Here is a 40596-nt window from a genome sequence, read left to right on the forward strand (position 1 = left end):
GCGGGTGTGGTCTGCTTCTGGTCGGCCACGTGGCTCAAGCACAAGCTCGGCTACGACGATTCGCTCGACGCGTTCGGCGTGCACTGCGTGGGCGGGATCATCGGTGCGCTGCTGACCGGCGTGTTTGCGGTCAAGGACATCGGCGGCGCGGACGGCAGCGTGATCCTGCAGGCGAAGGGCGTGCTGACGACGCTGATCTACAGCGGCGTGGTGAGCTTCGTGCTGCTGAAGATCATCGACATGGTGATGGGCATCCGCGTGAGCGAAGAGCAGGAGCGCGAAGGCCTCGACGTGAGCCTGCATGGCGAGAAAGTCGAATAACGGAAAAGCCGCCGGGTTCGCCGGCCCTCGCTTGCGGGCCAGCCGGACCGGGAAAAAGTTAAGCAAGCGCAGCAACTTCGCCCGCCTTCATGGCGGGCTTTTTTCTTGCTGACCCGATTGCGAACGGTAATTTCCCGCGCCTATCATCGTGATAGGGAGAATGCATTCGAGTCTGCTTGCGAATGGAGAAACCGTCCCCAAATGGACAAGGCATAGCTCTACAATCTTTTTTCTCCAGTCTGCGAGTGATCAATGGTTCCGCACCTAGTTACGGCGTTAAACGGCCCGCTGCTCGACCTCGAGCGGAAGATCCTCGACGCCACGCCCGCAATCGAACGCTGGTTCCGGCTCGAATGGCAGGAGCACACGCCGCCGTTCTATTGTTCCGTCGATCTGCGTAACGCAGGCTTCAAGCTCGCGCCGGTCGACACCAATCTGTTTCCCGGCGCATTCAACAATCTGCCGCAGGAAGTGCTGCCGCTCGCGGTGCAGGCCGCGATGGCCTCGATCGAAAAGATCTGCCCGGACGCGAAGAATCTGCTGGTGATTCCGGAGCGCCACACGCGCAACGCGTTCTACCTCGAAAACGTCGCCCGGCTCGCGTCGATCATGCGCCCGGCGGGTCTGAACGTACGCTTCGGCACGCTCGACGAAACCATCAACGGCCCGGTCACGATCGCGCTGTCCGACGGCCAGAAGCTCGTGCTCGAACCGCTCGAGCGCTCGCAGCGGCGGCTTGGTCTGAAGAACTTCGACCCGTGCTCGATCCTGCTGAACAACGACCTGTCCGGCGGCATTCCGCCCGTGCTCGAAAATCTGCACGAGCAATATCTGCTGCCGCCGCTGCATGCGGGCTGGGCGGTGCGTCGCAAGTCGACGCATTTCTCGTGCTACGACGACGTCGCGAAGAAGTTCTCGAAGATGGTCGAGATCGATCCGTGGATGATCAACCCGTACTTCGCGCACGTCGAGGGCGTCGACTTCCAGGAACGCACCGGCGAGGAAGCGCTGGCGGACGCGATCGACGGCGTGCTGAAGAAGATCGCGCGCAAGTATCGTGAGTACGGCATCTCCGAAAAGCCGTATGTCGTGATCAAGTCCGATGCGGGCACCTATGGCATGGGCGTGATGACCGTGCACGACGCGTCGGAAGTCGCCGCGCTGACGAAGCGCGAACGCACGCGCATGGCGGCGACCAAAGACGGCCTCGAAGTGCGCGACGTGATCGTGCAGGAAGGCGTGTACACGTTCGAGCGCATCGGCGAGGAAGTCGCCGAGCCGGTCGTCTACATGATCGACCGCTATGTGGTGGGCGGCTTCTATCGCGTGCACGGCAGCCGTGAGCGTGACCAGAACCTGAACGCGCCGGGCATGCATTTCGTGCCGCTCGGTTTCGAACATACGGCGCTGCCCGATGCGCACGCGAAGCCCGGCGCGGCGCCGCCGAACCGCTTCTATATGTACGGCGTCGTGGCGCGGCTCGGATTGCTGGCCGCCTCGGTTGAGCTCGAAAAGACCGATCCCGAAGCGATCCAGGTCTGAACCACCTCGCGCGGCAGGCTGGCGGCATGCGTGCCGCCAGCGCCGTCTTCAAAGACTATATTGACGAACAATGTCACGCCCTTCGGGGCGCACCGGGACTTTCATGGACATTCTTTTCATCGCCGATCCGCTCAGCCACTTCAAGATCTACAAAGACACGACCTACGCGATGATGGCCGAAGCGGCGCGCCGCGGCCACACGGTGTACACCTGCGAGCCGAAGCATCTGGCCTGGACGGGCGGCGATGTCGAAGCGAACGTGCAGCGCATTGCGATCACTGGCGACACCACCGATCTGCATCGTGACGTCTGGTTCGCCGCCGATGCCGCCGCGCCGCGCTCGCTGAAGAGCTTCGGCGCGATACTGATGCGCAAGGACCCGCCGTTCGACATGGAGTACGTGACGTCGACCTGGCTGCTCGAACTGGCCGAGCGCGGCGGCGCGCGCGTCTTCAACAAGCCGCAGGCGATCCGCGATCATTCGGAAAAGCTCGCGATCGGCGAGTTCGCGCAGTTCGTCGCGCCGACGCTGGTCACGCGCGACCCGGCCCGACTTCGCGCGTTCCATGAACAGCACGGCGACGTGATCCTGAAGCCGCTCGACGGCATGGGCGGCATGGGCGTGTTCCGCGTGAAGGCGGACGGCATGAACCTCGGCTCGATCGTGGAAATGCTGAGCCACGACGGCGCGCGCTCGGTGATGGCGCAGAAATTCATCCCCGAGATCAAGGAGGGTGACAAACGCATCCTGCTGATCGGCGGCGAAGCGGTGCCGTACTCGCTCGCACGCATTCCTCAGGGTAATGAGGTGCGCGGCAATCTGGCGGCGGGCGGATTGGGTGTCGCGCGGCCGCTCAGCGAGCAGGATCGCAAGATCGCCGATACGCTCGCGCCGGTGCTGGCGGCGCGCGGTTTGCTGCTGGTGGGGCTCGATGCGATCGGCGACTGGCTCACCGAAGTGAACGTCACGAGCCCGACGTGTTTCCGCGAGATCATGGACCAGACCGGCTTCGACGTCGCCGCGATGTTCATCGACGCGCTGGAGCGCGCGGTCGGCTGACGCGAGGCCGTCACTCTGCACTCGTGTGGCACGCCGGCGCAGCGGCCTTGATTGCCCGGCTGCGCCCCCAATCTGTGTAGTAAATCCGCATCGGACGCGCCGCAGGAATTGGCGCGAAAATGGGCCTGCTACAATGCCCGCTCTTCCGCGCGAGACGAGATCGGCTGCATGGCTGCCGCCGGCCCGGTTCGCGAATCATGAAGAACGGGCACTGCGCCCGACGATGCATTCCCGCCCTCGCGACCCACGGCCGGCCCGGGGCGATGGCGAACCGGGCTCGAGTCCCGGTCCACGGTTTGAGGCCGGTCTCTTGCAGTAAGGCTGACATGGCAGGCATTCTGATCATTGCGCACGCTCCATTCGCCACCGCGTTGCGCGATTGCATTTCTCACATTTATGGCGGTTTGCCGGCGCGTATCGGCGTGATCGACGTGTCGCCGGATTGCGATCCCGCGCAGGTCGTCGCGTTTGCGCAATCGGAAATCGCGCGGTTGAAGGAAGAGAACGGCGCGCTCGTGCTGACCGACATGTTCGGCGCGACGCCGGCCAACATCGCGGGCCGGCTCGCCAACGTGCCGGACGTGCGCGTGCTGTGCGGCGTCAATCTGCCGATGCTGGTGCGCGCGGTCTGCTATCGCGCGACGCCGCTCGACACGCTCGTCGACAAGGCGCTCGCCGGCGCAACCAAGGGCGTGCATGTGATCGGACCGGCGGTACCGGCAACCGTCACGCCGCCAGCGAGCGCGGACGAGTGCCTGCCGGCGCTGCCGCCCGACGCGGCTCCCGCCGACTGTGTTCCCGCGTTGCCGGCCGATGCCGATCTGACGCAAAAGACGGACGCGCCCGGCCTGTAAATCGGGGCTGGTTCGCAGGCAAGCTTCGAAGATTCAAGTGGTTTCGCAACGGCTTCAATCGGATTGCAGCCGCTTTGCAGTTTCACCATTCACCATTTCATTCACCCGCGCTTCGGACCATCACATGCTGCAACAGGAAACGACAATTGTGAACAAGCTGGGGCTGCACGCGCGCGCGTCGGCCAAGTTGACGCAACTCGCGGGCAACTACCAGGCGGAAATCTGGATGAGCCGCAATGGCCGCCGTATCAACGCGAAGAGCATCATGGGCGTGATGATGCTGGCCGCGGGCATCGGCAGTACCGTGCTGATCGAAACGGAAGGCAGTGACGAACAGGAAGCGATGGACGCGCTGTTGAAACTGATTTCCGATAAATTCGGCGAAGGTCAATAAAGCCGCGCGCTTTGCGTTCGCCAAACCCGAAAATGCCGCGGCTCAGTCCGCGGCTTTTTTTCGCCGCCGACATTTGAATATCATAAGAGCCGGCCTGCTAATCGACATTAAAGGCGTGTTGAAGCGGCGCGAAAGCCATGGGAAGAGTGCGTAAGGCGACATGCGCGTAGGCGACATGCGCGTAGGCGACATGCGTTTTCAATGTTTAAACCATGTATTTTGCGCGACGCGTATAAAGCGTAGCTTCCCCGGCTACCACGACACCTGATTTCGATAATTCGTGCTGCGCTGCACACAGCCCTGACATACTTCAAAAAGGCACGGAATTTATAATGCCCAGTACAGTCTGAGAGCATTGCAGCGGTTTGCCGCGGCATTACACAACTAGAGGAGGTGCGCGTGTCCTTCACGCTGCATGGAATTCCCGTGTCACGCGGTATCGCCATCGGGCGGGCCTATCTGATCGCCCCGGCAGCACTCGACGTAGACCACTATCTGATCGAACCTGCCCAGATCGAAGGGGAGGTCGAGCGCTTTCGCGCGGCACAGCAACGCGTGCATGAAGAACTCAACGCACTGCGTGCCGATCTCGCCGCAGACGTCCCTAGTGAAGTGGGCGCGTTCATCGACGTTCACGCGATGATTCTGAACGACGCGATGCTGGTTCAGGAAACCATCGACCTGATCCGCACGCGCCGCTACAACGTCGAGTGGGCGCTGACCGAACAACTCGAAAGACTCTCCCGCCATTTCGACACGATCGAAGACGAATACCTGCGCGAGCGCAAGGCCGACATCGAGCAGGTCGTCGAGCGTGTGCTGAAGGCGCTCGCGGGGGCGCCGGGCATCGTGGGCAACGTGCATGGCGCGTGCGACGAGATGATCGTGGTCGCGCACGACATCGCGCCGGCCGACATGATGCAGTTCAAGACGCAGACGTTCCAGGGCTTCGTCACCGATCTCGGCGGGCGCACCTCGCATACCGCGATCGTCGCGCGCAGCCTCGGCATTCCGGCCGCGGTCGGCGTGCAGCATGCGAGCGCGCTGATCCGCCAGGACGATCTGATCATCGTCGATGGCGACCACGGCATCGTGATCGTCGATCCCGCGCCGATCGTGCTCGAGGAGTACTCGTACCGGCAAAGCGAGAAGGAGCTCGAGCAGCGCAAGCTGCAACGGCTCAAGTTCTCGCCGACGCAAACGCTGTGCGGCACGCGCATCGAACTGTGCGCGAACATCGAGTTGCCGGACGACGCGCGCGCGGCGATCGAATCGGGCGCGACCGGCGTGGGTCTGTTTCGCACCGAGTTCCTGTTCATGAATCACAAGGACCGGATGCCCGAAGAGGAGGAGCAGTTCAGCGCGTATCGTCGCGCGGTCGAGCTGATGAACGGCTTGCCGGTCACGATCCGCACGATCGACGTCGGCGCCGACAAGCCGCTCGATTCGATGAGCGGCGGCGACGGCTACGAGACCGCCGCGAATCCGGCGCTTGGGCTTCGCGCGATTCGCTGGAGCCTGTCCGAGCCGCAGATGTTTCTCACGCAGTTGCGCGCAATCCTGCGCGCGTCGGCGTTCGGCAAGGTGAAGATCCTGATCCCGATGCTCGCGCACGCGCAGGAAATCGACCAGACGCTCGATCTGATCCGCGAAGCCAAGCGCCAGCTCGACGACGCGGGTATCGCTTACGATCCGAACGTGCAGGTCGGCGCGATGATCGAGATTCCGGCCGCCGCGATCGCGTTGCCGCTGTTTTTGAAGCGGCTCGATTTCCTGTCGATCGGCACCAACGATCTGATTCAGTACACGCTCGCGATCGATCGCGCGGACAACGCGGTCGCGCATCTGTACGACCCGCTGCATCCGGCCGTGCTGCATCTGATCGCGTTCACGCTGCGCGAGGCGAAGCGTGCGGGCGTGCCCGTGTCGGTGTGCGGTGAGATGGCGGGCGATCCGGCGTTGACGCGTCTGTTGCTCGGCATGGGCCTGACCGAGTTTTCGATGCATCCGAGCCAACTGCTCGAGGTCAAGCAGGAGGTGCTGCGCTCGCATCTGAAGACGCTCGAAAAACCCGTGGCCGACGTGCTGGCTTCGTTCGAGCCGGAAGAGGTGCAGGCGGCGCTCAAGCGGGTCGCGCTGGTTTGAATCTGCCGCGCTTCGGCGCGTCTCGTTGGATGAAAAACACCCCAAAGGTTGGATCGGTGTCCAACTTTTGGGGTGCAGTTCACATGTGCGGCGTTTTTTATTTCAGCGTCACTCGGACGGGCAGCGTAGAACCATCCGCCTCAGGACCCGTGCGCGTGGCCGCACACCGGACAATCCGGCTGACGTCCGATGCGCATCGTGTTCCATTCCATCCGCAGCGAATCGAGCATCGTCAGACGGCCCACGAGCGGCGTGCCGATTGCGCCGATCACCTTTAGCGCTTCGGCAGCCTGCATCGAACCGATGATGCCGACCGTCGGCGCGAACACGCCCATCGTCGAGCAAGCGACTTCCTCGAACGGCTGGTCTTCAGGAAACACGCACGCGTAGCAGGGTGATGTTTCGTTGCGGAAATCGAAGGTGCTGATCTGGCCGTCGAAGCGCAGCGCCGCGCCCGACACGAGCGGCACGCGATGCTTGACGCACGCGCGGTTGATCGCGTGACGCGTCGCGAAGTTGTCGGTGCAATCGAGCACGACACTCGCGTGCGGCACCTCGCGATCGAGCCACGCATCGTCGACGCGCTCGGCCACCGCGTTGACGACGACCTCGGGATTGATCTGCGCGAGCATGTCACGCCCGGACTCGACCTTCCTGCGTCCAACCGACGCGCTCACGTGCAGGATCTGCCGCTGCAGATTGGTCAGGTCGACGGTATCGGCATCGACGAGCGTCAGACGGCCGACGCCCGCCGCTGCGAGATACATCGCCGCCGGCGAACCGAGGCCGCCCGCGCCGATGACGATCGCGTGGGCGTCGATAAAACGCTGCTGCGCCTCGATGCCGATTTCGTCCACGAGGATATGGCGGGAGTAGCGAAGGAGTTGATCGTCATTCATGGCGGGCGCGTGGGATGTGTCGCTATGTCGCTGTGTCGCGCAAGGAGAGGCAAGCCGAAGGGCCGCGGCGCGCATTCGTGGCTGTTATTTTAATCGCGCAGGGAGGGTGGCTGTTACCGCTTGCCGTGAGGCGCCACCGGTTGGGCGGCGGCTTCTGCCGAAACTGCTGCGGCGTGTCTTCGCAGACTTATCGTGCTGCGAAGACACGCGCGGGTTCGCTGCTTATTCGCCAGCTTATTTGCCAGCGGGAGCCGATGCCGACACCGGTGCCGATGCACCCGGCACCGGTTGCGTCGGCTTCACCGCGACCGGCGCGGAGGCCGACGTGCCCGGCTTGTTCTGCGCGAGACGGCGTTCCATCAGCGACTTCGATTCCTGAACGGGCTTGCCTTCGAGTTTGTCGACCGCCTGTTGCAGCATGAAGTCGTCGGTCGAACCGAACTCGACCGGCTTGCGTTCGCGCTCCTTCTGGCGCTGTTCCGGCGTCTTCTTGTCGTTCTGCTCTTCGAGCTGACGCAACTGCTCCATGCGCTCCGACTCGCGTTGCTCCGCTTCCTTCTTCTCGTTCGGATCCTGCGTGTTCGCCAGGTGGTTCGAGTAGTCGACTTCGCGGGTCACGAGCGCGTCGTCCGGATCGCCGTCCGCGTATTGATCGACCGGGAGGTCGGGGCGGATGCCCTTGTTCTGGATCGAACGGCCACTCGGCGTGTAGTAATACGCGGTGGTCAGGCGCAGTGCGGTGTCGGCCGTCATTGGGCGCACGGTTTGCACCGAACCCTTGCCGAACGTGGTTTTGCCGAGGATCAGCGCGCGGTGCTGATCCTGCAGCGCGCCCGCGACGATTTCCGACGCCGACGCCGAGTAGGCGTTGGTCAGCACGATCATCGGCACGGTCTTGAAGATGGCCGGGACGTCCTTCAGCGGATCGGTGTCGAACGATTGCAGACGGTAGTTATCGTAGGTGTCGCGATAGATCTGCTTCGAATCCGGAATCTGGCCGTTGGTCGACACCACCACCGAATTCGGCGGCAGGAACGCGCCCGCGACGCCGACCGCGCTTTGCAGCAGACCGCCGCCGTTGTTGCGCAGGTCGAGGATGAGGCCCTTCAGGTTCGGCTCCTGGCGCGCGAGATCCTGCAGCTTGGCTGCGAGGTCGGGCGTGGTGCGTTCCTGGAAGCTGGTGATGCGCACGTACGCGAAGCCCGGTGCAACGATCTTGCCCTTCACCGACTGCACCTTGATGATCGCGCGCGTGACGGTGAGCGGGAACGTGCGGTCGTCGGTTTTGCGGAAGATGGTCAGCGTGACCTTGGTGCCCGGCTCGCCGCGCATCTGCTTGACCGCCTGGTCGAGCGTCATGCCGCGCACGGGCTTGTCGTTGATGCGCGTGATCAGGTCGCCCGGACGGATGCCGGCGCGGAACGCGGGCGTGTCTTCGATTGGCGAAATCACCTTGATCAGGCCGTCTTCCGACGAAATTTCGATGCCGAGGCCCGCGAAGCGGCCCTTGGTCTGTTCCTGCAGTTCTTCGTAATCGGTCTTGTCGAGGTACGACGAGTGCGGGTCGAGGCTCGACACCATCCCCTTGATCGCGGCGGTGAGGAGCTTCTTGTCGTCGACCGGTTCGACGTATTCGTGCTTGATCTGCCCGAACACTTCGGCAAAGAGCCTGAGCTGGTCTAGCGGCAGCGGGGCGACCGCGGCGCTAGCGGGTTGCTGGGCCGAGGCGGAGAATTGCAGGGTGGCAAGGACACCGGTAGCAAGGCCCGCGGCAATCAGGCCGATATTTTTCAGGTTCTTTCGCATAGAGTCTGTTGCGGTCGGAAGCGCGTGGCAGCGTCGATAAAGATTGGACGGACAAGTATAACTGCACACCCGCCTGCTCAGGGCGCGGTGCAGGCAATCGTGCTTCGACCGTACGGGAAGGTCCTGGTTCTTGCGGCCCGGCCCCCGGATGGCGAGCCGTGCGAAATAACACTCGGCGGGTCGGAACCCGGACCAGCCGCGCAAGGCCGCCGGATGCGGTCGCCGCTAGGGCGACCTTTGCGGCGGCACTGACTCCGGCTACCGGGCGCAATACAGTATTTCTTGCCGGCCTGGTTGTCTCTGTGCGGCCCCGCGCGTTTTCGTGGCGTGGGGCCGTTGACGGAAACGCCCGATCAGGCCGCCTTGCCCTGGCTCGCGACCGCGGCTTGCGCCTTCGCGATCGCGTCCTGGTCGCCGAGATAGTAGTGCTTGATCGGCTTCAGGTCTTCGTCGAGTTCGTAGACGAGCGGCACGCCGTTCGGAATGTTGAGGCCGACGATGTCGTCGTCCGAGATGTTGTCTAGGTACTTGACCAGCGCGCGGATCGAGTTGCCGTGTGCGGCAATCAGGATGCTGCGGCCCGACTTGATGGCCGGCGCGATCGACTCGTTCCACAGCGGCAGCACGCGCGCGACCGTGTCTTTCAGGCACTCGGTCAGCGGCAATTGCTCACGCGGCACCTTGGCATAACGCGGATCGGCGTACGGCGCGCGCTCGTCGGTCGGCTCGAGCGCGGGCGGCGGCGTGTCGTAGCTGCGGCGCCAGACCAGCACCTGCTCGTCGCCGAACCTGGCCGCCGTTTCGGCCTTGTTCAGACCCGACAGTGCGCCGTAGTGGCGTTCGTTGAGGCGCCACGAATGCACAACGGGCAGGTACATCAGATCCATCTTGTCCTGCACGTGCCACAACGTGCGGATCGCGCGCTTGAGCACCGACGTGTAGGCGATGTCGAACGTGTAGCCCGATTCCTTGAGCAGCACGCCCGCCTGCTGCGCCTCGAGGTTGCCCTGCTCGGTGAGGTCGACGTCGACCCAGCCGGTGAAGCGGTTTTCCTTGTTCCACGTCGATTCGCCGTGGCGGATGAGAACGAGTTTGTACATAAGATTTGCCGGTCGGTAGTGAGGAAGCGGTCTCGCTCTGTGCGGTGCCTCTGGCGGCGCATCGCCATCGCGTCAAACGGTTATTTTATAATGGTCGGGTTGACCTCTTCGATTTCTCTCTCTTTCCGGCGGATCTTCCGTGAAGTTTTTCACCGAATACACAAACCTTGTCCTGATCGCAATCGTCCTTATCTCTGGTGGGTTGCTGCTGTGGCCGACCATCAGTCGGCGTGGACGTGGCGGCCTGTCGGCCGCTGAAGCCACCCAACTGATCAACCGGCGCAACGCGGCGGTCATCGATCTGCGGCCGTCCGCCGATTACGCCAAGGGGCACCTGCCCTCGGCACGGCATTTCGAATTCGCGGAGTTGCAGGCGAAAGTCGCGCAACTCGCGAAGAACAAGAGCAACCCGGTGCTGCTGGTATGCCAGACCGGCCAGCAGTCGAACAAGGCCGCGCGTATCGTGCAGGAAGCGGGATACGCGGAAGTCCATGTTCTCGAAGGCGGCGTCGACGCCTGGCAGAAAGCCGGTATGCCGGTTGTGAAACAAGGAGCAGCCAAGTGAACAAAGTGATCATGTACAGCACCCAGGTGTGCCCGTATTGCCAGATGGCCGAACGTCTTTTAAAGTCGCGCGGCGTCGAGCAGGTTGAAAAAGTACTGATCGACAAAGACCCGGCCCGTCGTGAGGAGATGATGACCCGGACGGGTCGTCGCACGGTGCCGCAGGTGTTCATCGGCGAGACGCATGTCGGCGGCTATGACGATCTTTCCGCGCTCGATCGCGCGGGCGGTCTGACGCCGCTGCTTGAAGCTGCCTGAGTTAGCAGCCTGAGTTCGCGCGTTTCGCGCCGCGCGAGCGGGCGGACCACTCGATAAGCCGGCGCGTGCGCGCTCCTCGTGGAGCCGGCGAGCCGGCGCAATAATCTGGCGGCCCATGCGTGCATCGGCCGCCGCCACGCATACCTATCAGGAATTACCATCATGTCCGACGAGAATAACCAGCCGTTCTTCAACATCCAGCGCATCTATCTGAAGGACATGTCGCTCGAGCAGCCGAATTCGCCGGCGATCTTCCTCGAGCAGGAAATGCCGTCGGTCGAAGTCGAAGTCGACGTAAAGGCCGAGCGCCTCGCGGAATCCGTGTTCGAAATTCTCGTGACGGGCACGGTCACCGCCAAGGTGTCGGACAAGGTCGCGTTCCTGATCGAAGCGAAACAGGCCGGCATTTTTGATATTCGCAACATTCCTGCCGAGCAGATCGATCCGCTCGTCGGCATCGCCTGCCCGACCATCCTGTTCCCGTACCTGCGCTCGAACATCGCCGACGCAATCACCCGCGCCGGCTTCCCGCCGATCCACCTCGCCGAGATCAACTTCCAGGCGCTGTACGAGCAGCGTCTCGCGCAAATGAGCGCGGCCCAGCAGGGCGACGGCGCGGCGCAAAACGGCGTCACGCATTAAGGCGCCGCGGGTAGTGCCGGCTATGAAGGTCGCCGTTCTCGGCGCTGGCGCCTGGGGCACCGCCCTCGCCGGCCATCTGGCCTTAAGGCACGACACGGTGTTGTGGGCGCGCGAGTCCGCGCTCATTGCCGAGCTTTCCACTTCGCATGAAAACGCCCGCTATCTGGCAGGCGTTGCGTTGCCGAGCGCGCTTCGCTACGAAGCGGATCTCGGCGCGGCGCTCGATCACGCGCTCGCGGACGATGCGCTGTGCGTGATCGCGACGCCGGTGGCTGGCCTGCGCGGTCTGTTGCGCGCGATGCGCGATGCGGGCAAGGTGCCCGCGCATATCGTGTGGCTGTGCAAGGGGTTCGAAGCGGATTCGCAGTTGTTGCCGCACCAGGCGGTCGCGGCTGAATTGCCCGAGCATGCGAGCAACGGCGTGTTGTCCGGACCGAGCTTCGCGCGCGAAGTCGGGCAGGGGCTGCCGGTTGCGTTGACGATTGCGAGCTCGTCGGCGGCGTGCCGCGAACGCACCGTCGCGGCGTTCCATCACGGTGCGATGCGCATTTATACCGGCGACGACGTCGTCGGCGTCGAGGTGGGCGGCGCGGTGAAGAACGTGCTCGCGATCGCGACGGGCATTGCCGATGGCCTCGGCCTCGGTCTCAATGCACGCGCGGCGCTGATCACGCGCGGCCTCGCCGAAATGTCTCGTCTCGGCGTGACGCTCGGTGGGCGCGCAGAAACCTTTACCGGGCTGACCGGTCTCGGCGATCTGATTCTGACCGCCACCGGCGATCTGTCGCGCAACCGCACGGTGGGCCTGCAACTCGCCACGGGGCGCACGCTCGACGACATCCTCGGTGGCCTCGGTCACGTGGCCGAAGGGGTGCGCTGCGCGCAGGCGGTACTCTCGATCGCACGCGCTCACGCGATCGAGATGCCGATTACGCAGGCAGTCTGCGCAGTGCTGTTCGACGGCGTGGCGCCGCGCGATGCAGTCAGCGCGCTGTTGCGACGCGATTCGAAGGCCGAATAACCAGGCTGATAAGCAAGCCCGCTCAAGCCAATCCGAATAAAGTCTTATCCGTCAGCCGTTTAGCGCAAACTCGCGTTGAACGGCTGCCTCCCCTGGCTGTCCACTTCCTTATCGAAGGCTCGGATCTGCGAGGTCCCCATGCCCACCTTCCATCTCGGTCACGGCACCTGCACGCTCGAAGCGCGGGTGGTCGACATTACGACGCTCACCGTCGATGCGATCGTCAATGCCGCAAATACTTCGCTGCTTGGCGGCGGCGGTGTGGATGGCGCGATTCATCGCGCGGCCGGCAAGGAGCTGCTTCGCGAATGCGAGACGCTCGGCGGCTGCGCGACCGGCGACGCCAAAATGACCGCCGGCTATCGGTTGCCCGCGAGGCACGTGATTCATGCGGTCGGTCCAGTGTGGCGCGGCGGCGCGCATGGCGAAGCCGACCTGCTTGCATCGTGCTATCAGCGCTCGCTCGAAGTTGCCCGCGAGACTCAGTGCACGAGCATCGCGTTTCCCGCGATCAGCTGCGGCATCTACCGTTTCCCCGCCGACGACGCGGTGATCATCGCAGTCGCGACCGTGCTCGACACGTTGCCGCGCACACCCCAGATGAAGCACGTGACGTTCGCCTGCTTCGACGACGCGATGTTCGCGCGCTACGAGGCCGAGCTCGAACGCCGTCAGGCGCCGCCCTCGAAACCGGCCTGACGCCAGGCTTCGAACACCACGATCGCCACCGTGTTCGACAGATTCAGACTGCGATTGCCGGGACGCATCGGCAGACGCACGCGCTGCTCGTTCCCGAAGCGTTCGAGCACCGTGTCGGGCAGGCCGCGCGTTTCGGCGCCGAAGACGAACCAGTCGCCCGGTTGAAACGCGTGGTCGTGAAAGCGCCCCGAGCCGCGCGTCGTGAAGGCGAACATGCGCGCCGGGTCAGGCGTTTCTTTCGCGATGAACGCGTCCCAGTCGGCATGCACGTTCATTTCCGCGTACTCGTGATAATCGAGGCCGGCGCGCCGCATCTTGGTGTCGTCGAGTGGGAAGCCGAGCGGCTCGATCAGATGCAGCCGAGCGCCGGTATTCGCGCACAGGCGAATCACGTTGCCGGTGTTCGGCGGAATTTCGGGTTCTACGAGAACGACGTTGAACATAAGGAGACCACGTAAAAGCTAGTTTTTCGGAGTGCGCAGCGCGACGAAGTTCGTGACCCGCCGCGCGCCTGCGGCCTTCAGCGTATGCGCGAGGGCTTCGAGTGTCGCGCCGCTGGTCATCACGTCGTCGACGACGCCGACGTGCAGGCCATGCACCGACCGCGCGACGCGAAACGCGCGGCCGACGTTGTGCCGGCGCGCATCGAGATCGAGGCGCGATTGCGGCGCGGTGTCGAGGGTTCGTTCGAGCAGCGTCGCGTCGCCGCGTACGCCGAGCGCACGGGCGAGCGGCCGCGCGATCTGCCATGCCTGGTTGTAGCCGCGCTCGACCAGACGACGCCCGGCGAGCGGCACCGGCGCAATCACGTCGGGCCGCTCTGCCGCGTCTTGCCAGTTGTCCTCAGCGAGCCGGGCGAGGCGTTGCGCGAAGTCGCGCGCGAGCACCAAGCGGGCGCGGAACTTCAGACCGACCGCCAGCGTATCGAGCGGCGCGCGATAGTCGGCGAGCGCGAAGCTCGCGTCGAACGGCGGCGGCTCGGCCACGCAATCCGCGCAGCGATAGCGCGCCTGGGCGACCCGGCGTGACGCCGGCAACGGCACCGCGCAAACGGTGCAGCGCAGGCGGCTGTCGTTCCAGTAGGCCGCGTCGCAACCGTCGCACAACGTCTTATGCGACAAATTGCCGCATAACGCGCACAGGTTCGGCAGCGCGGCGTGCAGCGCGCGCGGCCATGCCGAATGCAGACCGCGCGCAAAACGCGCCAGCTGATTTCGACACGACGAAGAAAATGACTGGAATCGCACGAGTGAGTGCCGGTGAAAGCCGTTCACGCTGAATGGAGGGGAACGAACGAGTATACTTCGAGCTCACGCCAGCACGACACACATGTCCCCAACATCCGCTCAATCTGGCCGTCCGGCCTACGATTCACGGCGCCTCAGACGAATTTTCGACCGTCGCGCCGCCACTTTCGACGAGGTTGCGTTCCTGCCGCGCGAGATTGCGCAGCGCATGCGCGAGCGTCTCGATTACATCAAGGTGGCGCCCTCCAGCGTGCTCGACGCCGGTTGCGGCGCGGGCGAAGACATCCCCGCATTGCGCGAACGCTTTCCCGAGGCGCCGGTGTTCGGAGCCGATCTGTCGCACGGCATGCTGCGCCGCGCGCTGCGCCACGATGCCGGTGATACGAGCTGGCGGCGCTTTCTTCCCGCCTCGCTCGGCAAGGCGCTCGGCGCGCGTGGCCCGCGCTTCGCACAAGCCGATTTCTCCGCGCTGCCGTTCACGGCCGGCGCATTCGAATTCATCTGGTCGAATCTCGCGCTGCACTGGCACTCGCGGCCCGATCTGGTCTTTCCCGAATGGCAGCGCGTGCTGAAGGTCAACGGCCTGCTGATGTTCAGCACGCTCGGCCCCGATACGCTGAAGGAATTGCGCGGCGCCTACGCCGAGGTCGAGGCCGCGCACGGCGTCGCGTCGCGCAAGCATGTGATCGACTTCGTCGATATGCATGATCTCGGCGACATGCTCGTCGAGGCCGGCTTCGAGATTCCGGTGATGGATCAGGAGACGCTGACGATCACCTACAAGTCGCCCGAGTCGCTGCTCGCGGACGTGCGCCGCTGGGGCGCGTACCCGTTCGAGCGCGGCGCGCATGACGGCGCGCTCGCGCGTCGGTTGCATAAAGCGCTGCTCGCCGCGATCGAAGCGCGCCGGCGCGCCGACGGCACGATCGCGCTGACCTTCGAGGTGATCTACGGACACGCATGGAAAGCCGTGCCGCGTACCACGGCCGAAGGACATGGCATCGTGCGGCTCGAGGACATCGGGCGAGGTCCTGGCAAGCGTGGATAGCAGATTGCCGCGCCGTCATCAACTGCTTGCCGATAGTGCGGTTGACGTGTTGCAAAAGCGGTAAAGAGGACATCTGTTATGCCTGGGATTTGCCCTCCGAAAGAGCCGCAAAATGCCGGGAAAAACGGCGCGAAGGCTTGTCGCGCCTGGCTTGTGGGCCGATCGGGGCTTGCTTGTCGATGCTATGGATCGCGCCTATAATGCGTCAGTTTGTCACCCGAGGTTCCCACATTTGGGGTGGCAAGCCCGAGGCGCAGGGCTGCAAAATGAAATGATGCGGTAGGAATTGGCGGGCTCGCGAGTGGTGCTGTAAGCAGCGGCACGAGCGGTGGCCGCGAGATGCATCCGGAAGTAAAAGATGGCAGGCCGGACGCGACGATTCGCAGGAGGCAGCGATGGGCGCATCAGATCATCTGCTGGCGGATTCAGAGCCGGTCCTCAGGGACTGGACCATGAAGCGCAACTGTTCGATATCGCCGCGGCAGTTCGTCTGTCTGTACGTGTCGCTTGCGTTGTTATCGTTGGCAATTGCATTCATGCTGGTTCTGGTCGGTGCCTGGCTGGTGTTGCCGTTCACCGGAATCGAATTGCTGGCGGTAGGTATCGCGTTTGCAATATATGCGCGTCATGCTGTGGATTACGAGCGCATCCGGTTGTTTCCGAACCGGCTCGTGATCGAGCAGGTCAGCGCCGAGCAGATTACGCAGTTCGAATTCAATCCGCGCTGGGTGCGGATAGAGCCGGGCGCAACGCCGCGCGATCAGATCAAGCTGGTCTCGCGCGGGCAGACGATCATGATCGGGCAACATCTCGCGCAGAATCGGCGCGCGCAGTTCGCAGGCGAACTGCGTATGTGGCTGGCACGTTGTTAGATGGTGCCGGACGCGCGGCGTTCAAGGGGGCGCGACACGCTGCCAGCGGGGTCGAGGGGTTTGAATGGAAAATTTGGGTAAGGAAGCTATGAAAACAATCAAGCGAGCGCTCACGAGCGTGCTGGCGACGAGCGGACTGCTTTTCGCCGGTGCCGCCCTGGCAGTGGGCGATGCTCCGGGCGGCCCTGCCGTCAACGCGATCAATCTCCAGCCGCCTGCATCGAGAATCGCTGAGGAGCTGTTCAGCCTCCACATGTTCATGCTGTACCTTTGCACCGTGATCTTCATCGGTGTGTTCGGCGTGATGTTCTATTCGATCTTCGCGCACCGCAAATCGAAAGGCCACAAGTCAGCCAATTTCCACGAAAGCACCACCGTCGAAATCATCTGGACGATCGTGCCGTTCATCATCGTCGTGCTGATGGCGCTGCCCGCCACCAAGGCCGTCGTCGCGATGAAGGACACCTCGAACGCCGACCTCACGATCAAGGTCACCGGCTACCAGTGGAAGTGGGGCTATGACTACGTGAAGGGTCCGGGCGAGGGCATCGGCTTCCTGTCCACGCTCGCCACGCCGCGCGCGCAAACCGATGGCCGCGAGCCGATCTCCACGCTGTATCTGCAGGAAGTCGACAACCCGCTCGTGGTGCCGGTCGACAAGAAAATCCGCATCATCACCACCGCGAACGACGTGGTCCATTCCTGGTACGTGCCGGCCTTCGGCGTGAAGCAGGACGCGATCCCGGGCTTCGTGCGCGACACGTGGTTCAAGGCCAACCGCGTCGGCACGTTCCGCGGCTTCTGTACCGAACTGTGCGGCAAGGAGCACGCGTTCATGCCGGTCGTCGTCGAGGTGCTGTCGGCCGACGACTACGCGAAGTGGGTCGACGAGCAGAAGAAGAAAATGGCCGCCGGCCAGGACGACCCGAACAAGACCTACACGATGGCCGAGTTGATGGAGCGCGGCGGCAAGGTCTACACGGCGAACTGCGCGGTCTGCCACCAGCCGACCGGCAAGGGCGCGGGTGCATTCCCGGCGCTCGACGGCAGCAAGGTCGCTAACGGTCCGATCGGCCAGCACGTCAGCCTCGTGCTGAAGGGTAAGAACGCGATGCCTTCGTGGGCGCCGACGCTGAACGACGTCGAAATCGCCTCGGTGATCACGTACGAGCGCAACTCGTGGGGCAACCATACCGGCGACATCCTGCAACCGAAGCAGGTCACCGAAGCGCGCAACGGCAAGCTGCCGGAAGGCGGCGACCATCTGGCCGAAGCGGGTGCCGCGGCAAGCGGCGCGGCTGCGGCATCGGGCGCGGAAGCGGCTTCCGCACCGGCGGCTGCATCGGCCAACGACACTGGCGCGGCTGCCGCGAATAGCGCCGAGACCACGCTGCCGGCGAGCATCTACTTCGAGACCGGCAAGAGCACACTGCCGGCCGACGCGAAAGCGGCGGTCGACGCGGCCGCAGCCTACGCGAAGGCGCATCCGGACGCGAAATTCACGCTGTCGGGCTACACCGACGCAACCGGCTCCGCCGACGTCAACGCGAAGCTCGCGAAGAGTCGTGCCGAGGCCGTTCGCGACGCGCTGAAAGCAGCCGGCATCGCCGAAGACCACATTATTTTGAAGAAGCCGGAAACGATCACCGGCGGCACCGACGCGAAGGAAGCCCGGCGCGTTCAGATCAGCCCGGCAGCCTGACGTGTTCATGGTCAGCACCGCAGAATTCGCTTTAGGAGATTGTCATGTCTAGCATCGGACACGATGTAGTCGCGGGCCACGAGCACGTGCACGGCGACCATGCCCACGAAACGCCGCATGGCTGGCGCCGTTGGCTGTTCGCAACCAACCACAAGGACATCGGTACGCTGTACCTGATCTTCTCGTTCACCATGTTCCTGTCCGGGGGCGTGATGGCGCTGATGATCCGTGCCGAACTGTTCGAGCCGGGTCTGCAGATCATGCGTCCCGAGTTCTTCAACCAGTTGACCACCATGCACGGGCTGATCATGGTGTTCGGCGCGATCATGCCGGCGTTCGTCGGCTTCGCGAACTGGATGGTGCCGCTGCAGATCGGTGCATCGGACATGGCTTTCGCGCGGATGAACAACTTCAGCTTCTGGCTGCTGCCGGTTGCGGCTGTTCTGCTGGTCGGCTCGTTCTTCGCACCGGGCGGCGCGACCGCCGCGGGCTGGACGCTGTACGCGCCGCTCTCCACGCAGATGGGCCCGGGCATGGACTTCGCGATTTTCGCGGTCCACCTGATGGGTGCGTCGTCGATCATGGGCGGTATCAACATCGTCGTGACGATCCTGAACATGCGCGCACCCGGCCTCACGCTGATGAAGATGCCGATGTTCGTATGGACCTGGCTGATCACCGCGTATCTGCTGATCGCCGTGATGCCGGTTCTGGCGGGCGCGATCACGATGGTGCTGTTCGACCGTCACTTCGGCACGTCGTTCTTCAGCGCGGCAGGCGGCGGCGACCCGGTCATGTACCAGCACATCTTCTGGTTCTTCGGGCACCCCGAGGTGTACATCATGATCTTGCCGGCGTTCGGGATCGTCTCGCAGGTGATCCCGGCGTTCTCGCGCAAGCCGCTGTTCGGCTATAGCTCGATGGTGTACGCAACGTCGTCGATCGCGATCCTGTCGTTCATGGTCTGGGCGCACCACATGTTCGCGACCGGCATGCCGGTGACGGGCCAACTGTTCTTCATGTACGCGACGATGCTGATCGCGGTGCCGACCGGCGTGAAGGTGTTCAACTGGGTCGCAACGATGTGGCGCGGTTCGCTGTCGTTCGAAACGCCGATGCTGTTCGCGGTGGGCTTCCTGATCGTGTTCACGTTCGGTGGCCTGTCGGGTCTGATGCTCGCCATGGCGCCGCTCGACATCCAGTATCACGGCACTTATTTCGTGGTGGCGCACTTCCACTACGTGCTAGTGGCGGGTTCACTGTTCGCGCTGTTCTCCGGGTGGTACTACTGGGCACCGAAGTGGACCGGCTGGATGTACAACGAAACGCGCGGCAAGATCCACTTCTGGGCGTCGATGTTCTTCTTCAACCTCGCGTTCCTGCCGATGCACTTCGTCGGCCTCGCGGGCATGCCGCGTCGTTATGCGGACTACCCGGCACAGTTCACCGACTGGAACCAGGTGATCTCGATCGGCGCATTCGGCTTCGGTCTGTCGCAGGTCTACTTCCTGTTCGCGGTGGCACTGCCGGCCTACCGTGGCGGCGGTGAACTCGTCGAAGCGGGCGACAAGCCGTGGGACGGCGCAACGGGCCTCGAGTGGACCGTGCCGAGCCCGGCTCCGTTCCACACGTTCGAGCATCCGCCGACCGTCGAGTAAGCGTCTCCCGGCGAGGTGCCGGGTTCCGGCGGCGCGACGTGCCGCTATCGGAACCGGGCGCTTCGCCAGGCCGCTGTAGTCAGGCGGCCTCACCAGTCAAGAACCGTACTCAGAAGTCGAGCATGACGCGCAATCCACAGGAAAGACGTACGCCGGAACAGATTCGCGCGGGCAACAGGCGGATAGGGTTGGTGATGTTCGCGATCGCCGCGGTGTTTTTCGCGAGCGCGATTCTGAAGCAGTGCTGGTTCAGCTAACGCCGCGTTCGCAGTCCGTATGCAGGTTTGTTGAGGATTCAGATGTCGACGCAACCGCCGGCCGAGGCCGACCGCTCTTTCAATCGTTCGATGCTGATCAAGCTGTTCGTCGTCGCCTTGATGATGTTCGGTTTCGGTTTCGCGCTGGTGCCGATGTATCGCGCGATCTGCCAGATCACCGGTGTGAACAACCTCGTGCAGCGCGACGTTTCGGCGCGCGAGGCGAAGAATACGCAGGTCGACATGAGCCGCACGATTTCGATCGAATTCGATGCGAACGCGCGCGGCCTGTTGGGTTTCAAGCCGGAGCAGCGCAGTCTCGACGTGCATCCGGGCGAAGTGACGACGGTCATGTACGACGTCAGCAACGAGCAGTCGCGCACGATCCGTGCGCAGGCCATTCCGAGCTACGCGCCGAAGCAGGCAACCGAGTACTTCAGGAAGATCGAGTGCTTCTGCTTCACGCAGCAGACGTTGAACGCGAACGAGACGAAACGGATGCCGGTGGTGTTCGTGGTCGATCCGAAGTTGCCGAAAGACGTGAAGACGATCACGCTGTCGTACACGTTTTTCGAGTTGAACACGCCGGCGGCGGCGAGCGCGGATGACGCGGTGCCGAAGGCGAATGCAGTGAACAATGCAGTGACCGGCGCGGCAGCCGCGCCCGCAAAGCCGGCCTGAAGCAGATTGACGGCGCGAGCCGCGGACGAACGAAGCAAGACGAGGCGAGATGAGCGATAACGGCGGCAGTCCGCGCAAGAGCAGCTTCGGTCAGTCGATGCGCGCGGTGTTCTGGTCGTTTTTCGGCGTGCGCAAGCGCCGCGATCTCGAAGCGGACGCAGCGCAGTTGAACCCGCTGCATGTGATCGTGGCGGCGCTGATCGGCGCGGCGGTTCTGATCGGGGTGCTGATTCTGGTCGTGCGCCTCGTGGTCGGTTGACGCAGTGGCAGGGCACAGCAGCACAGAAGCGCCCACGAATTAGAGAGAAGCGGTGCGGTATCGACGCGCCGCCGAAGATACAGCCGGAAATTCCGGAACAACTGGACTGAAGTGGAGAATCAATAATGAGCGGTCAAAACGAGAGCCCGTACTATTTCGTACCGCATCCGTCGCAGCATCCGATCAGCGCCGCTACCGGGTTGCTGGTCATGCTCGGATCGCTTGCGGCCTGGATCAACGACCACACATGGGCGCCGCTCGGCGTGCTGATCGGTCTGCTGTGGCTGCTCTTTACGCTGTGGCATTGGTTCGGCGATGCTATTGCCGAATCGGAAAGCGGCATGTACGGCAAGAACGTCGACCGCTCGTACCGCTGGAGCATGAGCTGGTTCATCTTCTCCGAAGTGATGTTCTTCGGCGCGTTCTTCGGCGCGCTGTTCTATGCCCGCGAAATCGCGCTGCATCAGTTGGGCAGCCTCGACTACAAGCTGATCTGGCCGGACTTCACGGCGGTGTGGCCGAACAACGGCCCGGCCAACCTCGTGGGCACCTACAAGTCGATGCAACCGTGGCCGGTGCCGACCATCAACACGGCGCTGCTGCTGTCGTCGGGCGCGACGCTGACCGTGTCGCACCACGCGCTGCGCGACAATCACCGCAGGAAGGCAATCGGGTGGCTCGCGGCGACTCTCGTGCTGGGCATCTGCTTCCTGTTCCTGCAGGGCTTCGAGTATTTCCACGCCTACAACGAGCTGAACCTGACGCTGGCTTCGGGCATCTACGGTTCGACGTTCTTCCTGCTGACCGGCTTCCACGGTTTTCACGTGTTCCTCGGCGGCACGATGCTCGCCGTCGTGCTGGTGCGCCTGATTCGCGGCCACTTCACGCCGGAGCATCACTTCGCGTTCGAAGGCGCGGCCTGGTATTGGCACTTCGTCGACGTCGTGTGGCTCGGTCTGTACGTCGTCGTGTACTGGCTGTAATGCAGTCAATCCCGCGCGCGCCGCTCGTCGGCGCGGCCGCGGGGCGTGCGCGCCACACCTGTCAGGCGGTGCGCACGAGCACCATGCAAGGATGAACGCAGCGCCGCCCTCGACCTGTCAGGGCGGCGTTTTGTTTGGCGGCGAGGAAATTCTTCCGCAGGCCGTTTGACCGACGAGCTATCCGCGGGCGTCAGCGCCCGTACGGAATCCCGGTGGATTGAATCCAGCCCATCCAGTGTGCGAACAGGATGAACAGGAACAGCGAGATCGACAGGCCCACCCGCGTGGCGAGCGACCAGACCATCCGCTTGGTCTTGCCTTTGTCGTGCATCATGAAATACAGCGCCGACACCATGCTGGCGATGATCAGAGCAAAGGCGATGGGAACGATAATGTGCATGGAACCAACTGAAACCGGAAAGCGCAGTGGCAAGACATTCATTATCGCACCGCGCGCGGGCGTCTGCCGCAGGTTCCCGGCGACCCTGAACGCGATGCCGGAGCACCTGCAATGAAGTTTCGCCTGATTCCCGCGCTGCTGATCCTGCTGGTCGTCGTCGTGACGGTGCGGCTCGGTTTCTGGCAGCGCGATCGCGCGCATCAGAAGGAAGCGCTCGAGGCGCGTATCACGCAGTTCGAAAACGCGCCCGCGCTGCCGGTCAGCGCGGCGTCGCTCGCGCTGAGGGACGTCGAGTTTCATCGCGTGAAGGCGCGCGGCAGTTTCGTCGCGGACAAGGTCGTGTACCTCGATAATCGTCCGTATAACGATCAGCCGGGCTTTTACGTCGTGATGCCCTTTAAACTCGCCGACGGCGGCTACGTGCTCGTCAATCGTGGCTGGCTGCCGCGCAACCTCAGCAGTCGCGAGACCATTGCGCCGTACACGACGCCGTCGGGCGAGGTCGAGATCGAAGGGATTGCGCGCGCCGATGCGTCGCGTGCGTTCGAACTCGGCGAGGGTGGATCGGCCGCGCATCACATGATCCGGCAGAATCTCGATGTCGGCGCGTACGCCGCGGAGACCGGGCTGCCGTTGCAATCGTTCGTGATCCAGCAGACCGGCGATGCCCGCGACGGTCTGGTGCGCGACTGGCCCGCGCCGACCACTGGCGTCGAGCGCAACTACGGCTACATGATGCAGTGGTGGGGCATGGCCGCCGCCGCGCTCGTCTTCGGTCTGTATGCGGCGCGCCGCGCGGGCAAAAAAGAACACGCGCCGGGCGCGTGAGGAATGGAAGGCACGGAAGGCCAGGAAGGCATGGGCCGCCGCCGTCCGAACATTGAAAGAGGTTCTGTAGTGTCGACTCAAACTCCCCATTCGTCCGAAGCTGGCAAACCCGCTGGCAAACCCGCTGGCAAACCCGCTGGCAAACCCACCGGCAAACCCACCGGCAAACCCGCCCCAGCCAAACCGATGCCCGGCCAACCGAACGGCCCGGGCTCGTGGCGGCGCGGCCGCTGGGTGCTGCTGCTGCTCGCGGTGATCTGCGCGGCGCCGATCGCGGTCTCGTACTTCATTTACTACGTCGTCAAGCCGACCGGCGGCAGCACGAACTATGGCGCACTGGTCGAGCCGCAACGGCCGATCCCCGACTCGCTCGTGGTCACCGGCGCGGACGGCAAGCCGCTGAAGCTCGCGTCGCTGCACGGCCGCTGGCTGATGATCTCGGTCGACAACAGCGCGTGCGACAAAGCTTGCGTGACGAAGCTCTACTTCATGCGACAAATCCGCGCAGCACAAGGTCCGGAACGCGAGCGCGTCGTGGAAGTGTGGCTGCGCACCGATGCGGACAAGGTCGCCGATGTGATACAAACCGCCTACCCGAACACCGACATGCTGATCGCCGACCCGGCGCAGCTCGCCGCTTGGCTGCCCGCCGACACCGGCACGCGGATCACCGACCACATCTATCTGGTCGATCCGAACGGCAATCTGATGATGCGTTTTCCGAAGGACGCGAACCCGAGCAAGATCAAAGGCGACCTGACCAAGCTGCTCAAATGGTCGACCATCGGCTGATGCCGCAACCTGGGTAAATGAGATGTTCGTATTGCAACTGGGCCTGATCGGCTTGTGTATCGCGTTGTTGCCGCTGTCCTACGTGTGGGTCAAGGCCGACGACAACAAATTCCGCAAGCTGGTCTGGCTGACCACCTTCCTGACGCTCGATCTCGTGATGTTCGGCGGCTTCACGCGCCTCACCGATTCGGGCCTCGGCTGTCCGGACTGGCCAGGCTGCTACGGCACGTCGTCACCGTTCATCGCGCACGCGGCGATCTCCGCCGCCTATCAGGCGATGCCGAGCGGCCCGGTCAGCATGACGAAGGCATGGATCGAAATGATTCACCGCTACTTCGCGATGGCGATCGGCGTGCTGATCATCGCGCAGACGATCATCGCGTGGACCGCGCGCATCAAGCGTCGTGCGCTGCACGTGTCGCCGTGGTGGCCGACTTCGCTGCTGCTGCTGATCGTCGTGCAGGGCGTGTTCGGCGCGTGGACCGTGACGATGAAGCTGCAGCCGATCATCGTGACCACGCATTTGCTGCTCGGCCTCGCGCTGCTCGGCACGCTCGGCTGGCTTGCGGCGCGCCTGACGCCACTGCCTGCCTACGAGCCCGAAACCGCGAGCTGGCGGGTCGCGGCGCTCGCGGGTCTCGCGCTGCTGGTGCTGCAGATCGCTCTCGGCGGCTGGGTCAGCACGAACTACGCGGTGCTCGCGTGCACCGACTTCCCGACCTGCAACGGTCAATGGATCCCGCCGATGGACTTCGCGCACGGATTCCACTTGTGGCGTGCGCTCGGCATGACCGGCGACGGCGACGTGATCACGCAGGATGCACTGGTCGCGATTCACTGGACGCATCGCACGTTCGCGTTCATCGTGATCGGCTATCTGGTGTGGTTCGCGTTGAAGATGCGCCGCTTCGAATCGCTGCGGCGACCCGCCAACGGGGTGCTGCTGGTGGTGCTGATCCAATTCATCACCGGCTTGTCGAACATCGTGCTGCAATGGCCGTTGCCGATCGCGGTCGCCCATAACGGCGGGGCTGCGATCCTGCTGCTGTTGCTCGTTATGTTAAACTTTCGGATCGCTTATAGCCGTCCCGGCCGCGCCGCGCTCCCTGCGCGCGAAGCCGCGCCAGCGTGACTCACATGGACAGCACAACACTCTCCCAATCGCCCGGCAGCCGGGTCTCCCAATATCTCGCACTGACCAAGCCGCGTGTTACGCAGCTTGCGGTGTTCTGCGCGGTCATCGGCATGTTCCTGTCGACGCCGGGCATGGTGCCGTGGACGGTACTGATCGGCGGCACCGTCGGCATCTGGCTGCTGGCCGGCGCCGCGTTCGCAATCAATTGCCTCGTCGAGCAGCAGATCGACGCGAAGATGCGCCGCACGTCGTGGCGTCCGTCCGCGCGCGGCGAAATCACCACCCCGCAGATCCTGCTGTTCTCGGCCGTGCTCGGCGGCCTCGGCATGTGGACGCTGTACACGTTCGCCAATCCGCTGACCATGTGGCTGACGATTGCCACGTTCGTCGGCTATGCGGTGATCTATACGCTGCTGCTGAAGCCGGCCACGCCGCAGAACATCGTGATCGGCGGCGCGTCGGGCGCGATGCCGCCGGCGCTCGGCTGGGCTGCGGTCACCGGTCACGTGCCCGGCGACGCGTGGATCCTCGTGCTGATCATCTTCGTGTGGACGCCGCCGCATTTCTGGGCGCTCGCGCTGTATCGCCGCAAGGACTACGAAAACGCCGGCCTGCCGATGCTGCCGAACACCCACGGCGAAAAGTACACGCGCCTGCATATCCTGCTCTACACGGTGATCCTGTTCGCGGTCACGCTGATGCCGTTCATTTCCGGCATGAGCGGCGTCGTGTATCTCGCGGCCGCAGTGCTGCTCGGCGCCGTGTTTCTCGCGTATGCGTGGAAGATCTACCGGGAGTATTCGGACGAACTCGCACGCAGAACCTTCCGTTATTCGATCGTCTATCTGTCGTTGCTGTTCGCCGCGCTGCTGATCGACCACTACGCGCGCGTCGTGATCGGCGCGTAACACCATGCTCAACAACCGCTTTGCGCGCGTCGCGCGCGCCGCTGTGATGGCTTGCGCGCTCGGCGCGGCGTTGGGCGGCACATTGCTGATGGCCGGCTGCGGCAAGCAGCCACCGGCTTTTGCGAATCTCGACATCACCGGCAATACTCAATTCGCCAGCGATTTCTCGTTGCCCGACACGTCCGGCAAGATCCGCACGCTTGCCGACTACAAGGGCAAGGTCGTTGTGCTGTTCTTCGGCTATACGCATTGCCCGGACGTCTGCCCGACCACGATGGCCGAGCTGTCCCAGGCGTTGCAGCAACTCGGCCCGGAAGACGCGAAGCGTGTGCAGGTGCTGTTCGTCACCGTCGACCCCGAGCGCGATACGCCGCAGTTGCTCGCGCAATACGTGCCGGCATTCAATCCGAGCTTCGTGGGCTTGCGTCCCGCCAGCGAAGAGCAGCTCGCGAAGCTGGCGAAAGACTTCCGCGTCTACTACGCGAAGGTGCCGGGCAAGACGCCGGACAGCTACACGATGGACCACACGGCCGCGAGCTATGTGTTCGACACGGACGGCAAGCTGCGTCTGTTCGCGCGCGATGGCCAGGGCTCGACGCCGTGGGTGCATGACATCAAGCTATTGCTTGATTGACGCGCATCGCAGGCGGCTCTTCATAACGACGCCGCTCACCCCTCTCCGCATCCATCCCCTCTTCGCAACTCGCGCTCAGGCCGGAATCGGCAGATTCAGCCCCGGCGCGAGACGCGTCGTCTTGAACTCCGTCACCTCGTAGCGCGCGAGCTGTTGCTCGGCGAACGGATCGCTCGCAAGAATGCGATCCAGCCTGTCACGCTCGATACGCACCGCGAGGATGATGCCGCCGTCGCGCGGCACTTTCGGCCCGGCCGCGACGAAGATGCCCGCGTCGAACTGCTTTGCGAGAAACGCGCGATGGGCGTCGAGCGCATCGTCGATGCGATCGAGCGGGGCGGTGTAGATCAGGTTGATCACATACATGGTCGTTCTCACTGGCGGTTAAATGGGCCGTGCGCGGCCACGACTCTGGATTATCGGTAAGCCGCGAATTTGGCGTCGCACTGGTAGTCGCGCTCGCGCTTCGCATAACCATATGCAGCAAGGGTATTTCCCAACTTGCCGCCCATATGAAACAATTTACAGCTTGGCCGACGGCGCACCAGCACGAACTGGAGCGCCGCCCATTTTCATCCGACTCCGGCATCGATCGGAGCCATCGACTCAAACGTCGAACCGCAACAGCGAGAATCACATGCAGCGCAGAAATATCCTCAAAGCCCTCACCGCCGTCGTCGCCGGTGCGGCGATCCTGACCAGCTTCGGCGCGCACGCCGACGACAAAGTCATCAAGGTCGGCACGATCGGCGGTCCCGACGCGCAGATCTGGGAAGTCGTCACCAAGGTCGCGAAGCGCGAAGGCCTGAACGTGAAGGTCGTCGAGTTCAACGACTACATCCAGCCGAACGCCGCGCTCGACGCGGGCGACCTCGACGCCAACAGCTTCCAGCACCAGCCGTACCTTGATAGCCAGATCAAGCAACGCGGCTACAAGCTCGTCAACGCGGGTCTCACGTACATCTCGCCGCTCGGCGCGTACTCGAAAAAGCTGAAGTCGTTGAAGGACCTGCAGCAAGGCGCGAAGGTCGCGGTGCCGAACGATCCGTCGAACGAAAATCGCGCGCTGCTGTTGCTGCAGGCGCAAGGCGTGATCAAGCTGAAGGACGGCGCGGCCACCGGTGGCAACAACGCGACGCCGCTTGACGTCGTCGACAATCCGAAGAAGATCAGGTTCGTCGAACTCGACGCCGCGCAACTGCCGCGTTCGCTCGCCGACGTCGACGCCGCCGTCATCAACACGAACTTCGCGCTGGCCGCGGGCCTGCAGCCGACCAAAGACGCGATCGCGCTCGAAGACATCCACAGCCCGTACGCGAACCTGATCGCTGTGCGCGCGAAGGACAAGGATCAGCCGTGGGTCAAGAAGCTGGTCGCCGCGTATCAGTCGGAAGACGTGCGCCAGTTCATCAAGACGCAGTTCAAGGGTTCGATGGTGCCGTCGTTCTAAGCGACGCGTTCACAGCGATCGCAAGCGCGATCGCATGGCATCGGGAAAGGCACGCGCCTGTACAGGCGCGTGCTTTTTTTATAGCTCCAACTCCCATCGTTCGATCATCAGATCATGGCCGAAGAGGTGCTGCGCCACGCTCCCGGCTAGCTCGAACCCAGCGCGCTCGCAGAGCCGCCGCGGTTCCGCCAATGCGCTCGCGGTGGTCAGCGTGAGCTTCGTGTAGCCCGCGCGCCGCGCAAAGCGCACGCATTCGCTGAGCAGTTGCGTGCCGATGCCGAGATGCCGTACGTCCGGTTCGACCCACAGCAGGCGCACGCCGGCGACCGTCGTCGAGACTCCGACGAGGCAGACCGAGCCGACCACCAAACCCTCCTGCTCGGCGATCCAGCACTTCTCGCGCAGTGGATCGTTGCGCTGCGTGTACTCGGCGACGACGCGCGCGAGCAAGCCCTCGAACGTGTGATCCCAGCCGTACTGAGCGGCGAACCACTGCGCCTGTCGATGCACGAGCCAGCCGCATTCGCCGGCGCGCGGCTGACGCAGCACCACGAGCTCGTGCTTCGGCGTGTCGCCGAGCAGGCGCTCGATCAGCTTCATCGCGGCGATCAACTGTTCCTGCGAGAGCGCGCTGAGTGTGTCGAGCAGGCTGAGTGCTTCGTGGACGGCGGCGGCGTCGAGCGGCGCGTAGGTCGCGTGGCCGTGCTCGGTGAGCGCGATCAGCGACTGGCGCGCGTCGGTGTCGGACGGGCGGCGGGTGATCAGGTTGCGTCGCTCGAAACTGGTCAGCAGGCGGCTCAGGTAGCCGCTATCGAGCCCGAGTGCGCGCCCGAGCACCGACGCGGTCTGCTCGCGGGCGCGCGACAACTCGTGCAGCACGCGCACTTCCGTCAGCGAGAACTCGCTGCGGGCCAGATGCTCGTGCAGAGCACCGATGCAGCGGGTATAGAAGCGATTGAAGTGGCGGACGGCCTGAGCGCGCCGCAGCGCCTCGGAATCTGTCAAGGGCGGCTCCCCGGGGACTTTTTATGTTGGTACAGCGCACTATATTGGCACGACCCTTATTTACAAAGCCAGTTAATCGCAGCAAGACGCCAACTGGTATTAAACAGGTATTGATCATCGGCATTGATTTGATACCACTAGAGGCCGATAACGGCTCGCTGGTATCGTCAATCGAGTGCGATACGGGAAAGTCCTGGTCTGCAAATTCATCCGGAAGAGGCCCTTAAAACTGGCTGAGAGCCGTGCGCGACAAGGCTTTCCGGCGATTCAGGCCAGCATGGAACCAGTCCGTTGACTGGTATTATGTTGGTTATATAATGGGCTCTCATTTTTCCAAGCCGTACTGTTCGCGGCGTCCTTGGAGCCCCATGGAAACTCGCTGGTCCGCATTGATGCCTGACGTGCGCAACGTCACGCCGCTCTACCTGCAGCTCGCGCGCAACCTGGCGACGGCGATCCATTGCGGCGTCTGGTCGGCCGGCGAGGCATTGCCCTCCGAGCGCACTCTCTCCGATGCGATCGGCGTGTCGCGCATTACCGCGCGCAAGGCGATCGAGCTGCTGGTCGAGCAGGGGCTGATCCGGCGCTCGCGCGGCGCGGGCAGCTTCATCACGCCGCGCGTCGAGGATCCGCTGTCGCGTCTCACCGGCTTCACGAAGAAGATGCAGCAGCGCGGCTTTCGCCCGGATTCGGTGTGGCTCGAACGCGACGTGCGCGCCGCCAATCGCGACGAGTTGCTGCACCTCGGCCTGACGCCGGGCGCGGCCGTCGCGAGCCTGCGGCGGCTGCGGCGCGCGGACGGCATCGTGATGGCGGTCGAGCATTCGGCGCTGCCGGTCGCGATCGTGCCCGATCCGCTCGTGATCGGCGACTCGCTGTACAGCTTTCTCGAGCAGCGCGGCGCGGCGGTCGTGCGCGCGTTGCAGCACTTTCGCGCGGTCAACGCGTCGAGCGAAATCGCCGCGCTGATGGACATCGAGCCGCGCACCGCGCTGCTGGTCATTACCCGTATCGGCTACAGCGCGGATCAACGCGCGATCGAGCTGACCGACACCTACTGCCGCGACGACTACTACGACTTCGTCGCTGAATTGCGCACCTGAGCCGGGCGGCCGCGTAGGCCGCAAGTCCGGCGAACGCACTTTTGCCGCATACGTATCACGCACCAGAGAGACTCATGCTGACCGGAAACATACTCACCACCGAAGGGTGGATCCACGGCACGCTCGAATCCGAAAACGGCCGCATCACGGCACTGTCAGGCGAGCGCGTCGATCCGTCGACCAACGACGCGCCGTACATCCTGCCCGGCTTCATCGATCTGCACGTGCATGGCGGCGGCGGCGCCGACGTGATGGAGGCCGGCGACGCGATCGAAACGATCACGCGCACGCATGCGGGCTACGGCACCACGAGCCTGCTCGCGACGACGATGACCGCGCCGCGCGACGAACTGATGAACGTCGTCGCCGGGCTCGGCAACGTCACGCGGGTACGCACGCCGGGTTGCGCGCGTGTGCTCGGCGTGCATCTGGAAGGGCCGTACATCAACCCCGGCAAGCTCGGCGCGCAGCCAGACGCGGCGGTATCGGCGGTGATGGACGAGGTGCTCAAGTATCTGTCGATCGCGCCGATCCGGGTCGTCACCCTCGCGCCCGAGATCGCCGGTCACATGGAGATCATCTCCGAGATGGCGGCGCGCGGCGTACGCGTGCAACTCGGCCATTCGCTCGGCACCTATGACGACGCGGTCGCCGCGCTCAAGCACGGCGCGTGCGGCTTCACGCATCTGTTCAACGCGATGTCGCCGCTGCATCACCGCAACCCTGGCCTCGTCGGCGCGGCGCTCGCGCATGCCGAATACGCCGAAATCATTCCCGACCTGCTGCACGTGCATCCGGGTGCGATCCGCGCCGCGCTGCGCGCGATTCCGCGCCTGTACGTGGTGACGGACAGCACCTCGGCCACCGGCATGCCCGACGGCGAATACCGTCTCGGCAGCCAGCACGTGACCAAGTGTCTGGGCGGCGTACGTCTGGCCGACGGCACGCTCGCGGGCAGCACCCTGACGATGGATCAGGCGCTGCGCAATCTTGTCTCGATCGGCTTGCCGATCGCCGATGTATCACACCGTTTGTCGCGCTACGCCGCCGACTATCTCGGCATCGAGGACCGCGGCCGCATCGCGCGCGGTGCCTGGGCCGACGTGGTCGTATTCGACCGCGAGCTGGCGCTCGTCGCGACCTACGTCGAAGGAGAAGCCATTGTCGAATATGCTTAAGGAAGCGCTCGCGTCCGCCGCAACGGTCGCCGAGCAGCTCAAAGACACCTCGCGCGTCGCGGCGCTCGCCGAGAAGCTCGCGCAACAGCCGCGCCATGTCGCGCTGACCGTCGCGCGCGGCAGCTCGGACCATGCCGCCAGTTACTTTGCATCCCTGACGATGAGCCGCCTCGGCGTGCCGGTCGCGTCGCTGCCGATGTCGGTCGCGACGCTGCAGCAGGCGCCGCTGCAGGTGCGCGATCAGCTTGCGCTGGCGTTTTCGCAATCGGGCAAGAGCCCCGACCTCGTCGGCACGATGAACGCGTTGCGCGCAGCCGGCGCATTGACGGTTGCCGCGGTGAACGCACCGAGCTCGCCGCTCGCCGACGCGTGCGAGTGGCATCTGCCGCTCGTGGCCGGTCCCGAGCTGAGCGTGGCGGCGACCAAGAGCTATATCGCGATGCTGTCGATCTCCGCGCAGCTGGTCGCGCATTGGCAGAACGACGCCGAATTGCTCGGCGCGCTGAATACGCTGCCCAATGCGCTCGAACGCGCGGGCCGGCTCGACTGGTCGATGGCCGTCAGCGAGTTGCGCGGCATCGAGCGGATGATCGTGATCGGCCGCGGGCTTGGCCTCGCGATCGCACAGGAAGCCGCGTTGAAGCTGAAGGAAACCTCCGGCATCCAGGCCGAAGCGTTTTCGAGCGCGGAAGTGCGTCACGGTCCGATGGAACTGATCGACCGCGACTATCCGCTGCTGGTGTTCGCGCCGAGCGGCCCCGAGCAGGCGGGTCTGCTGCAACTCGCGCACGACATGCGCGCGCGCGGCGCGCGCGTGTTGCTCGCGGCACCCGACGACGTCGCGCAAGCCTCGCTGCCGCTCGTCTCAACCGCACACGCGGCGCTCGATCCGATCGCCGCCATCCTGTCCTTTTACGTGATGGCCGCGGATCTTGCCGCCGCGCGCGGGCGCAATCCCGACGCGCCACGCCATCTCAACAAAGTCACCGAAACTCACTGACGAGAATGACGATGCGACGTGTCGAGAAGTCCAATCTGATGAGCCATTCCGAAGATCACATTGTTTTGCTTGCACCGCTGACCGGCCCGGTCGTGCCGCTCGCGAAAGTACCGGACCCGGTGTTTTCGGGCGGTATGTTCGGCGACGGCATCGGCGTCGATCCGCTCGAAGGGCGGCTCGTCGCGCCATGCGACGGCGTCGTCACGCACCTCGCGCGCACCGGCCACGCGGTGACGCTCGAGAGCGCCGAAGGCGCGCAGATTCTGCTGCATATCGGCATCGACACGGTCGGGCTGAACGGCAAGGGTTTCGCGCCGATGGTCGGGCAGGGCGCGCAGGTGCGCGCGGGCGACGTGCTGATCGAGTTCGATCAGGATCAGGTCGCGTTGAATGCGCCGAGCCTCGTGTCGGTGATCGCAATCGCGAATTCGGATGCATTCGAGGTGGTCGAGCGCGCGCCGGACGGGCTGGTGAAGTCCGGCGAATCGCCGCTGCTGGTACTGCGTGCCCGCGACGGCGTCAGCCAGGACGCGGTGCGCGAAGCGAGCGCCACGCAGGTCCTGGACGAGGCGCGCCGGCAGATCACGCTGACCCATGCGGGTGGCCTGCACGCGCGGCCCGCGGCGCGGGCGCGCGAAGCGGCGCGCGGCTTCGACGCGCGCGTCGAGGTGCGCTACGACGGCCGCAAGGCGCCGATCGAAAGCGTGGTGGGTCTGCTGGGACTCGGTGCCGGCGAAGGCGCGAGCGTCGAGCTGCTCGGCGTCGGTCCGCAGGCGCAGGAGGCGGTCGATGCGGTCGCCGACGAACTGACTCGCGAAGCGCACGGCGAAGTGGAACAGAAGCACGAACAGAAAGCGGCGCGGCCGGCGGCTGCACCGGCGGCAGTCGTCGCCGCGCCCGCCACGGGCGAGCCGCTCGCGCCGAATACGCTCGCGGGCGTGTGCGCGTCGCCGGGCGTCGCGGTCGGCAAGCTGGTGCGCTGGGACGACGCGGACGTCGATCCGCCGGAGCAGGCGAGCGGCACGTCGGCGGCGGAAAGCCGTCTGCTCGACAAGGCGATCGCGACCGTCGACGCCGATCTCGACACGATCGTGCGCGATGCGTCGCAACGCGGCGCGGTCGGCGAGGCGGGGATTTTCGCGGTGCATCGCGTGCTGCTCGAAGATCCGACGCTGCTCGACGCCGCGCGCGATCTGATCAGCCTCGGCAAGAGCGCCGGTTTCGCGTGGCGCGACGCGATCCGCACGCAAATAGGCATCCTGAGTAACGTGGAGGACGCACTGCTCGCCGAGCGGGCCGCCGATCTGCGCGACATCGAAAAGCGCGTGCAGCGCGCGCTCGGCTACACGAGCAGCACGGCGCGCTCGCTGCCGGACGAGGCGGTGCTCGCGGCCGACGAATTTACGCCTTCGGATCTGTCGTCGCTCGATCGCACACGCGTGACCGCGCTCGTGATGGCGCGCGGCGGCGCGACCTCGCACGCGGCGATTCTCGCGCGTCAGGCTGGCATTCCCGCGCTGGTCGCGGTCGGCGACGCGTTGCATGCGATTCCCGACGGCACTCAGGTGGTGGTGAACGCGAGCACCGGCCGGCTCGAATTCGCGCCGACCGAACTCGACGTCGAACGCGCGCGTCGTGAACGCAGCCGTCTCGCCGACGTGCGCGAAGCGAATCGCCGCACGTCGCAGCAGGCAGCCGCGACCGCCGACGGCCGCGCGATCGAAGTGGCCGCCAACATCGCCACGCTCGACGACGCGAACGCCGCGGTCGACAACGGTGCGGACGCGGTCGGTCTGCTGCGCACCGAACTGCTGTTCATCCACCGCCCGGCCGCGCCGAGCGCGGACGAGCATCGCCACAGCTATCAGGCGATCGTCGATGCATTGCGCGGCCGCACCGCGATCATCCGCACGCTCGATGTCGGCGCGGACAAGGAGGTCGATTATCTGACGCTGCCGCCCGAGCCGAATCCCGCGCTCGGTCTGCGCGGCGTGCGCCTCGCGCAGGTGCGCCCCGATCTGCTCGACGACCAGCTGCGTGGCCTGCTCGCGGTGCGTCCGATCGGCGCCGTGCGCATCCTGCTGCCGATGATCACCGATGCGGGCGAACTGATCCGCATCCGCAAGCGCATCGACGAGCTTGCCCGCGAAGCGGGTAGCACCGCGCCGATCGAAGTGGGCGTGATGATCGAAGTGCCGTCGGCGGCCTTGCTCGCCGATCAGCTCGCGCAGCACGCCGATTTCCTGTCGATCGGCACCAACGACCTGACGCAATACACGCTCGCGATGGACCGCTGCCAGCCCGATCTCGCGGCGCAAGCGGACGGCCTGCATCCGGCGGTGCTGCGCCTGATCGCGGCGACCGTCGAAGGTGCCGCGAAGCACGGCAAATGGGTCGGCGTGTGCGGCGCGCTCGCCGGCGACCCGCTCGCGATGCCGCTGCTCGTCGGCCTCGGCGTGACCGAGCTGTCGGTCGATCCGGTCTCGGTGCCCGGCATCAAGGCGCGCGTTCGCACGCTCGACTATCAGTTGTGCCGCCAGCGCGCTCGCGATGCGCTCGCGCTCGACTCCGCGCAGGCGGTCCGAGCCGCAAGCCGCGCCACGTGGCCCCTCGATTGAGAAATTAAATTTCTGGAGAGTCCGCCCGCCGTGCGCCCGGCAGCACGTCTGCCTTCACGCGCGGCTCGATTCCCGCATAGCTGCACCAGTCAACCAAGACGTACCCCTACGAGACAAAATTGGAGATACCGATGGATGGAAATCCGTTTCTGAAGATTCAGCGCCTGGGACGCGCGCTGATGCTGCCGATCGCCGTGCTACCGGTGGCCGGCCTGCTGCTGCGTCTCGGCCAGCCCGACGTGTTCAACATCAAGATGATCGCCGATGCTGGCGGCGCGATCTTCGACAACCTGCCGCTGCTGTTCGCGATCGGCGTGGCGGTCGGCTTCGCGAAGGACAATAACGGCGTCGCGGGTCTGGCCGGCGCGATCGGCTATCTGGTGCAGATCGCGGTGATGAAGGACATCAACGACAAGCTCAACATGGGCGTGCTGTCGGGGATCATCGCGGGTATCGTCGCGGGGCTGCTGTACAACCGCTACAAGGACATCAAGCTGCCCGACTACCTGGCGTTCTTCGGCGGCAAACGCTTCGTGCCGATCGTGACAGGCCTCGTGTGTGTCGGGCTCGGCATCGTGTTCGGCTACGTCTGGCAGCCGGTGCAGGGCGTGATCGACACGGCCGGCCACTGGCTCACGACGGCCGGCGCGCTCGGCGCCTTCGTGTTCGGCGTGCTGAACCGCCTGCTGCTCGTCACGGGCCTGCATCACATCCTCAACTCGCTGACGTGGTTCGTGTTCGGCACCTTCACGCCGGCGGGCGGCGCGCCGGTCACGGGCGACCTGCACCGCTTCTTCGCGGGCGATCCGACCGCGGGCACCTTCATGACCGGCTTCTTCCCGGTGATGATGTTCGGCCTGCCGGCCGCGTGTCTCGCGATGTATCACGAGGCGCCGAAGGAGCGTCGCGCGATGGTGTTCGGCCTGCTGTTCTCGATGGCGCTCACGTCGTTCCTGACCGGTGTGACGGAGCCGATCGAGTTCAGCTTCATGTTCCTCGCGCCGGTGCTGTATGCGATCCACGCGCTGCTGACGGGGCTGTCGCTCGCGATCTGCTCGGCGCTCGGCATTCACCTCGGCTTCACGTTCTCGGCGGGCTTCATCGACTACGTGCTGAACTTCGGTCTGTCGACGAAGGGCTGGTGGGCGATTCCGCTCGGCATCGTGTACTCGGTCGTGTACTACGGTCTGTTCCGCTTCTTCATCCGCAAGTTCAACATGGCGACGCCGGGCCGTGAGCCGGCCGCTGCCGACGAGCAGGTCGAGTCGTTCGCAGCCGGTGGCTTCGTCGCGCCGGCAGCGGGTGCGGCCGTGCCGCGTGCGCAGCGTTATATCGCGGCGCTCGGTGGTGCGGCGAATCTGTCGGTCGTCGATGCGTGTACCACGCGTCTGCGTCTGTCGGTGGTCGATGCGGACAAGGTCTCCGAAAGCGAACTGAAGTCGATCGGCGCGCGCGGCGTGCTCAAGCGCGGCTCGAACAACGTGCAGGTGATCATCGGACCGGAAGCGGACATCATCGCCGATGAGATGCGTACGGCGATCGCACAGGGTGAGGGCGACGTGAAGGCGACGGGTGCTGGTGGATCGGCGCCGGCTGCTGCTACGGCGGCTACCCGTGCCACTCCGGTCGCGCAGAGCGCTGGGCACGCTCAAGCCGCCCACGACGCGCAAGGCGGTCCGCTCGATCCCGATCCGCTGCGCTGGCTCGCCGTGTTCGGCGGCGCGGGCAACGTGGTGTCGCTCGATGCGGTCGCGGCGACGCGTCTGCGAGTGGTCGTGCGCGATCCGTCGGCGGTCGACCGGCAGCGCCTCGCGACGCTCGATACCGCGTGGGTGTCGACCGACACGTTCCATATCGTCGTCGGCGAGGCCGCTCAGCGCTATGCGCAGAAGCTGGCCGAGCGCCTGTCGTCGCAAGGCGGTGGGGCGGGCGCGGCGCCGATGCCGGCGTGAACGGCTGAAGGCTGTCGAGCGCCGTTGAGTCGTACGGCGATCGCGGCACTGCGATAAAAAAGCGGCACCTCATCCCAAGGTGCCGCTTCTGCGTTTACCACCAAAGCGTGGCGCTCCTCAGCGAATCGCCCGCTTCGTCGCCCGCGCCAACTCGCGCGATTCGAGCCACATCACATTGACGACACCGAACGCCAGCGCGACGCCAATGCCGAGAATCCAGCTGAAATACCACATCACCCACTCCTGTTTTTCAAGCGTAGTGCCGGTCAATACATCGAATGATGGTTTTCCTCGATCGCCGCGGCGGTCACCTTGCCGCGCATTACCCGGTACACCCAGCCCGTATAGAGCAGGATGATCGGCAGGAACACGATCACCGCGAACAGCATGATCTGGAGCGTCAGGCGGCTCGACGTCGAGTCCCACATGGTCAGGCTGCTGCGGCCGTCGAGCGATGAAGGCATGATGAACGGGAACATCGAGAAGCCCGCTGTCAGAATCACGCCGACGATCATCAGCGACGTCGACAGAAACGCCGTCGCCTCGAAGCGCGAACGCGCGAGCAGCACCGCGAGCACACCGCCGGCGAGACCCGCGAGCGGCGCAATCACCATCCACGGATAGAGCGCGTAGTTGGTCAGCCATAGGCCCGGTGCGCCGATCACGGTCTTCATCAGCGGATTGGATACGGCGTCGAGTGGCGGCATGTCGACGATCTGATAGCCGCCGATCATCGTCGCGACGAGCGCGCCCGCGACGAGGAACAGCACCACCGTACATAACGCCGCGAGCCGCAGCGCCTTCGACGCGCGGTCGTGGACCACGCCGTCGGTCTTCCATTTGACGAACGCGGCGCCGTGCGCGGCCAGCATCGACACGCTGACGAGACCCGTCAGCAGCGCGAACGGATTGAGCAGGCCGAAGAAGCTGCCGTGATAGGTGACGCGCAGATCGGTATCGAACGAGAACGGCACGCCTTGCAGCAGATTGCCGAATGCAATGCCGAACACGAGGGCCGGCACGAAGCCACCGATGAAGAGGCCCCAGTCCCACGCGTTGCGCCAGCGCGGATCCTCGCGCTTGCCGCGATAGTCGAAGCCGACCGGGCGGAAGAACAGCGCGAACAGCACCAGCAGCATCGCGAAGTAGAAGCCCGAGAACGATGCCGCGTAGGCGAGCGGCCATGCGGCGAACATCGCGCCGCCGGCGGTCACGAACCAGACCTGGTTGCCTTCCCACGTCGCGCCGACGGTGTTCACGACGATGCGGCGCTCGGAGTCCGTCTTCGCGATGAACGGCAGCAGGATCGCCGCGCCCATGTCGAAGCCGTCGGAGAGCGCGAAGCCGATCAGCAGCACGCCTATCAATACCCACCAGATCAGTTTGAGGGCTGCGTAGTCCATATGGGTTATTCCTCTGAGGCGGTGTGGCGGCGCGTCACGCGGCCGTGTTCGACAGCGGCTGCGTCACCTGCGATTCGTTCTCGTGGTGATAGCGGCCCGTATGCAACGCCGAAGGGCCGAGCCGCGCGTACTTGAACATCAGCATGATCTCGATGACGAACAACCCCGTGTAGAACAGCACGAAGCCGCCGATGCTCAGGTACAGATCGCGCGGCGTCAGCGTCGACGCGGCCAGGTTGGTCGGCAGAATCCCCGCGATGCTCCACGGCTGGCGGCCCATCTCCGCGACGATCCAGCCGAGTTCGGCGGCGAGCCACGGTAGCGGAATCGCGATGACCGCCCAGCGCAGGAACCAGCGACGCTTTTCGAGCAGCAGCGTGCGCTGCGCGCAGAACCAGAACGCGAGCACGAAGGTCGCGAGGAACAGGAGACCCAGGCCGACCATCATGCGGAACGAGAAGAACAGCGGCAGCACCGGCGGAACCGTGCTCTTTGCCGCCGCGTCGATCTGCCCGGGCGTCGCGTCGGTCACGTTCGGCGTGAACTGCTTGAGCAGCAGGCCGTAGCCGAGATCTTCCTGGTACTTGTCGAACGCGGCATGCGCTTCGTCGCTCGAGTCGCCGCCTTTCAACCTCTGCAGCGCCGCGTAGGCGAGCATGCCGTTCTTGATGCGCCCTTCGTTTTCCTCGATCAGGTCGCGCAGGCCGACCACGGGTTCGTGGAGCGAGCGCGTCGCGATGATGCCGAGCGCGTACGGCACCCGGATCGCGTAGTCGGTGCGCTGCTCTTTCTGATTGGGAATGCCGAATATCGTGAACGGTGCCGGTGCGGGCGCGGTCTCCCATTCGGATTCGATCGCGGCGAGCTTGACCTGCTGGACTTCGCCGGTGCGATAGCCCGATTCGTCGCCGAGCACGATCACGCACAGCGCCGACGCGAGGCCGAAGCCGGCGGCGATCGCGAACGAGCGCAGCGCGAACTCGGTGTCGCGGCGCTTCAACAGATACCACGACGACACGCCGAGCACGAACATCGCCGCGGTCACGTAACCCGCCGACACCGTGTGCACGAACTTCACCTGGGCGACCGGGTTGAAGATCACCGAGCCGATGCTGTCGAGCTCCATGCGCATCGTCTGGTAGTTGAACTTCGCGCCGACCGGATTGTTCATCCAGCCGTTGGCCACCAGAATCCACAGCGCCGACAGGTTCGAACCTATCGCGACGCAGAACGTGACGATCAGATGCTGGACTTTTGACAATCTGTTCCAGCCGAAGAAGAACAGACCGACGAAGGTAGATTCGAGGAAGAACGCCATCAGCCCTTCGACGGCGAGCGGCACGCCGAAAATGTCGCCGACGTAATGCGAGTAATAAGCCCAGTTGGTGCCGAACTGAAACTCGAGCGTGAGGCCGGTCGCGACACCCATTGCAAAGTTGATGCCGAACAGCTTGCCCCAGAACTGCGTCATGTCCTTGTAGATCTGCTTGCCGGTCATCACGTAGACCGACTCCATGATGACGAGCAGCCAGGTCAGGCCGAGCGTGAGCGGCACGAACAGAAAGTGATAGAGCGCGGTGATGGCGAACTGGAGCCGTGACAGTTCTACGACTTCGCTAACGGGCATGTTGATCACCTCGGGACGGATGCGGGGCGGGCACCGACAGCAGCGCCTGCGCGACCTGCTCAGGCGGCAGCATCATGTGCTCCGCCTGCGGATGATTGAAGAATGTGTACTTGAGCGCCAACAGTAGTGCGAACTTGATGGCGAGGATGATGGCGAGATCGCGCGCCAGCGTTGGACCGCGCACCCACCTGGTGAACCGGCCGCGCAAGCGCGATCGGATAGTGCTGCTGCGATTGAGGGCTAGGGTCATGATCGGTCGAAGACGACTTCACGCCGGAGAGTCCGGCTGGATCCAGACCGCCCTTGCCGTCAGGCAGTCTGGCGAATGCATGCCGATTGTAGGAGGGGGGAACCTCACGCGCTCAGGGTTAGCCATGCGGCATCACGTCGCGAAACTTGCCGCGTCTGTGCAGTATTGCTACCGGACTTGCGATACGTCAAGAAAGGCTTACCGGCCTCGGCGGGTTGGCTCGGGGGGTGCCCCTATGTGGTTCGTCAAGCGTTAGGGGCGGATTTCGGTTGATAGAAGGTGCCGTCGCGCAGCATTGCGA

41 protein-coding genes and 1 pseudogene are annotated in these 40596 nt (G+C 64.5%); 30 read left to right on the plus strand and 12 right to left on the minus strand.

What is annotated here, in order from left to right:
- The 6 genes and pseudogenes from EVC45_RS36645 to ptsP (EVC45_RS36670) all read left to right on the plus strand — a co-directional run.
- A pseudogene (locus tag EVC45_RS36645) lies at positions 1-321 on the plus strand (ammonium transporter); the annotation flags it as partial.
- 252 nt (positions 322-573) lie between these two features.
- A complete protein-coding gene (gene gshA / locus EVC45_RS36650; RefSeq protein WP_129963012.1) occupies positions 574-1863 on the plus strand; it encodes a glutamate--cysteine ligase in 1290 nt (429 codons plus the stop codon).
- A 103-nt stretch (positions 1864-1966) separates the two neighbouring features.
- Complete coding sequence (gene gshB, locus EVC45_RS36655; protein WP_129963013.1) at positions 1967-2923, plus strand: glutathione synthase; 957 nt, start codon at positions 1967-1969, stop codon at positions 2921-2923.
- Positions 2924-3249: 326 nt separating this feature from the next.
- Positions 3250-3777, plus strand: a complete 528-nt coding sequence (locus EVC45_RS36660; RefSeq protein WP_129963014.1) for a PTS sugar transporter subunit IIA — start codon at positions 3250-3252, stop codon at positions 3775-3777.
- Between the two features lie 124 nt (positions 3778-3901).
- Positions 3902-4171 carry an HPr family phosphocarrier protein gene (locus tag EVC45_RS36665; protein WP_129963015.1) on the plus strand — a complete coding sequence of 90 codons (270 nt, stop codon included), beginning with the start codon at positions 3902-3904 and terminating at the stop codon, positions 4169-4171.
- Positions 4172-4570: 399 nt separating this feature from the next.
- Positions 4571-6316 carry a phosphoenolpyruvate--protein phosphotransferase gene (gene ptsP / locus EVC45_RS36670; protein ID WP_129963016.1) on the plus strand — a complete coding sequence of 582 codons (1746 nt, stop codon included), beginning with the start codon at positions 4571-4573 and terminating at the stop codon, positions 6314-6316.
- Between the two features lie 140 nt (positions 6317-6456).
- Here ptsP (EVC45_RS36670) and EVC45_RS36675 read toward each other — a convergent pair whose 3' ends face one another.
- The 3 genes from EVC45_RS36675 to gpmA all read right to left on the minus strand — a co-directional run bounded on the left by EVC45_RS36675 (position 6457) and on the right by gpmA (position 10121).
- On the minus strand, positions 6457-7215 hold the full coding sequence (locus EVC45_RS36675) for a molybdopterin-synthase adenylyltransferase MoeB (RefSeq protein WP_129963017.1): 759 nt from the start codon (positions 7213-7215) through the stop codon (positions 6457-6459).
- A 234-nt stretch (positions 7216-7449) separates the two neighbouring features.
- Positions 7450-9021, minus strand: a complete 1572-nt coding sequence (locus EVC45_RS36680; RefSeq protein ID WP_129963018.1) for a S41 family peptidase — start codon at positions 9019-9021, stop codon at positions 7450-7452.
- Between the two features lie 353 nt (positions 9022-9374).
- Positions 9375-10121, minus strand: a complete 747-nt coding sequence (gene gpmA / locus EVC45_RS36685; RefSeq protein WP_129963019.1) for a 2,3-diphosphoglycerate-dependent phosphoglycerate mutase — start codon at positions 10119-10121, stop codon at positions 9375-9377.
- Positions 10122-10260: 139 nt separating this feature from the next.
- Between gpmA and EVC45_RS36690 the strand changes: the two genes are divergently transcribed.
- From EVC45_RS36690 to EVC45_RS36710, 5 genes are all read left to right on the plus strand, one after another.
- Complete coding sequence (locus EVC45_RS36690) at positions 10261-10686, plus strand: rhodanese-like domain-containing protein (protein WP_129963020.1); 426 nt, start codon at positions 10261-10263, stop codon at positions 10684-10686.
- Positions 10683-10943: a glutaredoxin 3 gene (grxC, locus tag EVC45_RS36695; RefSeq protein ID WP_062125843.1), complete on the plus strand. Its 261-nt coding sequence runs from the start codon at positions 10683-10685 to the stop codon at positions 10941-10943. Before EVC45_RS36690 ends, grxC begins: the two co-directional genes overlap by 4 nt.
- A gap of 162 nt (positions 10944-11105) precedes the next feature.
- A complete protein-coding gene (gene secB / locus EVC45_RS36700; protein WP_129963021.1) occupies positions 11106-11585 on the plus strand; it encodes a protein-export chaperone SecB in 480 nt (159 codons plus the stop codon).
- Positions 11586-11607: 22 nt separating this feature from the next.
- A complete protein-coding gene (locus EVC45_RS36705) occupies positions 11608-12606 on the plus strand; it encodes an NAD(P)H-dependent glycerol-3-phosphate dehydrogenase (RefSeq protein WP_129963022.1) in 999 nt (332 codons plus the stop codon).
- Between the two features lie 138 nt (positions 12607-12744).
- Positions 12745-13305, plus strand: a complete 561-nt coding sequence (locus tag EVC45_RS36710; RefSeq protein ID WP_129963023.1) for an O-acetyl-ADP-ribose deacetylase — start codon at positions 12745-12747, stop codon at positions 13303-13305.
- On the opposite strand, the gene trmL is transcribed toward EVC45_RS36710, so the two are convergent.
- Both trmL and EVC45_RS36720 read right to left on the minus strand, forming a co-directional pair.
- Positions 13278-13748, minus strand: coding sequence for a tRNA (uridine(34)/cytosine(34)/5-carboxymethylaminomethyluridine(34)-2'-O)-methyltransferase TrmL (gene trmL / locus EVC45_RS36715; RefSeq protein WP_129963024.1), 471 nt, complete (start codon positions 13746-13748; stop codon positions 13278-13280). The genes EVC45_RS36710 and trmL overlap by 28 nt on opposite strands.
- An 18-nt stretch (positions 13749-13766) precedes the next feature.
- A complete protein-coding gene (locus EVC45_RS36720; RefSeq protein ID WP_129963025.1) occupies positions 13767-14552 on the minus strand; it encodes a ComF family protein in 786 nt (261 codons plus the stop codon).
- A gap of 82 nt (positions 14553-14634) precedes the next feature.
- On the opposite strand from EVC45_RS36720, the gene EVC45_RS36725 reads away from it, so the two are divergent.
- From EVC45_RS36725 to EVC45_RS36755, 8 genes are all read left to right on the plus strand, one after another.
- On the plus strand, positions 14635-15600 hold the full coding sequence (locus tag EVC45_RS36725) for a methyltransferase domain-containing protein (protein WP_129963026.1): 966 nt from the start codon (positions 14635-14637) through the stop codon (positions 15598-15600).
- A 395-nt stretch (positions 15601-15995) separates the two neighbouring features.
- Positions 15996-16472, plus strand: a complete 477-nt coding sequence (locus EVC45_RS36730) for a DUF2244 domain-containing protein (RefSeq protein ID WP_129963027.1) — start codon at positions 15996-15998, stop codon at positions 16470-16472.
- Between the two features lie 64 nt (positions 16473-16536).
- On the plus strand, positions 16537-18174 hold the full coding sequence (coxB, locus tag EVC45_RS36735; protein WP_129963028.1) for a cytochrome c oxidase subunit II: 1638 nt from the start codon (positions 16537-16539) through the stop codon (positions 18172-18174).
- A 44-nt stretch (positions 18175-18218) separates the two neighbouring features.
- Positions 18219-19832, plus strand: a complete 1614-nt coding sequence (gene ctaD, locus EVC45_RS36740) for a cytochrome c oxidase subunit I (RefSeq protein WP_129963029.1) — start codon at positions 18219-18221, stop codon at positions 19830-19832.
- A gap of 122 nt (positions 19833-19954) precedes the next feature.
- Complete coding sequence (locus EVC45_RS46290) at positions 19955-20089, plus strand: cytochrome oxidase small assembly protein (protein WP_018419308.1); 135 nt, start codon at positions 19955-19957, stop codon at positions 20087-20089.
- 42 nt (positions 20090-20131) lie between these two features.
- Entirely contained in the window at positions 20132-20770 is a 639-nt protein-coding gene (locus EVC45_RS36745; RefSeq protein ID WP_129963030.1) for a cytochrome c oxidase assembly protein, read from the plus strand.
- Positions 20771-20819: 49 nt separating this feature from the next.
- The gene (locus EVC45_RS36750; RefSeq protein ID WP_129963031.1) at positions 20820-21029 is read left to right on the plus strand and encodes a DUF2970 domain-containing protein; all 210 of its coding nucleotides are present in this window, start codon (positions 20820-20822) and stop codon (positions 21027-21029) included.
- A gap of 125 nt (positions 21030-21154) precedes the next feature.
- Positions 21155-22012 carry a cytochrome c oxidase subunit 3 gene (locus tag EVC45_RS36755; RefSeq protein WP_129963032.1) on the plus strand — a complete coding sequence of 286 codons (858 nt, stop codon included), beginning with the start codon at positions 21155-21157 and terminating at the stop codon, positions 22010-22012.
- Between the two features lie 190 nt (positions 22013-22202).
- On the opposite strand, the gene EVC45_RS36760 is transcribed toward EVC45_RS36755, so the two are convergent.
- Complete coding sequence (locus tag EVC45_RS36760; protein WP_008921867.1) at positions 22203-22412, minus strand: twin transmembrane helix small protein; 210 nt, start codon at positions 22410-22412, stop codon at positions 22203-22205.
- A gap of 111 nt (positions 22413-22523) precedes the next feature.
- Here EVC45_RS36760 and EVC45_RS36765 point away from each other — a divergent pair, with 111 nt between their 5' ends.
- The 5 genes from EVC45_RS36765 to EVC45_RS36785 all read left to right on the plus strand — a co-directional run bounded on the left by EVC45_RS36765 (position 22524) and on the right by EVC45_RS36785 (position 26709).
- The gene (locus tag EVC45_RS36765; RefSeq protein WP_129963033.1) at positions 22524-23240 is read left to right on the plus strand and encodes an SURF1 family protein; all 717 of its coding nucleotides are present in this window, start codon (positions 22524-22526) and stop codon (positions 23238-23240) included.
- A gap of 69 nt (positions 23241-23309) precedes the next feature.
- Entirely contained in the window at positions 23310-24032 is a 723-nt protein-coding gene (locus EVC45_RS36770; RefSeq protein WP_129963034.1) for a cytochrome C oxidase subunit I, read from the plus strand.
- Positions 24033-24054: 22 nt separating this feature from the next.
- Positions 24055-25164, plus strand: coding sequence for a heme A synthase (locus EVC45_RS36775; RefSeq protein WP_129963035.1), 1110 nt, complete (start codon positions 24055-24057; stop codon positions 25162-25164).
- Positions 25165-25169: 5 nt separating this feature from the next.
- A complete protein-coding gene (gene cyoE, locus EVC45_RS36780) occupies positions 25170-26075 on the plus strand; it encodes a heme o synthase (protein WP_129963036.1) in 906 nt (301 codons plus the stop codon).
- A 4-nt stretch (positions 26076-26079) separates the two neighbouring features.
- Entirely contained in the window at positions 26080-26709 is a 630-nt protein-coding gene (locus EVC45_RS36785) for an SCO family protein (RefSeq protein ID WP_129963037.1), read from the plus strand.
- A gap of 75 nt (positions 26710-26784) precedes the next feature.
- Here EVC45_RS36785 and EVC45_RS36790 read toward each other — a convergent pair whose 3' ends face one another.
- Entirely contained in the window at positions 26785-27075 is a 291-nt protein-coding gene (locus EVC45_RS36790) for a YciI family protein (RefSeq protein ID WP_129963038.1), read from the minus strand.
- 271 nt (positions 27076-27346) lie between these two features.
- Here EVC45_RS36790 and EVC45_RS36795 point away from each other — a divergent pair, with 271 nt between their 5' ends.
- Positions 27347-28159 (plus strand): MetQ/NlpA family ABC transporter substrate-binding protein, encoded by an 813-nt coding sequence (locus EVC45_RS36795; RefSeq protein WP_129963039.1) that lies wholly within the window; start codon positions 27347-27349, stop codon positions 28157-28159.
- Positions 28160-28237: 78 nt separating this feature from the next.
- Here the strand turns inward: EVC45_RS36795 and EVC45_RS36800 are convergent, their stop codons facing one another.
- Positions 28238-29164, minus strand: coding sequence for a bifunctional helix-turn-helix transcriptional regulator/GNAT family N-acetyltransferase (locus EVC45_RS36800; RefSeq protein WP_129963040.1), 927 nt, complete (start codon positions 29162-29164; stop codon positions 28238-28240).
- Between the two features lie 368 nt (positions 29165-29532).
- Here EVC45_RS36800 and EVC45_RS36805 point away from each other — a divergent pair, with 368 nt between their 5' ends.
- The 5 genes from EVC45_RS36805 to nagE all read left to right on the plus strand — a co-directional run bounded on the left by EVC45_RS36805 (position 29533) and on the right by nagE (position 37015).
- Positions 29533-30267, plus strand: a complete 735-nt coding sequence (locus EVC45_RS36805) for a GntR family transcriptional regulator (RefSeq protein ID WP_129963041.1) — start codon at positions 29533-29535, stop codon at positions 30265-30267.
- Between the two features lie 74 nt (positions 30268-30341).
- A complete protein-coding gene (gene nagA / locus EVC45_RS36810) occupies positions 30342-31445 on the plus strand; it encodes an N-acetylglucosamine-6-phosphate deacetylase (RefSeq protein ID WP_129963042.1) in 1104 nt (367 codons plus the stop codon).
- Positions 31429-32445 (plus strand): SIS domain-containing protein, encoded by a 1017-nt coding sequence (locus EVC45_RS36815; RefSeq protein ID WP_129963043.1) that lies wholly within the window; start codon positions 31429-31431, stop codon positions 32443-32445. The genes nagA and EVC45_RS36815 overlap by 17 nt, the downstream gene beginning before the upstream one ends.
- 38 nt (positions 32446-32483) lie before the next feature.
- Complete coding sequence (gene ptsP, locus EVC45_RS36820) at positions 32484-35063, plus strand: phosphoenolpyruvate--protein phosphotransferase (RefSeq protein WP_129963049.1); 2580 nt, start codon at positions 32484-32486, stop codon at positions 35061-35063.
- Between the two features lie 131 nt (positions 35064-35194).
- Positions 35195-37015: an N-acetylglucosamine-specific PTS transporter subunit IIBC gene (nagE, locus tag EVC45_RS36825; RefSeq protein WP_129963044.1), complete on the plus strand. Its 1821-nt coding sequence runs from the start codon at positions 35195-35197 to the stop codon at positions 37013-37015.
- Between the two features lie 117 nt (positions 37016-37132).
- Here nagE and cydX read toward each other — a convergent pair whose 3' ends face one another.
- Genes cydX through cydP form a run of 4 tightly spaced genes read right to left on the minus strand, consistent with a single transcriptional unit; the run spans position 37133 to position 40295 of the window.
- Positions 37133-37249, minus strand: coding sequence for a cytochrome bd-I oxidase subunit CydX (gene cydX / locus EVC45_RS36830; RefSeq protein WP_129963045.1), 117 nt, complete (start codon positions 37247-37249; stop codon positions 37133-37135).
- A 32-nt stretch (positions 37250-37281) separates the two neighbouring features.
- Positions 37282-38418 carry a cytochrome d ubiquinol oxidase subunit II gene (gene cydB, locus EVC45_RS36835; RefSeq protein WP_129963046.1) on the minus strand — a complete coding sequence of 379 codons (1137 nt, stop codon included), beginning with the start codon at positions 38416-38418 and terminating at the stop codon, positions 37282-37284.
- A 34-nt stretch (positions 38419-38452) separates the two neighbouring features.
- Positions 38453-40045: a cytochrome ubiquinol oxidase subunit I gene (locus tag EVC45_RS36840; RefSeq protein ID WP_129963047.1), complete on the minus strand. Its 1593-nt coding sequence runs from the start codon at positions 40043-40045 to the stop codon at positions 38453-38455.
- Entirely contained in the window at positions 40035-40295 is a 261-nt protein-coding gene (gene cydP, locus EVC45_RS36845) for a cytochrome oxidase putative small subunit CydP (protein ID WP_129963048.1), read from the minus strand. The genes EVC45_RS36840 and cydP overlap by 11 nt, the downstream gene beginning before the upstream one ends.
- Positions 40296-40596 lie beyond the last annotated feature (301 nt).

The sequence above is a fragment of the Paraburkholderia sp. UYCP14C genome, from assembly GCF_004197395.1.
Taxonomy (GTDB): domain Bacteria; phylum Pseudomonadota; class Gammaproteobacteria; order Burkholderiales; family Burkholderiaceae; genus Paraburkholderia.

Bases quoted from the DNA above. Each gene is read 5' to 3' on its own strand.
- nagA (WP_129963042.1), top strand. From the start codon at position 30,342: ATGCTGACCGGAAACATACTCACCACCGAAGGGTGGATCCACGGCACG.
- secB (WP_129963021.1), top strand. From the start codon at position 11,106: ATGTCCGACGAGAATAACCAGCCGTTCTTCAACATCCAGCGCATCTAT.
- EVC45_RS36790 (WP_129963038.1), bottom strand. From the start codon at position 27,075: ATGTATGTGATCAACCTGATCTACACCGCCCCGCTCGATCGCATCGAC.
- EVC45_RS36760 (WP_008921867.1), bottom strand. From the start codon at position 22,412: ATGCACATTATCGTTCCCATCGCCTTTGCTCTGATCATCGCCAGCATG.
- EVC45_RS36730 (WP_129963027.1), top strand. From the start codon at position 15,996: ATGGGCGCATCAGATCATCTGCTGGCGGATTCAGAGCCGGTCCTCAGG.
- EVC45_RS36795 (WP_129963039.1), top strand. From the start codon at position 27,347: ATGCAGCGCAGAAATATCCTCAAAGCCCTCACCGCCGTCGTCGCCGGT.
- coxB (WP_129963028.1), top strand. From the start codon at position 16,537: ATGGAAAATTTGGGTAAGGAAGCTATGAAAACAATCAAGCGAGCGCTC.
- gshA (WP_129963012.1), top strand. From the start codon at position 574: ATGGTTCCGCACCTAGTTACGGCGTTAAACGGCCCGCTGCTCGACCTC.
- cydX (WP_129963045.1), bottom strand. From the start codon at position 37,249: ATGTGGTATTTCAGCTGGATTCTCGGCATTGGCGTCGCGCTGGCGTTC.
- EVC45_RS36705 (WP_129963022.1), top strand. From the start codon at position 11,608: ATGAAGGTCGCCGTTCTCGGCGCTGGCGCCTGGGGCACCGCCCTCGCC.
- cydP (WP_129963048.1), bottom strand. From the start codon at position 40,295: ATGACCCTAGCCCTCAATCGCAGCAGCACTATCCGATCGCGCTTGCGC.
- EVC45_RS36765 (WP_129963033.1), top strand. From the start codon at position 22,524: ATGAAGTTTCGCCTGATTCCCGCGCTGCTGATCCTGCTGGTCGTCGTC.
- ctaD (WP_129963029.1), top strand. From the start codon at position 18,219: ATGTCTAGCATCGGACACGATGTAGTCGCGGGCCACGAGCACGTGCAC.
- EVC45_RS36710 (WP_129963023.1), top strand. From the start codon at position 12,745: ATGCCCACCTTCCATCTCGGTCACGGCACCTGCACGCTCGAAGCGCGG.
- EVC45_RS36660 (WP_129963014.1), top strand. From the start codon at position 3,250: ATGGCAGGCATTCTGATCATTGCGCACGCTCCATTCGCCACCGCGTTG.
- EVC45_RS36675 (WP_129963017.1), bottom strand. From the start codon at position 7,215: ATGAATGACGATCAACTCCTTCGCTACTCCCGCCATATCCTCGTGGAC.
- gshB (WP_129963013.1), top strand. From the start codon at position 1,967: ATGGACATTCTTTTCATCGCCGATCCGCTCAGCCACTTCAAGATCTAC.
- cyoE (WP_129963036.1), top strand. From the start codon at position 25,170: ATGGACAGCACAACACTCTCCCAATCGCCCGGCAGCCGGGTCTCCCAA.
- EVC45_RS36680 (WP_129963018.1), bottom strand. From the start codon at position 9,021: ATGCGAAAGAACCTGAAAAATATCGGCCTGATTGCCGCGGGCCTTGCT.
- gpmA (WP_129963019.1), bottom strand. From the start codon at position 10,121: ATGTACAAACTCGTTCTCATCCGCCACGGCGAATCGACGTGGAACAAG.
- EVC45_RS36775 (WP_129963035.1), top strand. From the start codon at position 24,055: ATGTTCGTATTGCAACTGGGCCTGATCGGCTTGTGTATCGCGTTGTTG.
- ptsP (WP_129963049.1), top strand. From the start codon at position 32,484: ATGAGCCATTCCGAAGATCACATTGTTTTGCTTGCACCGCTGACCGGC.
- EVC45_RS36725 (WP_129963026.1), top strand. From the start codon at position 14,635: ATGTCCCCAACATCCGCTCAATCTGGCCGTCCGGCCTACGATTCACGG.
- cydB (WP_129963046.1), bottom strand. From the start codon at position 38,418: ATGGACTACGCAGCCCTCAAACTGATCTGGTGGGTATTGATAGGCGTG.
- EVC45_RS36665 (WP_129963015.1), top strand. From the start codon at position 3,902: ATGCTGCAACAGGAAACGACAATTGTGAACAAGCTGGGGCTGCACGCG.
- EVC45_RS36785 (WP_129963037.1), top strand. From the start codon at position 26,080: ATGCTCAACAACCGCTTTGCGCGCGTCGCGCGCGCCGCTGTGATGGCT.
- EVC45_RS36755 (WP_129963032.1), top strand. From the start codon at position 21,155: ATGAGCGGTCAAAACGAGAGCCCGTACTATTTCGTACCGCATCCGTCG.
- EVC45_RS36805 (WP_129963041.1), top strand. From the start codon at position 29,533: ATGGAAACTCGCTGGTCCGCATTGATGCCTGACGTGCGCAACGTCACG.
- EVC45_RS46290 (WP_018419308.1), top strand. From the start codon at position 19,955: ATGACGCGCAATCCACAGGAAAGACGTACGCCGGAACAGATTCGCGCG.
- nagE (WP_129963044.1), top strand. From the start codon at position 35,195: ATGGATGGAAATCCGTTTCTGAAGATTCAGCGCCTGGGACGCGCGCTG.
- EVC45_RS36750 (WP_129963031.1), top strand. From the start codon at position 20,820: ATGAGCGATAACGGCGGCAGTCCGCGCAAGAGCAGCTTCGGTCAGTCG.
- trmL (WP_129963024.1), bottom strand. From the start codon at position 13,748: ATGTTCAACGTCGTTCTCGTAGAACCCGAAATTCCGCCGAACACCGGC.
- EVC45_RS36840 (WP_129963047.1), bottom strand. From the start codon at position 40,045: ATGCCCGTTAGCGAAGTCGTAGAACTGTCACGGCTCCAGTTCGCCATC.
- EVC45_RS36745 (WP_129963030.1), top strand. From the start codon at position 20,132: ATGTCGACGCAACCGCCGGCCGAGGCCGACCGCTCTTTCAATCGTTCG.